The 57,671-nt window shown below is 54.2% G+C and carries 49 protein-coding genes and 1 tRNA gene (2 of these 50 running past the window's edge); 26 read left to right on the top strand and 24 right to left on the bottom strand.

Going from position 1 to position 57,671, the window contains the following annotated elements:
• Nucleotides 1-830 carry the 5' end (the start) of a serine protease gene (locus ACR0IU_RS02740; protein WP_480715164.1) on the bottom strand. Its footprint begins 910 nt before the window's first position, so the window shows 830 of its 1,740 coding nt (coding positions 1-830); the start codon lies at nucleotides 828-830; the stop codon falls past the left edge of the window.
• Between the two features lie 207 nt (nucleotides 831-1,037).
• Between ACR0IU_RS02740 and ACR0IU_RS02735 the strand changes: the two genes are divergently transcribed.
• Entirely contained in the window at nucleotides 1,038-1,979 is a 942-nt protein-coding gene (locus ACR0IU_RS02735; RefSeq protein ID WP_480715163.1) for a glycine--tRNA ligase subunit alpha, read from the top strand.
• On the opposite strand, the gene ACR0IU_RS02730 is transcribed toward ACR0IU_RS02735, so the two are convergent.
• The gene (locus ACR0IU_RS02730; RefSeq protein WP_170583726.1) at nucleotides 1,976-2,608 is read right to left on the bottom strand and encodes a MarC family protein; all 633 of its coding nucleotides are present in this window, start codon (nucleotides 2,606-2,608) and stop codon (nucleotides 1,976-1,978) included. The genes ACR0IU_RS02735 and ACR0IU_RS02730 overlap by 4 nt on opposite strands.
• Nucleotides 2,609-2,686: 78 nt before the next feature.
• Between ACR0IU_RS02730 and ACR0IU_RS02725 the strand changes: the two genes are divergently transcribed.
• The 9 genes from ACR0IU_RS02725 (at nucleotide 2,687) to glmM (ending at nucleotide 14,915) form a co-directional block, all read left to right on the top strand.
• Nucleotides 2,687-3,208, top strand: a complete 522-nt coding sequence (locus ACR0IU_RS02725; RefSeq protein WP_480715162.1) for a DUF6446 family protein — start codon at nucleotides 2,687-2,689, stop codon at nucleotides 3,206-3,208.
• On the top strand, nucleotides 3,184-4,422 hold the full coding sequence (gene gltS, locus ACR0IU_RS02720; RefSeq protein WP_480715161.1) for a sodium/glutamate symporter: 1,239 nt from the start codon (nucleotides 3,184-3,186) through the stop codon (nucleotides 4,420-4,422). Before ACR0IU_RS02725 ends, gltS begins: the two co-directional genes overlap by 25 nt.
• A gap of 9 nt (nucleotides 4,423-4,431) precedes the next feature.
• Nucleotides 4,432-6,651 (top strand): glycine--tRNA ligase subunit beta, encoded by a 2,220-nt coding sequence (gene glyS, locus ACR0IU_RS02715; protein ID WP_480715160.1) that lies wholly within the window; start codon nucleotides 4,432-4,434, stop codon nucleotides 6,649-6,651.
• 12 nt (nucleotides 6,652-6,663) lie between these two features.
• Entirely contained in the window at nucleotides 6,664-9,249 is a 2,586-nt protein-coding gene (locus ACR0IU_RS02710; RefSeq protein WP_480715159.1) for a putative PEP-binding protein, read from the top strand.
• A 186-nt stretch (nucleotides 9,250-9,435) separates the two neighbouring features.
• A complete protein-coding gene (locus ACR0IU_RS02705; RefSeq protein ID WP_029621754.1) occupies nucleotides 9,436-10,074 on the top strand; it encodes a cell wall hydrolase in 639 nt (212 codons plus the stop codon).
• A 73-nt stretch (nucleotides 10,075-10,147) separates the two neighbouring features.
• Entirely contained in the window at nucleotides 10,148-11,521 is a 1,374-nt protein-coding gene (locus ACR0IU_RS02700) for a multicopper oxidase family protein (RefSeq protein ID WP_480715158.1), read from the top strand.
• A gap of 102 nt (nucleotides 11,522-11,623) precedes the next feature.
• Nucleotides 11,624-12,544, top strand: coding sequence for a dihydroneopterin aldolase (locus ACR0IU_RS02695; RefSeq protein WP_170470864.1), 921 nt, complete (start codon nucleotides 11,624-11,626; stop codon nucleotides 12,542-12,544).
• Nucleotides 12,541-13,539 (top strand): dihydropteroate synthase, encoded by a 999-nt coding sequence (folP, locus tag ACR0IU_RS02690; protein ID WP_480715157.1) that lies wholly within the window; start codon nucleotides 12,541-12,543, stop codon nucleotides 13,537-13,539. Before ACR0IU_RS02695 ends, folP begins: the two co-directional genes overlap by 4 nt.
• A 32-nt stretch (nucleotides 13,540-13,571) precedes the next feature.
• On the top strand, nucleotides 13,572-14,915 hold the full coding sequence (gene glmM / locus ACR0IU_RS02685) for a phosphoglucosamine mutase (protein WP_260025500.1): 1,344 nt from the start codon (nucleotides 13,572-13,574) through the stop codon (nucleotides 14,913-14,915).
• On the opposite strand, the gene ACR0IU_RS02680 is transcribed toward glmM, so the two are convergent.
• A complete protein-coding gene (locus ACR0IU_RS02680; protein WP_480715156.1) occupies nucleotides 14,912-15,814 on the bottom strand; it encodes a DMT family transporter in 903 nt (300 codons plus the stop codon). The two genes, glmM and ACR0IU_RS02680, sit on opposite strands and share 4 nt — an antisense overlap.
• A gap of 78 nt (nucleotides 15,815-15,892) precedes the next feature.
• Between ACR0IU_RS02680 and ACR0IU_RS02675 the strand changes: the two genes are divergently transcribed.
• Nucleotides 15,893-16,204, top strand: a complete 312-nt coding sequence (locus ACR0IU_RS02675) for a metalloregulator ArsR/SmtB family transcription factor (protein WP_170469305.1) — start codon at nucleotides 15,893-15,895, stop codon at nucleotides 16,202-16,204.
• On the top strand, nucleotides 16,201-16,656 hold the full coding sequence (locus ACR0IU_RS02670) for an SRPBCC domain-containing protein (RefSeq protein WP_480715155.1): 456 nt from the start codon (nucleotides 16,201-16,203) through the stop codon (nucleotides 16,654-16,656). The genes ACR0IU_RS02675 and ACR0IU_RS02670 overlap by 4 nt, the downstream gene beginning before the upstream one ends.
• A gap of 45 nt (nucleotides 16,657-16,701) precedes the next feature.
• Here ACR0IU_RS02670 and ilvC read toward each other — a convergent pair whose 3' ends face one another.
• On the bottom strand, nucleotides 16,702-17,724 hold the full coding sequence (ilvC, locus tag ACR0IU_RS02665; protein WP_170469311.1) for a ketol-acid reductoisomerase: 1,023 nt from the start codon (nucleotides 17,722-17,724) through the stop codon (nucleotides 16,702-16,704).
• Between the two features lie 132 nt (nucleotides 17,725-17,856).
• Here ilvC and ACR0IU_RS02660 point away from each other — a divergent pair, with 132 nt between their 5' ends.
• Nucleotides 17,857-18,312 (top strand): Lrp/AsnC family transcriptional regulator, encoded by a 456-nt coding sequence (locus ACR0IU_RS02660; RefSeq protein ID WP_170470869.1) that lies wholly within the window; start codon nucleotides 17,857-17,859, stop codon nucleotides 18,310-18,312.
• Entirely contained in the window at nucleotides 18,309-18,767 is a 459-nt protein-coding gene (locus ACR0IU_RS02655) for an Lrp/AsnC family transcriptional regulator (protein ID WP_010439313.1), read from the top strand. Before ACR0IU_RS02660 ends, ACR0IU_RS02655 begins: the two co-directional genes overlap by 4 nt.
• Here the strand turns inward: ACR0IU_RS02655 and ACR0IU_RS02650 are convergent.
• Complete coding sequence (locus ACR0IU_RS02650) at nucleotides 18,764-19,465, bottom strand: GntR family transcriptional regulator (RefSeq protein WP_170779053.1); 702 nt, start codon at nucleotides 19,463-19,465, stop codon at nucleotides 18,764-18,766. The genes ACR0IU_RS02655 and ACR0IU_RS02650 overlap by 4 nt on opposite strands.
• Before the next feature lie 231 nt (nucleotides 19,466-19,696).
• Here ACR0IU_RS02650 and ACR0IU_RS02645 point away from each other — a divergent pair, with 231 nt between their 5' ends.
• Nucleotides 19,697-20,824: an aminotransferase class V-fold PLP-dependent enzyme gene (locus ACR0IU_RS02645; protein ID WP_480715284.1), complete on the top strand. Its 1,128-nt coding sequence runs from the start codon at nucleotides 19,697-19,699 to the stop codon at nucleotides 20,822-20,824.
• A gap of 32 nt (nucleotides 20,825-20,856) precedes the next feature.
• On the opposite strand, the gene ACR0IU_RS02640 is transcribed toward ACR0IU_RS02645, so the two are convergent.
• The 3 genes from ACR0IU_RS02640 to ACR0IU_RS02630 form a co-directional block, all read right to left on the bottom strand.
• Complete coding sequence (locus ACR0IU_RS02640; RefSeq protein ID WP_480715154.1) at nucleotides 20,857-22,053, bottom strand: UbiH/UbiF family hydroxylase; 1,197 nt, start codon at nucleotides 22,051-22,053, stop codon at nucleotides 20,857-20,859.
• Nucleotides 22,054-22,125: 72 nt separating this feature from the next.
• Nucleotides 22,126-22,374 carry a hypothetical protein gene (locus ACR0IU_RS02635; RefSeq protein ID WP_480715153.1) on the bottom strand — a complete coding sequence of 83 codons (249 nt, stop codon included), beginning with the start codon at nucleotides 22,372-22,374 and terminating at the stop codon, nucleotides 22,126-22,128.
• A gap of 87 nt (nucleotides 22,375-22,461) precedes the next feature.
• Nucleotides 22,462-23,106: a pyrimidine 5'-nucleotidase gene (locus tag ACR0IU_RS02630; RefSeq protein WP_480715152.1), complete on the bottom strand. Its 645-nt coding sequence runs from the start codon at nucleotides 23,104-23,106 to the stop codon at nucleotides 22,462-22,464.
• Between the two features lie 100 nt (nucleotides 23,107-23,206).
• On the opposite strand from ACR0IU_RS02630, the gene ACR0IU_RS02625 reads away from it, so the two are divergent.
• Nucleotides 23,207-23,854: a GntR family transcriptional regulator gene (locus ACR0IU_RS02625; RefSeq protein ID WP_170469329.1), complete on the top strand. Its 648-nt coding sequence runs from the start codon at nucleotides 23,207-23,209 to the stop codon at nucleotides 23,852-23,854.
• Here ACR0IU_RS02625 and ACR0IU_RS02620 read toward each other — a convergent pair.
• Together ACR0IU_RS02620 and carA are read right to left on the bottom strand one after the other, a co-directional pair.
• A complete protein-coding gene (locus ACR0IU_RS02620) occupies nucleotides 23,811-25,715 on the bottom strand; it encodes a glycosyltransferase family 2 protein (RefSeq protein WP_480715151.1) in 1,905 nt (634 codons plus the stop codon). The two genes, ACR0IU_RS02625 and ACR0IU_RS02620, sit on opposite strands and share 44 nt — an antisense overlap.
• Before the next feature lie 79 nt (nucleotides 25,716-25,794).
• On the bottom strand, nucleotides 25,795-26,961 hold the full coding sequence (gene carA / locus ACR0IU_RS02615; RefSeq protein ID WP_480715150.1) for a glutamine-hydrolyzing carbamoyl-phosphate synthase small subunit: 1,167 nt from the start codon (nucleotides 26,959-26,961) through the stop codon (nucleotides 25,795-25,797).
• A 183-nt stretch (nucleotides 26,962-27,144) separates the two neighbouring features.
• Between carA and ACR0IU_RS02610 the strand changes: the two genes are divergently transcribed.
• Nucleotides 27,145-27,627: a GatB/YqeY domain-containing protein gene (locus ACR0IU_RS02610; RefSeq protein ID WP_170539063.1), complete on the top strand. Its 483-nt coding sequence runs from the start codon at nucleotides 27,145-27,147 to the stop codon at nucleotides 27,625-27,627.
• On the opposite strand, the gene ACR0IU_RS02605 is transcribed toward ACR0IU_RS02610, so the two are convergent.
• The 3 genes from ACR0IU_RS02605 to ctaD all read right to left on the bottom strand — a co-directional run bounded on the left by ACR0IU_RS02605 (nucleotide 27,628) and on the right by ctaD (nucleotide 30,565).
• Nucleotides 27,628-28,113, bottom strand: a complete 486-nt coding sequence (locus ACR0IU_RS02605; protein WP_480715149.1) for a DUF2244 domain-containing protein — start codon at nucleotides 28,111-28,113, stop codon at nucleotides 27,628-27,630.
• Between the two features lie 45 nt (nucleotides 28,114-28,158).
• Complete coding sequence (locus ACR0IU_RS02600) at nucleotides 28,159-28,758, bottom strand: 2-hydroxychromene-2-carboxylate isomerase (protein ID WP_170539067.1); 600 nt, start codon at nucleotides 28,756-28,758, stop codon at nucleotides 28,159-28,161.
• 148 nt (nucleotides 28,759-28,906) lie between these two features.
• A complete protein-coding gene (gene ctaD / locus ACR0IU_RS02595; protein WP_010439338.1) occupies nucleotides 28,907-30,565 on the bottom strand; it encodes a cytochrome c oxidase subunit I in 1,659 nt (552 codons plus the stop codon).
• A gap of 279 nt (nucleotides 30,566-30,844) precedes the next feature.
• Between ctaD and ACR0IU_RS02590 the strand changes: the two genes are divergently transcribed.
• Complete coding sequence (locus tag ACR0IU_RS02590; protein WP_480715148.1) at nucleotides 30,845-31,264, top strand: HIT family protein; 420 nt, start codon at nucleotides 30,845-30,847, stop codon at nucleotides 31,262-31,264.
• A gap of 396 nt (nucleotides 31,265-31,660) precedes the next feature.
• On the opposite strand, the gene lipB is transcribed toward ACR0IU_RS02590, so the two are convergent.
• A complete protein-coding gene (gene lipB / locus ACR0IU_RS02585; protein WP_480715147.1) occupies nucleotides 31,661-32,317 on the bottom strand; it encodes a lipoyl(octanoyl) transferase LipB in 657 nt (218 codons plus the stop codon).
• Between the two features lie 39 nt (nucleotides 32,318-32,356).
• Nucleotides 32,357-33,016, bottom strand: coding sequence for a DsbA family oxidoreductase (locus ACR0IU_RS02580; protein ID WP_480715146.1), 660 nt, complete (start codon nucleotides 33,014-33,016; stop codon nucleotides 32,357-32,359).
• A gap of 130 nt (nucleotides 33,017-33,146) precedes the next feature.
• Between ACR0IU_RS02580 and ACR0IU_RS02575 the strand changes: the two genes are divergently transcribed.
• A tRNA-Leu gene (locus ACR0IU_RS02575) sits at nucleotides 33,147-33,233 on the top strand.
• A 115-nt stretch (nucleotides 33,234-33,348) separates the two neighbouring features.
• The gene (locus ACR0IU_RS02570; RefSeq protein ID WP_480715145.1) at nucleotides 33,349-34,974 is read left to right on the top strand and encodes a DUF6538 domain-containing protein; all 1,626 of its coding nucleotides are present in this window, start codon (nucleotides 33,349-33,351) and stop codon (nucleotides 34,972-34,974) included.
• 149 nt (nucleotides 34,975-35,123) lie between these two features.
• Here ACR0IU_RS02570 and ACR0IU_RS02565 read toward each other — a convergent pair whose 3' ends face one another.
• The 4 genes from ACR0IU_RS02565 to ACR0IU_RS02550 form a co-directional block, all read right to left on the bottom strand.
• Nucleotides 35,124-35,720, bottom strand: coding sequence for a recombinase family protein (locus ACR0IU_RS02565; RefSeq protein ID WP_480715144.1), 597 nt, complete (start codon nucleotides 35,718-35,720; stop codon nucleotides 35,124-35,126).
• 669 nt (nucleotides 35,721-36,389) lie between these two features.
• Complete coding sequence (locus tag ACR0IU_RS02560; protein ID WP_480715143.1) at nucleotides 36,390-38,309, bottom strand: hypothetical protein; 1,920 nt, start codon at nucleotides 38,307-38,309, stop codon at nucleotides 36,390-36,392.
• A 359-nt stretch (nucleotides 38,310-38,668) separates the two neighbouring features.
• Nucleotides 38,669-39,043 (bottom strand): hypothetical protein, encoded by a 375-nt coding sequence (locus tag ACR0IU_RS02555; protein WP_480715142.1) that lies wholly within the window; start codon nucleotides 39,041-39,043, stop codon nucleotides 38,669-38,671.
• Nucleotides 39,044-39,247: 204 nt separating this feature from the next.
• Nucleotides 39,248-39,691: a hypothetical protein gene (locus ACR0IU_RS02550; RefSeq protein ID WP_480715141.1), complete on the bottom strand. Its 444-nt coding sequence runs from the start codon at nucleotides 39,689-39,691 to the stop codon at nucleotides 39,248-39,250.
• Nucleotides 39,692-40,356: 665 nt separating this feature from the next.
• Here ACR0IU_RS02550 and ACR0IU_RS02545 point away from each other — a divergent pair.
• Genes ACR0IU_RS02545 through ACR0IU_RS02530 form a run of 4 tightly spaced genes read left to right on the top strand, consistent with a single transcriptional unit; the run spans nucleotide 40,357 to nucleotide 47,315 of the window.
• The gene (locus tag ACR0IU_RS02545; RefSeq protein WP_480715140.1) at nucleotides 40,357-43,326 is read left to right on the top strand and encodes a type I restriction endonuclease subunit R; all 2,970 of its coding nucleotides are present in this window, start codon (nucleotides 40,357-40,359) and stop codon (nucleotides 43,324-43,326) included.
• On the top strand, nucleotides 43,319-44,587 hold the full coding sequence (locus tag ACR0IU_RS02540) for a restriction endonuclease subunit S (RefSeq protein ID WP_480715139.1): 1,269 nt from the start codon (nucleotides 43,319-43,321) through the stop codon (nucleotides 44,585-44,587). The genes ACR0IU_RS02545 and ACR0IU_RS02540 overlap by 8 nt, the downstream gene beginning before the upstream one ends.
• Nucleotides 44,584-45,675 (top strand): AAA family ATPase, encoded by a 1,092-nt coding sequence (locus tag ACR0IU_RS02535; RefSeq protein ID WP_480715138.1) that lies wholly within the window; start codon nucleotides 44,584-44,586, stop codon nucleotides 45,673-45,675. Before ACR0IU_RS02540 ends, ACR0IU_RS02535 begins: the two co-directional genes overlap by 4 nt.
• Nucleotides 45,672-47,315: a type I restriction-modification system subunit M gene (locus ACR0IU_RS02530; RefSeq protein ID WP_480715137.1), complete on the top strand. Its 1,644-nt coding sequence runs from the start codon at nucleotides 45,672-45,674 to the stop codon at nucleotides 47,313-47,315. The genes ACR0IU_RS02535 and ACR0IU_RS02530 overlap by 4 nt, the downstream gene beginning before the upstream one ends.
• A 980-nt stretch (nucleotides 47,316-48,295) precedes the next feature.
• Here ACR0IU_RS02530 and ACR0IU_RS02525 read toward each other — a convergent pair.
• Complete coding sequence (locus ACR0IU_RS02525; RefSeq protein ID WP_480715136.1) at nucleotides 48,296-49,729, bottom strand: sensor histidine kinase; 1,434 nt, start codon at nucleotides 49,727-49,729, stop codon at nucleotides 48,296-48,298.
• A 272-nt stretch (nucleotides 49,730-50,001) separates the two neighbouring features.
• Here ACR0IU_RS02525 and ACR0IU_RS02520 point away from each other — a divergent pair, with 272 nt between their 5' ends.
• Complete coding sequence (locus tag ACR0IU_RS02520; protein WP_480715135.1) at nucleotides 50,002-51,366, top strand: cytochrome P450; 1,365 nt, start codon at nucleotides 50,002-50,004, stop codon at nucleotides 51,364-51,366.
• Between the two features lie 63 nt (nucleotides 51,367-51,429).
• Here ACR0IU_RS02520 and ACR0IU_RS02515 read toward each other — a convergent pair whose 3' ends face one another.
• Entirely contained in the window at nucleotides 51,430-52,566 is a 1,137-nt protein-coding gene (locus ACR0IU_RS02515) for a response regulator (protein WP_480715134.1), read from the bottom strand.
• A 405-nt stretch (nucleotides 52,567-52,971) separates the two neighbouring features.
• The gene (locus ACR0IU_RS02510) at nucleotides 52,972-53,574 is read right to left on the bottom strand and encodes an acyl-homoserine-lactone synthase (RefSeq protein ID WP_480715133.1); all 603 of its coding nucleotides are present in this window, start codon (nucleotides 53,572-53,574) and stop codon (nucleotides 52,972-52,974) included.
• Nucleotides 53,575-54,291: 717 nt separating this feature from the next.
• On the opposite strand from ACR0IU_RS02510, the gene ACR0IU_RS02505 reads away from it, so the two are divergent.
• On the top strand, nucleotides 54,292-55,233 hold the full coding sequence (locus tag ACR0IU_RS02505) for a response regulator (protein WP_480715132.1): 942 nt from the start codon (nucleotides 54,292-54,294) through the stop codon (nucleotides 55,231-55,233).
• Nucleotides 55,234-55,994: 761 nt separating this feature from the next.
• On the opposite strand, the gene ACR0IU_RS02500 is transcribed toward ACR0IU_RS02505, so the two are convergent.
• Both ACR0IU_RS02500 and ACR0IU_RS02495 read right to left on the bottom strand, forming a co-directional pair.
• The gene (locus ACR0IU_RS02500; RefSeq protein WP_170539088.1) at nucleotides 55,995-56,990 is read right to left on the bottom strand and encodes an ABC transporter ATP-binding protein; all 996 of its coding nucleotides are present in this window, start codon (nucleotides 56,988-56,990) and stop codon (nucleotides 55,995-55,997) included.
• Nucleotides 56,987-57,671, bottom strand: partial view of a Gfo/Idh/MocA family protein gene (locus tag ACR0IU_RS02495; protein WP_480715131.1) — the 3' portion only. It continues 350 nt past the right edge of the window; the window shows 685 of its 1,035 coding nt (coding positions 351-1,035); the start codon falls outside the window, past its right edge; it ends in the stop codon at nucleotides 56,987-56,989. The genes ACR0IU_RS02500 and ACR0IU_RS02495 overlap by 4 nt, the downstream gene beginning before the upstream one ends.

The following is a 57,671-nucleotide window of genomic DNA, read 5'->3' as shown; positions in this document are numbered from 1 at the left end:
AGGGTGGCGGGTGAACCTTCCTGGCTGATCAACAGCGCTTGGGCGTCCAAATCCGAAGCGGGTTTGAAATGCGCAAAGGGGGCTTCATAGCGGTCAAATGCTAACACGCCCAGAGGCATGTCCAACTCGATCCCGGCTTGAACGTCGGAATATCGCGCCATGCCGACGCTGATCAGCGGTGCGTTGTAGTCGTCCATCAGCGTCTTGCGCTGCAATGTGGTCAGAACGCCAGTTGCCTCAAACCCGTTGAAGCTTTGCCAATCGCTCATCGAGCGACGGGTACCCTGACCAAACGCACCGTCGATGGTCGAGTTGTAGAACCCGGCCGCCTGCAGCGCAGTCTGCAGGTCCTTGCGTTCCTGAGCCGTCAGCAGGCGTTCACCCTGCAAGGCTTCCGAACGCGTTTCGTCTGCGTCCTGCAAGCTTAAACCAATCGCTGGCTGTTCTGGTTGCTGTTCCGGCTGTACGGGTGCGTTGATCACCCCCCGTTCAAGAATGTTGGCTCCAACAGGCCAGAATTGCTGAGCCAGCGCATTGGAGAAAGCGATGAAACTGTCTGACGGTATCTGGCGTTCAGCCCGGTAGACTCGCAATACCTGCTCGGCGTCATCGCGAAGATATGGCCCGATTACAATGGCATACCAGCCCGAGTTTAGGCGAAACCCGTTCACATCTGGCAGGGCGTTTGCGTAAGCCTGAGCACGCTCCTGCGCTTCGCGAAGCGAGGGCTGTGCCTCAATCTGAATCCAAACGCCGGCGTCTTGTTGGGCGAAAGCGGCGCGAAGACCGAAGAAGAGAAAGAATGTAATTACCGTAAATACGCGTGTCATTGTCTGCCCGTTTTATGCAGTGTTTTCACTTTGCCGCAGAGTACGCGGAATCGCGACCCGATGGCCATGCCCGGAATACGGGGAATTCTGGGTGTGGCTGCTCAGCGACAGCCAGTGCCGTTTGGCCCGTTGACGCCCCTTGGTGGCTTGCATAGGAAGGGCCAAACCCACTGAAACACGGCGCAAATGGCGTCCAAGGGAAATGTCATGACCGAACCCAAAAGCACTCCTCGTTCATTTCAGGAGATTATCCTGCGGCTTCAGACCTATTGGGCGTCGAAAGGCTGTGCGATCCTGCAGCCCTATGACATGGAGGTTGGCGCGGGTACGTTCCATCCGGCAACCACCCTGCGCGCGCTGGGATCCAAGGCTTGGGCCGCGGCCTACGTTCAACCCTCACGCCGCCCGACGGACGGGCGCTATGGCGAAAACCCAAACCGGTTGCAGCATTACTATCAGTATCAGGTGTTGATCAAACCCAGCCCGCCGGATCTGCAAGAGCTGTATCTGGGCAGCCTTGAGGCCATCGGTATCGACATGGATCTGCATGATATCAGGTTCGTCGAGGATGACTGGGAAAGCCCTACTCTGGGCGCGTGGGGACTGGGCTGGGAAGTTTGGTGTGATGGCATGGAAGTCAGCCAGTTCACCTATTTCCAGCAGGTCGGGGGCCACGACTGTACGCCGGTTTCGGGCGAGTTGACCTATGGTCTGGAACGTTTGGCGATGTATGTACTGGGCATCGATCATGTGATGGATATGCCGTTCAACGATCCGCAATCACCCAGTCCGCTAACTTATGGCGACATCTTCAAGCAGACCGAAGAGGAATACGCCCGCTGGAACTTTGATGTGGCCAATACCGAGGTCCTGCTGCGCCACTTCGAAGAGGCCGAGGCCGAATGCGCGTCCATTCTGGCGCAGGAACATGATGACCCGAAGACGGGCAAGCGCATCATCATGGCGCATCCTGCATACGATCAGTGCATCAAGGCCAGCCACATTTTCAATCTGCTTGACGCGCGAGGCGTGATCTCGGTGACCGAACGGCAGGCCTATATCGGTCGCGTCCGCGCATTGGCCAAGCAATGCGCCGATGCGTTCGTGCAGACCGAGGCCGCCGGGTTCGAGGTTTTATGCAACGCCTAGGCCAGACCGGGCAACAACGCCTTCAGGCCGTCTGCGATCATGCTGATTGCGATGGCCGCAAGGATCATGCCCATGAAGCGGCTCATGATCACGCGGGCATTGTCCGACAGCCGCTTAGCCAGCGCCGAGGCGTTCCAGAATGTACCCAGCAGCAAAGCGACGACAAACAGAAATACACCTGCATAGACAATGGCTTCGACCGGTGTCTTGATGTGATGCGCGTAGAGGATCAAGGTCGTGATCGTGCCGGGGCCGACCAGTATCGGAAAGGCCAAGGGATAGAAGGCAACCGTCTCGGGGGCCGGGTAGGATTTCTTTTCTCCGTCGGTCCCATGGTGCGAGCTGCTTTCGTTTCCGTTCAGCATGTTCAGCCCGATCATCAGGACGACAAGGCCACCGGCGACACGCAGGTCATCGACACTGATGCCAAACAGCCCAAGCGCTTGACTGCCAATTGCGGCGAAGGCTCCACCAAGGATCAAGCAGTAGAGCGCGGTTTTCACAGCCACTTTGCGTTGATCCGAAACGGGCAGGTCTTGCGTAACACTCAGGAACACAGGCAGGTTGGTGATCGGATTCATGATCGCGAACAGCGCGCCGAAAAATCCGACGGCAAGGGTGGTTTCCATGCGTGTAGCCTCGTTTCTGCTCGTACTAGTTTGAAACCTGTCCTATTTTCTGTGAACTTGAAAGAGGCGGCGTAAACGATGACTGGAAAACTGCTTGCGCTGATCCTTGTGATTTCTGCCGTTCTGGCAGGGGCCGGGATGTATTATCTGCAGGTCTATGGGTTCTATTATGAAATCGAGCCACGCCCGGGCCAGGATGTGGTATTGCTGGCGCGAGGGGCCGAGGCGCCCGAACCCATCGCTTATACTGCGTTCCAGGCCATTGACGCCGACAGCTCTCCGATCCGGTATAGGGCCTGTTTCGAAACTGAGATGATGCCGGATCAGATGGTGGATTTCATCCCTGTCGAGAACCCCGAGCCATTGACTGCGCCGGGATGGTTTGACTGCTACGACGCGGTTGCGCTTGCCGATGCGTTGAAAACAGGGCAGGCGCAGGCCTTCATGGGCGCCAAGAACATCCATTATGGTGTCGATCAGATCGTCGCAATTACACAAGATGGTAAAGGCTACATCTGGCACGCACTGAACAATTGCGGTGAAAAGGCTTATGACGGCACGGTTGTGGGCGAGGAATGCCCACCCAGACCCGAGGGTTGACGCAGATGGGTACGGTTGTTGAAATTCCGGAGTTCCTGACCGCAACGCTGGGCTTTGCGGTTTACCTGTTGGGGGCCGAGATTAACGCCCGCGTTGCGCCCTTGCGCAGCTTCAACATCCCCGAGCCTGTGACCGGGGGCCTTTTGGCCTCGCTGGTGGTGTTGGCTCTGTATCTTGGATTTGGCATTGAGCTGTCATTTGGCTTGACCGCGCGAGATTTCCTATTGGTTCTGTTCTTTGCCGGGATTGGTCTGAACGCCCGTCTGTCCGATTTGATCGCGGGCGGCAAGCCATTGCTATTGCTTCTGATTTTGACGCTTCTAACCATCGTCGCGCAGAATGTGATCGGCGCTGCGGGGGCCGTGATGTTCGGATATCCGGCGCAAGCCGGGGTGCTATTCGGGTCTGCTGCGCTGATCGGAGGGCACGGGACCGCGATCGCCTGGGCACCCGAAGTTGCGGAAGCCACCGGGCTGAGTGGCGCAACCGAGCTGGGTGTGGCCGTGGCCACATTGGGCCTGGTGCTGGCCGCCTTGGTCGGTGGGCCGATTGCGCGACTGCTGATCGAGGGGCGCAAGCTCAGCCCCGAACGGCCGGGGGAAGAGCATACGGTGGGTCTGCCCAATGAGGTCGACCCGAAGTCCGAGATTGATCATCTGACAATCATGCGCGTGCTCCTGCACCTAAACCTTGCGATCATCTCGGGTTACATCCTGAGTGAGGCGATTACCGCCGCCGGGCTGAAGCTGCCCTTGTTCGTGCCCTGCCTGATCATGGGCATTGTCATTGCAAACCTGCGCTCCGCGATTGCTCCGAATGCACCGCCGGTATCGCGTACGCCCTCGCTGGCGCTGATCTCGGAATTTGCGCTGGGGGCGTTTCTGGCGATGTCACTGATGAGCCTGCAGCTGTGGACCATCGCCGAGCTGGGCCTCGCGATTGCGGTGATCATGACAGCGCAAACCCTGTTTGCCGTGGTGTTCGTGATCTGGGTTCTGTTCCCGCTGATGGGATCGAACTACCGCGCCGCCGTTCTGGCCGCCGGGTTCGGAGGCTTCGCTCTGGGCGCAACCCCGACCGCTATCGCAAATATGACCGCCGTAACCAAGCGATATGGCCCGTCGCCTATTGCCTTTATCGTGCTGCCCCTTGTATCCGCATTCTTTGTGGATATCGCCAATGCCATCGTCATCCAGACGATTGTAAATTTCTAAGGACCGACTATGCCCGACCTGCTGATCGAACTGTTCTCCGAAGAGATCCCCGCGCGGATGCAAGCCCGCGCCGGTGAGGATCTGAAAAAGCGGATAACCGATGGTCTGGTCGAGGGCGGTCTGACATATGCCTCTGCCGCTGCGCTAACTACGCCGCGTCGTCTGACACTGGCGGTTGAGGGCCTGCTGGCGGAAAGCCCCACGATCCGGGAAGAGCGCAAGGGGCCCAAGGTCGGCGCGCCGGACAAAGCCATCGAGGGTTTCCTGCGCGGCGCGGGCCTGACCCGAGATCAATTGGAAGAGCGCGACACGCCCAAAGGCGCAGTCTATTTCGCCACCATCGAAAAGGCGGGTCGCCCGGCGGCTGAAATCATCGCCGAGGTTTTGGAAGCTACCATTCGAAACTTCCCCTGGCCCAAATCGATGCGCTGGGGGGCTGGATCGATGCGGTGGGTACGGCCTTTGCACTCGATCCTGTGTATCCTGACAGATGAGGCAGGCGCGCAGATCGTGCCGCTTGAGGTCGAGGGGATCACATCCGGTGACACGACTGAGGGCCACCGTTTCATGGCCCCGAACCTGTTTTCTGTGACCTCGTTCGAGGATTACGCCGCCAAGCTGAAACGCGCCTTTGTGGTGCTGTCGCCCGAAGAGCGTGTCGAGCATATCTGGAACGATGCTCAGAACATGGCTTTTGCCGCCGGTCTGGAAGTCGTCGACGACAAGGGTCTGCTGGCCGAGGTGGCCGGTCTGGTCGAATGGCCCGTGGTGCTGATGGGGCAGATCGACGAGGAGTTTCTCGAACTGCCGCCCGAGGTGCTGCAGACCTCGATGAAGGAACATCAGAAGTTCTTTTCCGTGAAGAACCCCAAAACGGGACGGATTGAACGGTTCATCACCGTCGCCAACCGCGAAACCGCCGATAATGGCGCGACCATTCTGGCAGGGAACCAGAAGGTTCTATCGGCGCGTCTGGCCGATGCGAAATTCTTTTGGGAGAACGATCTGCGCGTTGCCAAGTCGGACATCGCCCAATGGACCCGCGCGCTGGAGAATGTGACCTTCCAAAACAAGCTGGGTACACAGGCCGAGCGGATCGACCGCATCGCCGCACTGGCCCGCGAACTGGCTCCGGTAACCGGAGCGGATGCCGATCAGGCTGAGAAAGCCGCGCGTTTGGCCAAGGCTGATTTGAACTCCGAAATGGTCTATGAATTCCCTGAACTTCAGGGGCTTATGGGGCGGTATTACATCGAAGCGGCAGGCGAGGATGCCGCAGTGGCCGCCGTGGCGCAGGAACATTATTCGCCGCTGGGGCCATCGGACGATGTGCCAACCGCGCCGCTGTCGGTGACCGTGGCACTGGCCGACAAGTTGGACACGCTGACCGGATTCTGGGCGATTGATGAGAAGCCGACTGGCTCGAAAGATCCGTTTGCGTTGCGTCGTTCGGCATTAGGGGTAATTCGACTAATTGTGAATAACGATCTGCGTCTTCGGTCGGACCGTTTCTTCGATAGCCAACTGGTTCGAGCAGAAAGCGCTATCAATGACGCCTTGCCCGAAACGAATGTCCGCGATCTCTTGGAAGAAATCGCAGAACATGGTGTCTTTGGTGCGTCATTCCAGACTGTCAAAGAAAAGCTTGAAGGACTGCCCGCAACAGCATTTCTTGAGCTTGAGAAAAAGGTTCCTGACGCGTCTGACGATCTCCTTTCTTTCTTCCACGACCGCCTCAAAGTCTTCCTCCGAGACGAAGGCATCCGCCATGATGTCATCGACGCCTGTATCGCGATGGAGGGGAATGACGACCTCAACCTGTTGGTCAAACGTGCGCGTGCTCTGAACGCGGTGATTGCGACCGAGGATGGAGAGAACCTCGTGCAGGGGTTCAAGCGGGCCAACAATATCTTGTCTCAGGCGGAAGAGAAGGATGGGGTGGAATACTCCTACGGCGCGGATGTGAAATTTGCCGAAACCGACAGCGAGAAGGCTCTGTTTGCAGCACTCGACGCGGCGGAAGCTAAGATCGATCCTGCGCTGAAGGTGGAGGATTTCCCGGTAGCGATGGCGGCAATGGCCGAACTGCGCGGGCCGGTGGATGCGTTCTTTGAGGATGTGCAGGTCAACACCGACAATGACATCCTGCGTCGCAACCGTCTGAACCTGCTGAGCCAGATCCGCAAGGTCTGTTCCAGCGTCGCTGATCTGACCCGTATCGAGGGATAACGCCCTTGCGCCATGGGCGCAGGGCCTTATGCTGCGGGCAAACCAAAAGGTGCCGCAGTGCAGAATAATCCGCATACTACGCTTATCACTCCGAAAGCGCCCGTTGCCGCCAATACCCATGGCGGCCGGGCGAAGTGCCTGCAACGACTGGTTCGGCTGGACATGCCGGTGCCGCGCACGGTGGCGCTGTCTTTTGACGCGGTGCAGCGCATCGCGGAAGGTCAAGTTCCTGACATTGCCGCCATTCTGGAACAATTCGATGCCGAGGCGCTGCTGTGTGTACGGCCTAGTTCAGAAGACCCCGATTGGGGTGGCCCGGGCGCAGTGCTGAACATCGGTATGAATGATGCACGTTATCTCGACCGATCGGCGGATATGGGCGCAGATGCGGCGGCGGCGCTCTATCTTCGGTTCGTGCAGAGCTACGCGCTGCATGTGGCCCGTCTGGACCCGGATGTATTCGATGATATCGAGACGGATGGTCGCGAAGGGCTGAGCTTGTCTCTGCGCGCGTATGAAGATGAGACCGACGAGGTCTTCCCCCAGGATCGGGGTGAGCAGTTGATCGGTGTCTTGCGGTCGATGGCACGGGCGTGGGATGGAACCTCGGCCCGGTTGCTGCGACAGGCCAAAGGGGCACCCGCAGATGCCGGGCTTGGACTGGTGATTCAGGAAATGATCCCGGGCGTGGGGCAAGGCGAATGTGGCTCGGGTGTACTGCAACTGATTGATCCGGCAACGGGCATGCCTCAGATCACTGGGCGGTATCTGAGCCAGAGCCAGGGGCGAGATGCGCTCGGCGAAGGCGTTGCTGCGCTGTATCTTGAGAAGGACGAGCGCGGACCATCACTGGAAGACGTGGCTCCCGAAGCTTTCGCGGATCTCAAAGCCAATGCTGCCTTAATGCGAGAGAAGCTGCGCGAAGAGATGCAGGTCGAGTTTGTCGTTCAGAACGGGCAGGTACATATTCTGGATGGTGTCCGGGTACCACGCGGATCGCGAGCAGGCATGCGGATTGCGGTGCGTTTGGCGGAGGACGGGATCATCCCGCCGCAAGAGGCTGTGATGCGCATCGACCCGCACTCGCTGAATGAACTGCTGCACCGTCAGGTTCACCCAGACGCTGAACGTGATGTTCTGGCCACGGCCATCGCCGCAAGCCCGGGCGCTGCGACAGGTCGGATCGTATTCACCGCGGCCGAAGCTCAGGCCAGCGCTGCGCGGGGTGAACCTTGTATTCTTGTGCGCCGTGAAACTTCGCCCGAGGATGTGCGGGGAATGCATGCCTCGGTTGCGGTGTTGACCGAAAAGGGCGGGATTACCAGCCATGCGGCAGTGATCGGCCGAGGTTTGGGGCTGCCTTGTATTGTCGGCGCGTCCGAAATGCGGTTTCAAACCAAGAAAAAGCTGCTGAACGCTCCGGATGGGCGGGTGTTCAAAACAGGTGACATTCTGACCATCGACGGCACATCCGGGCAGGTTCTGGCAGGCCAGCCCGAAATGCTTGAGGCAGCCTTGGATGATTGCTTTCAAACCTTGATGGGCTGGGCCGACGCCGAGCGGGACATTGCGATCCGCGCGAATGCCGATACGCCTGCCGATGCACAGACTGCGCGGAATTTTCAAGCAGAAGGGATCGGGCTTTGCCGGACGGAGCACATGTTCTTTGATCCGGGTCGTCTGACCGTGATGCGTGAGATGATTTTTGCGCAAACGCCATCGGGGCGCGCTGCGGTGTTGGAACGCCTACTGCCGATGCAGCGGCAGGATTTTGTACAGCTGTTTCGGATCATGGAGGGGCAGCCGGTTTGCATCCGCCTGTTCGATCCGCCGTTGCATGAATTCCTGCCCACAACCCGTAGCGGACAGAGAGAGCTGGCTGAGGCGCTGGACTTGCCTGTTTCGGATGTCGAGCGTCGGGTCGAGGCGATGAGCGAATACAACCCCATGCTGGGGCTGCGTGGCGTACGTCTGGGCGTGACTGTACCCGAAATCTACGACATGCAGGCGCGCGCGATCTTCGAAGCAACGTTGGAGGCCAGCAAGGAAGGCGCACCCGTGGTGCCCGAGGTGATGATCCCGCTGGTTTCGGCCAAGCGCGAGGTCGAGCTGGTTAAAACCCGGATCGATACGGTCGCGGCCGAGGTTGCCTCGGAGCAAGGGCAGGAATTCGATTATCGGCTGGGCGTGATGGTGGAAACGCCCCGGGCCTGTCTGCGCGCGAATGAGATTGCCCCGCATTCCGCCTTTCTCAGCTTTGGAACCAACGATTTGACTCAGATGACCTATGGATTGTCGCGCGACGATGCGGGGCGGTTCATGTCGGCTTACGTGAATTTGGGGGTCTTCAATGAAGATCCGTTCCACGTTCTTGATGGGGACGGGGTTGGCGAATTGCTGAAGCTTGGGGCCGAACGTGGTCGGGAAGCTCAGCCAGACGTTACGCTTTCAGTATGTGGCGAACATGGTGGTAACCCCGAATCAATCGCAATCTGCCGAGCTTTGGGGTTTGACTACGTGTCCTGCTCTCCCTTCCGAGTTCCGGTCGCTAGGCTGTCTGCCGCTCAACTGGCGATTTCGTCCAAACTTGGGGGTTGACTAACTGTCCACTACCTAGAAATAGTGGCGAAGTAATTGCCTCGCTGTCGATGAAAATCGTTGGCGTAGGCGATTTTTTACTTGCATCTACTTGAAAACTGGACCTCTGCCTCGAAGTGGAGTATGTGCCTCGTCGCGCCCGCCGGGGGAGGGTATGGCGCGTTTGTGCCTGTGCGAGGTTATCTGATGAGACGCTACATAATGGCTGTCGCCGTGGGGGCCGCAGCCGTGCTGCCAAGTTTGTTGTTCGCCGAACGGCAGAACGATGAAAAACCTGTTGAACTGGTTGCCCGGAACGAGCTGCCAGCGCAGAACTTTCGCGACTATCTTACGCTGTTCAAGCCGCGTAAGGCACCAGAAAAGGTTGAAATCTCTTACACCAAAGGTTGGTTGGATCAGCAGCCCAACGCAAACGGAGATGAACATTTCCGTTGTCTTGCAGAGGCGCTGTATTTCGAAGCCCGTGGTGAAAGCGTACGCGGGCAATTTGCCGTAGCCGAAGTGATCATGAACCGCGTCGAAAGCGGACGCTTTCCGAATTCGCTTTGTGGTGTGATCAAGCAGGGAACCGGTAAGAAGTATCAGTGCCAGTTTACTTACACCTGCGATGGCCACAAAGAGGTCATCCACGAAAAGCGTGCTTACGAGCGTGTCGCCAAGGTTGCCCGTGCGGCGATTGATGGCGTTGCTGAAGAGATGACAGCGGGTGCTACACACTATCACACCAAGGCAGTTCGCCCGTCCTGGTCACGGGTTTACAAGGAAACTGCGCGGATTGGTGTGCATATTTTCTACAAGCACAACTATCGCACTGCCAGCAACTGATTGACGCACCAGCGCTGGAAGGGTGCTGGCCCCAGGCGTTTTACCGACTATGTTGCGAGCCAGGAGGCTCGTAATGACCATATCACGCCGACAGTTTCTACAATCGACCTTGGCCTTGTCGATGATGCCACGCGTGGCGATGGCATCAGCCTCCGAGTTGGTGGCACAGACTTCCATGCAGCAGATCGCGCCCCAAGGGTATCCGGAAACTCCGATCTGGAGTTACGGCGGTGGTGTTCCGGGTAGCGAAATCCGTGTTCCACAGGGCGCCCGGGTGCGTCGCAAGCTTGTTAACATGCTGCCCCAACCAACGACTGTTCACTGGCATGGCATCCGGATTGACAATGCGATGGATGGAGTGCCCGGTCTGACGCAGGAGGTTGTGCAGCCGAAGGCTAGTTTTGACTATGATTTCGAGGTGCCGGATGCAGGGACCTATTGGTACCACGCGCATAATCAATCTATGGAGCAGGTCGCGCGAGGGCTTTATGGCCCTTTGATCGTCGAAGAGGCCAGCGGACCCGATGTTGATCAAGACCTGACCCTGATGCTGGACGATTGGCGCCTTGACCCCGAAAGCGCAGAGATTTCAGGCGATTTCGACAATGGTCATGATCTGAGCCATGCGGGTCGGCTGGGCAACCTTGTAACGGTGAACGGAAAGTTTGACCCTTCATATCCGGTACAGACGTATGAACGATTACGCTTACGGTTGATCAATGCGGCGAATGCCCGGGTATTCGACGTCACGCTTGACGGGCTCGCCGGCTGGATCGTGGCGCTTGACGGTATGCCGCTTGAGGTTCCATTGCGGGTTAAAAACAGTTTCCCATTGGCGCCCGCGCAGCGAGCCGACCTGATCGTTGATGTTTTGGCGAACTCGGGCCAGGCGGCTAGCATTGTTAGCGTGGAGCGGGATGGCGCATACGGATTGGCCAAGTTTGAAGTGTTAGGAGTTCCCTCACGTGTTGCGCGCACTAAAATTGATCCGTTACCGGCAAATCGTATGCCCGAAATTACACTGAAGGACTCTCCGGTGCATCGTATGACGATGCAAGGTGGGGCAATGCGCTGGCTGGAGAGCGCCAACTTGGGCGATACGGAGCTTTCAGGTCGTGAGTTGGCACAGCTTGGGCGATTCTGGGCATTGAACGGATATGCAGAGCGGCCGGATGATCCGTTTCTGGATGTGCGATTAGGATCGGTTCATCGGATTGAATTTGCAAATGAAACGGCATTTCCACATGCCATGCATCTGCATGGGCACCATTTCCGCATAATCTTGCAGGATGGTACGCTGGGGCCTTGGCGTGACACTGTTCTGGTCGAGCGTGGGCAGGTGCGGCAGGTGGCGCTTGTCGCCGACAATCCAGGCAACTGGCTGTTGCATTGTCACATGCTAGGCCATGCGGCATCGGGAATGATGAGCTGGTTTCGGGTCACGTAACGCCGCAATCGATAGCTGGAAAGGCGCATGTTACGGTGCTATACGCCCGCGAAACGCCTAAAGTGGGCTGATCAGTCCACCGAGCCCGAAAAGGTCCGACGTATGAGCTCTGAAATCCGCCTTGCCTTCGCGCATCCCTCTGAGCGGTCCGAGGCAACCGCACCTCGCGGCCCTTTGGATCGTATTTCTTTGCGGGATCACATTGTCGAAGTTGAGATCGGTGCCTTTCAGGCTGAACGTGGCACAACCCAACGTATCTGTTTCAACATCGTCGTGGAAGTGCGCCCGCTTAGTGATCCTATTGATGATGATGTGGATCGCATCCTGTCATACGACAGAGTGACCGAAGCGATAGCGTTCGAGCTGGCGGCTGAGCGATTGAATCTTCTGGAAACACTGGCTGACCGTGTGGCTGAGCGAATATTGCTTGAGCCTCAAGCCGTAAGAGCCTTTGTTCGAATTGAAAAATTGGATCGTGGCCCCGGTGCGCTGGGAGTCGAGATCGTCCGCGGAAAGGATGCGGTGCATCACGACGTGACCGAAGAAGAGCGGCCTCATCCACGGCTTGTTTTCCTGTCAAATGCCGCGATTGAATCCGAAAACCTGGCTGGTTGGATCGATCAGCTCGAGAACCGGCAACGCCCGCTGATCTTGTGTGTTGGTGCCTCTGATCTGGCGGTGTCGCAGACTGGCCATGCCATGACGCAACGCAGGATTGATCTGCTGGCGATCGAGCAGAACGCCTGGGTGTTGGCCGCAAGGGATTTCCGTTGCGTAGTCGTCTCGACACGGACCGAGTTGGATTGGGCGATGAAAAACGGTCAGATATGCGTTTGGGCGCCGTCGAAAGTAGTGTTGGATGCGGTAGATGGCCCGTCTGCGGCACCGTCGGATGCAGTGGCGCTTGCTGCGTGGTTCGCGGCAACATTTGAAGCCAGCGAAATGCTGGTGATCGGCGGAGACCTTCCCGAGGCCCCTAAAACGCCGTTGCGTGCAATTCCGGTCGAACAGGCGCAACTGTGACCGTCTACTACCGTCCTTTGGTTCAGCACGGTGACCTTCGTCCTGACGGAGCGATGTCATTGGCAGGTCAGAAGCTGTGGTTTACACAAGCCGAAAAGATCGAACGCGGGAAAATCAAGAAGGTCGTGGATGTCTCTGATATTCCAGAGGAACATCTGGTTCGATTTGTCCGCCCGCGCACCGCGATAGCCGGGCTTGATATGGCGCAGCCTCAGATCATGGGCATTCTAAACGCGACGCCCGATAGCTTCTCGGATGGAGGGGTGCATAACTCGATTGACACAGCGCGCACCGCTGCGGTCGAGATGGTGGCGAATGGTACAAGCATTCTGGATATCGGCGGCGAATCCACACGCCCCGGAGCTGATTTCGTGCCGGAGGACGAAGAAATTGCGCGTACGCGCCCCCTGATCGAGGCGATCCGCTCCGAAACCGATGCGTTAATCTCGATCGATACTCGTAAAGCCAGCGTTGCCAAAGTTGCGCATCAGGCTGGAGCGGGGTTGATCAATGATGTGTCTGGGTTCACTTTCGATCCGCAACTTGCGCCATATTGCGCACAGATCGAGGCTCCGGTCTGCGTAATGCATATGCAGGGTGATCCGGCCACGATGCAGGATGACCCGCAATATGACGACGTTTTATTGGACGTTTACGATTTCCTAGATGGGCAAATCACTGAATTGGTAGGGCTGGGCCTGAACCGTGATCTGATTATCGTCGATCCCGGCATCGGGTTTGGCAAAGACACGGACCACAACCTAACCCTTTTGCGTAATCTCAGCCTGTTCCACGGGTTGGGCTGCCCAATCCTGTTAGGCGTTTCGCGCAAAGGGTTCATTGGCGAGATCGGCAAAGAGTCGCGCAAGGATGCCCGCGCGCCGGGATCAATCGCGGTTGCTCTGGCGGGAATATCACAGGGCGTGCAGATTGTGCGGGTACATGACGTGGCCGAGACGGCTCAGGCCTTGCGTCTATGGGCCGCCGTCCGGTAATCCGGACACAAGGAATTTCAGGAGAACGACTTATGCGCAAGCTGTTTGGAACCGACGGAGTGCGGGGAACCGCCAACACGCACCCGATGACGGCGGAAATGGCATTGCGTATCGGTGCAGCTGTGGGTCGGTATTTTCGCCGGGATGCGTCAGGCGTGCATCGGGTGGTCATTGGTAAGGACACAAGGCTGTCTGGCTATATGCTGGAAAACGCGTTGACGGCGGGCCTGACCTCTACGGGCATGAATGTGCTGTTGCTGGGGCCGGTGCCGACGCCCGCAGTCGGGTTGATGACTCGTTCGATGCGTGCAGATTTGGGCGTGATGATCTCGGCCAGCCACAATCCGGCGATCGACAATGGTATCAAGTTTTTTGGGCCAGATGGCTTCAAATTGTCTGATCAGGCAGAGATTGAGATCGAACGGCTGATCGAAGAAGGCGTAAGCCCCGCGCAGGCACAGAATATCGGCCGTGCGCGTCGGGTCGATGATGCGCGCTTTCGTTACGGAGAGCGGGTGAAATCCTCGTTGCCGCGCGATCTGCGTCTGGACGGGCTGAAGGTCGTGATCGACTGCGCAAATGGGGCGGCGCATCGGACAGCGCCCGAGGTTCTGTGGGAGCTGGGTGCGGATGTGATCCCGGTTGGGACTGCACCTGACGGCAAGAATATCAACCTCGATTGCGGCTCGACACAGCCGCGCGTTGCGGCCGAGACCGTGGTGTCGCATGGCGCCGATGTCGGCATCTGTCTGGATGGTGACGCCGACCGGGTGGTTGTGATCGACGAAACCGGCGCCGTAGCTGATGGGGATCAGCTGATGGCCCTTTTGGCTTCCTCGTGGTCTCGCGCTGATCAGCTCAAAGGTGGCGCGCTGGTGGCAACGGTGATGTCAAACCTCGGGCTGGAACGGTATCTGGCGGGGCAAGGGCTGCGGTTGGAACGCACTGCCGTTGGTGACCGGTATGTAGTCGAACGCATGCGCGAAGGTGGCTTCAATCTGGGCGGTGAACAATCAGGCCATATTGTTATGAGCGATTATGCTACAACCGGCGACGGGCTAATGGCCGGGCTCCATTTTCTGGCCGAGATGGTACAAACCGGAAAGAAGGCCTCGGAACTGTCGCGCCAGTTTGAGACGGTGCCGCAACTGCTGAAAAATGTGCGTTTTAGTTCCGGTCAGGCGCCGCTTGAAGCCGCCAGCGTCCAAAGTGCTATTTCCGATGCCGAAGCACGCCTGAATGGTCAGGGACGCCTGTTGATCCGCAAATCGGGAACCGAACCTTTGATCCGGGTTATGGCTGAATGCGAAGATTCCACCCTGCTGAACCAGGTTGTTGATGGGATTGTGGCCGAGGTCGAGGCCGCCACTGGCTAACGCCCGATCAGCATTTTGCGCAGGCTGAACCATTGGCTGATCGCCAAACCAGTCAGAATCATGAGTAGAGCGATGTAGAAGCGCAGAGGCAATGCCTCGGACAGAATCCACGCTCCGAAGACCATTGACCAGATGGGCACCTGATAATTCACCAAGGTCATAAAAACCGATCCGGCGCTACGGATGATCGACACGCGAAGCAGTGTGGCGAAGGCTGTTGGTATCAGCCCCAGAATTATGATGGCAAGTCCTGAGCGCGCGCCTTGCCATGTGGGTGTTCCTTCAGTCATCAGCATGATCGGTAACAAGATCACTGCGCCAACGACCAGTGTCAGTGCAGACAACGTTATCGGGTCAATTGGCGGACAGCGGCGAGTGATAACGGATGAACTGGCATAGCAGAATGCGGCGCCGATACAGGCAAGCTGTGCCAGTGGCTCGGCCCCTTGGCCCAGCTGTGCCAGGCCGGGGCCGATCAGAACAAGCGCACCGGAAAATCCCAGCGATACCCCGACCAAGCGGCGCAGGTTCATAGGCTCATCCGAAAAGAAATGTGCCAATGGCAGCACCATGAGTGGAACCGCGGCCATCGACAGGCCCGCAAATGCCGATGGCACATATTGCTGGCCCCAACTCAGCAACACAAAGGGCAGGGCAGTAGAAAGCACTCCGATAACAGTGACAAACCACCAAAGTTGAGCACTCATCGTGGGCATTTTGCGCCGTGTGATCCGCATCAACAGTAGCAATGTGACCGCGCCTAGAGTTGTGCGCGCGGTGGCCACAGTAATGGGGGCATAACCTTCAAGAGCTATGGCCACGACCATGAAAGTGGCTCCCCAGATGAGGCCGAGTGCTGCGATGCCGCTCCAGTCGCGGTGGTCGGGTTGTTGAACCATTCCATCCCCTTATCCTGCGATCAGGTCGGTGTCACGATGCGATCTTGACTTTATGTAAGTATATGCTTACCGTTAGTCATGACTTACCAAGATACGTTCTATGCACTAGGTGATCCGACCCGTCGGCAGGTGTTCGAAGCAGTAGCTGACAAGCCCCGTGCAGTAGGTGAACTGGCAGGTGAATTGCCCGTTAGTCGCCCTGCGGTATCCCAGCATCTGAAAGTGCTTTCCGACGCTGGTTTGGTCGAATGCCGCGCTGAAGGCACCCGACGGATTTATGCCGCGCGGCCCGGCGGGCTGAATGAAATGCGGGCGTGGTTAGAGCGCTACTGGTCTGATGTTCTGGAAAGCTTCGCAATTGAGGTAAATGAAGGGGGGCAGGACATATGACGGATCCAATCATCAAAACTGTAGTTGTAAATGCAGCGCCACAACAGGCTTTCGACATATTCGTCAAGCGCACAGCATCATGGTGGCCACTGAACCGGCACGCGGTATCAGCAGGGGCGGGCAAGGCGGCTTTGGGTGTCGTGATTGAAACTGAAGTTGGCGGCGCAGTCTATGAAGTGATGCATGATGGCGCACGGGCCAAATGGGGTGAGGTTCTGGATTATGAGGTCGGTCGCCACTTTGCTATGAGCTGGCATCCGGGCACTGATCCAGACAAACAGACCCGCGTCGAGGTGAAGTTCGAGGAACATGGGCAGGGACAAACCAAAGTTACGTTGACCCATTCTGGTTGGGAGGTCTGGGCCGCTGAGGCGCAAACCAAGCGAGAAGGCTATAACAGTGGCTGGGATTATGTACTTGCGACCTGTTTTGCCGATGCGGTGGGCAAATGAAAAGGGCGGCCACATGGGCCGCCCTTTCACTAACAGACGTCAGGCCTAGTTCTTTTCTTTGTCGACCATTTTACCGGCCGAGATCCAAGGCATCATACCACGCAGTTTGGCACCGGTTTCTTCGATCATGTGCTCGTCATTGGCGCGGCGGGCCGCTTTGATGGTCGGCTGACCAACGGCGTTTTCCAGCATGAAGTCACGAACGAATTTGCCCTGCTGGATGTCGTTCAGAACCTCTTTCATTCGTGCTTTGGTCTCGTCGTATTTCAGGATACGCGGGCCGGTGACGTACTGGCCGTATTCGGCCGTGTTCGAGATCGAGTAATCCATGTTGGCGATGCCGCCTTCATAGATCAGGTCAACGATCAGCTTCACTTCGTGAAGACACTCGAAGTAAGCCATCTCGGGCGCGTAGCCCGCTTCGACCAGAGTTTCAAAGCCACAGCGGATCAGTTCGACCAGACCGCCGCACAGAACGGCCTGTTCGCCGAACAGGTCGGTTTCGCATTCTTCACGGAAGTTGGTCTCGATGATGCCCGAACGACCGCCACCGATGGCCGAGCAATAGGACAGGCCGATTTCCAGCGCTTTGCCGGTCGCATCGTTGTCGACCGCGACGAGGCAAGGAACACCGCCGCCTTTGGTGTATTCACCGCGCACGGTGTGGCCGGGGCCTTTGGGGGCCATCATGATGACGTCGACGCCTTCTTTCGGCTCGATCAAGCCGAAGTGCACGTTCAGGCCGTGGGCAAATGCGATGGCAGCACCCGGCTTGATGTTGTCATGCACGTATTTCTTGTACGTCTCGGCCTGCAGTTCGTCGGGCATGGTGAACATGATGACGTCGCACCAAGCGGCGGCTTCAGCGATGCCCATCACTTCCAAACCTTCCGCTTCGGCTTTCTTCGCTGAAGGCGAACCTTCGCGCAGCGCTACGACAAGGTTCTTGGCGCCCGAGTCACGTAGGTTCAGAGCGTGGGCGTGACCTTGCGAGCCGTAGCCCAGAATGGCCACTTTCTTGTCTTTGATCAGGTTGATGTCGCAATCGCGATCGTAATAGACGCGCATTTTGCCGGTCCTTTCTGTTTTGATTGCGGTGGTTTTTACTTTGTATTTCCAAGGATAGCGATGGCTCAATTCTTGGAAAATCAAGAATAAATGCCTTGTCTATTCTTAAAGAATGCTATTCTTGTGAAATTCATGTTAGATGATCTGGATCGCCGAATATTACGCCATCTGCAGGCTGAGCCGAGCTTGTCCGGTGCGGAACTGGCCGAACGTTGCCGCAGCACGCAAGGTGTTTGCGGGCGGCGAGTCGAAAAGATGCAGGCGGCGGGTATCATCGAAGGGCAGGAGGCGGTAATCGATTGGACCGCACTGGGATATGCGGTAGAAGTGTCGCTGCGCGTGACCTTGGACAAGACGCAGGCACGGGCCTTTGATGAATTTACCGAGGCTGCCCGTGAAGTGGCCGAGGTGATCGAACTTCAGACCTTTCTGGGGCGAGTCGATGTGCGCCTTTCAGTGCTGGCACAGGACATGAGCCATTACCAACAGGTCTATCGGGATCGAATCCTGACACTGCCGCATATCGCAGATATTGAAGCGTTGATGCACATTGCCCGAGTCAAGCAGGATGAGGCATTGCCGATATGATCGAATTGGACGAAATCGATCGAAGGATTTTGCGCGCTTTGAGGCAGGATGCCACCCAAAGCGCCGGTGCATTGGGGCGCAAATTCGGGTTGTCTCAGCCCGCAACCTGGCGCCGAATTAAGCGGCTGGAAGATGCGGGTGTGATCAAAGGTCGACGATTGCGGCTGAACGCCGAAGCGCTCGGGTTCGGGGTGACGGTGTTTTTGGGCGTGAAACTAGCGCGAAAAGGTCAGGTTAGCCTTGAGGATTTTGAGCGCGCCGTCAGTGCCATTCCAGAAGTGCAGACAGTCGAGCATGTGCTAGGGCTTTACGATTATCGCTTGCGGGTTGTGGCGCGGGACCTGGCTGATTTCGAGAGAGTCTTGCGGAGACGCGTTATGACTCTGCCCGGGGCCGGGGAAGTCGAGGCCAACGTATTGCTAAGCGAAGAGCGCCTTCCAGGACCGATTGGTTAGTACTTTGAGCGGATTCGAAATCCGGGATGATGGGTCATGCGGGCAAAAGTCATGGGGCGGCCGTTTTTCCATGTGGTCCGCTCGAGCTGGATCATCGATGTCCCAGTCGTGGTGCCCATGAAATCAGCTAAGCGCCCATCTGCAGAGATGGCGCAAAAGGCGATCTCAGCTTCGGTAAAAGGTGCTGCATTCAGCAACCATTCATGAGGGCCGCTATTGTTCAGATCGGCGTGTTCAACCTCGGGAACGGCTTCAATATTGATCCAGCGCTCTTCAAGCTGGAAGGGACGATTGTCAGCATAGTGCATACAGATCACATGCAAGACACGCGCATCCGGTTCGACATTCAATTGAGAGGTCAGCCAGCCGGGGCTGTAGACCACCTTTCGTTCCACCAGTGCGTAGCGATAGGCTGAGTTCTGATTCTCAACTGCCTGACGTGCCAGTGAAATCTCAAGTTTGGCTTGTTTGCGCGGCTCTTTTTTAACCCGCGTCCCGCTTTTGCGCTTACGCTCGACAAAGCCCTGTTCTGCAAGTTCCCGTAACGCGCGGTTAACTGTAGCGCGGGCGCAATTGAATTCTTCCGCAAGTTGGGTTTCGGTGGGCAGAAGTGAGCCCTGTGGCCAAATACGTGATTCAATCCGCCGTTTAACTTCGTCCCGGACGACCTGAAAATTGATCCGCTTTTGCGCAGTCACGAGCTAAAAATTCCATTCTTGTTCAAAGTGAGTGTATCTGGTCAGAAACACGTCAGGGTGTAAAGAGATGGTGACACTAGTTGGCGTCATTTCTGCTAATTGTTGCATGTTAAATCTCAAAGTAGAACTTAAGGTTGCGGTTTACTTTGGGTCAACCAATCTCGGTGCTTTGAAGCTTTACCCCGAGGCAAGGAAAAGGCAGAAACAAGTGGCGATAGGAAAGGACGCATGATGCCTGCATTACTTGGAACCGTTGATCCCAATGGCCTTGAAGAGTTCTCGGTCGTATTTACTGATCGCTCGCTCAACCATATGTCCGCAAACTTTCAACAGGTTATGCGCGATATCTCTGATATGTTGCGCGAGGTATACAATGCTGAAGGTGTCGCCATTGTTCCTGGAGGCGGGACGTACGGGATGGAGGCGGTTGCGCGACAATTTGCACGCGGGGCAAATGTTCTCGTGGTCCGCAACGGCTGGTTTTCCTATCGCTGGAGCCAGATCATAGAATCAGGTGAGTTGACCGGTTCGACGACGGTTTTGAAAGCCCGAGAGACCGGGAATGCCAGCCCTTCGCCCTTTGCACCTGCTCCGATAGAAGAAGTTGTCGCGACAATCCATGAGAAACGGCCGGATGTCGTTTTTGCCCCGCACGTCGAAACCTCTGCTGGGGTGATTTTGCCTGATGACTATGTAAACGCAATGGCAAACGCCGCGCATGAGGTGGGTGCGCTTATGGTACTGGATTGCATCGCGTCGGGCTGTGCTTGGGTCGATATGAAGGCAACCGGTGTGGATGTGCTGATTTCGGCTCCGCAAAAGGGGTGGAGTGCGACGCCCTGTGCCGGTCTTGTCATGTTGTCCGAGCGGGCCGAAGCACGGTTGACCGAAACCACATCTGACAGTTTTGCGATTGATCTGAAGAAATGGCGACAGATCATGCAGGCCTATGAAAATGGCGGTCATGCCTATCACGCCACTATGCCCACGGATTCCCTGCGTGCCTTTCGCGATACCATGCTTGAAACACGTGAGTATGGATTCGAAAAGTTGCGTGCGGCGCAGTGGGCTTTGGGGGATGGCGTGCGGGCTTATCTGAAGGATAAAGGCGTGATGTCGGTGGCAGCCGAAGGTTTCGGCGCGCCCGGAGTGGTCGTCAGTTACACTGCCGACGCCGAGATTCAAAACGGCAAGAAGTTCGCAGCTTTGGGCATGCAGATCGCGGCAGGTGTGCCGCTTCAATGTGATGAACCGGCTGGGTTCAGCACATTCCGTCTGGGGCTGTTTGGCTTGGACAAGCTCTATGATGTCGACGGCACGATTTCGCGCCTGACACGGGTTTTGGATCAGGTATTGTAACCGGCAAGGCGGGCAGAAGCCCGTCTGACGGATCAGCGGACGCCGAGGCCCATTTGCATCAGCGTCTTCCGTACTGTTGGAAAGGAATAGAGCGCATTTAGCCCCATCGCTCTTGCATCACGCAGCGGTCGCGCCTCGATCATCGAGGCGCGGTTCAGCAGATCGATACCTTTGACGCGCAGTCCGATCTCAGTATGGCGGGCCTTATGATAGGCATCCAGCATTTGCGCGTCACCCAAGCCATCGGGCCGAGCCAGCGCTAGCTCCATCAAACTACGAAGATCGCCGAGCGACATGTTCAGTCCCTGCGCGCCGATAGGGGGGACCACGTGTGCGGCTTCGGCCATCAGGGCAATGCGTTCACCAGCCAGACGTTCCGCCGACTGGCTGATGATAGGCCAGATTGTCCTGCGCGAAGCGAGTTTCAGCGGTCCGAACAGCCCGCAGGAGCGTTCAGTCATCGCAGCCTCGAATGTCTCGGCTTCGAGGTTCAGCAATTCGCCCGCGCGTGGGCCGCGTTCCATCCAGACAATCGCAGACGACGGCTGACCCTGCCAATCGGGCAAGGGGACCAAGGTGAAAGGTCCACCGGACCGATGGATTTCGGTCGAAACATTGTCGTGCGGGATTGGGTGAGTAACGGCGAAGGCCAGAGCTTTCTGGCCGTAGCGGGTGGTATGCACGCTAATTCCGGCGGCTTCACGCATCGGCGAGTTTCGTCCGTCTGCGGCGATGACAAGCTTGCAGCGGACGCGGCTGCCATCGTTCAGACCGACACGTGCTTCATTGGTGCGGGTGAACAGGTTGGCCGTGCCGGTGCCGGGTCGGAAATCGACGTTTGGCAATTCTGACAGCCGTGCCACCATCTCACGCCGCAGCAGCCAGTTGGGCAGGTTCCAGCCGAACGGTTGATCCGAGATATCGGCGGCGTTGAAATCGCGCACCACGCGGGGTTCGGGCACATCGCCGCCCGCGTCCACAATGCGCATGATCTGCAGAGGGGCAGCATGTGCATCCAAACGCGCCCAGAGTCCGCACTGCTCCAGCAACCCATGAGCCGGCTGCAAAAAGGCGGTGGTGCGCAGATCCGAGCCATCCACGTCGCGTTCTGTGATCGGCGGTGAAGGGTCGACGCAAATCACGTCAAACCCGGCAGCACCAAAGGCGGCGGCGGCGGTCAATCCGGCGATTCCGCCGCCAGAAATCAGGATATCACAGCTGTCGGTCATGAATATGTCTCCGTTGCCACAGACACTAGTGCTGTTGCGAGGCGGGTGCCAAGTGACATCCTGTCTCGTGCCTTATCCGCGAGAGATCAAAATCAGGATAAGGAACATCGTCGGCACCATCATCAGTGCAGGGATGTAAAGGCCAGGCAGGCCGAACAGAAGAATGGAGCACCCCCACATACTGACAAGTGCTACGGCCGAGTAGTACAGGTCTTCGGCCTCGGCATTGGCCACATCCCGGGCCATCCAGCCAAAAAGCGGGATTGCAAACAACAGGCGCTGCCACAAAGGCGGGCGCGCCGGCATATCGAGCGCGGTCATTGGGATCTCCGATTCTGTTCGTCGCTGAGCTGCATATGGGGCTAATGCTGCGACTGCGAAACGCACAGATCGTCGCAGTGTGACAGCCTATCGCAGGCGGCCCAGAAATCCGGTCAGATCGTCCGTGTGATGGTGAATGTGATCTGCATCGTGTGGATCAGGGGCGACGTGAACAGTACGCATTCCCATCTCATGCGGCGCAGCCAGGTTGCGTGGATCATCCTCGAACATGGCTGCTTGTGTGGCTTCGATTCCGTCCTGAGCAAAGATGGCTTGGAATGCAGCCTTTTGCGGTTTAGGGCGATAGCCCGCATGCTCAATTCCGTAGATCGCATCGAATAGCCCATCCAACCCACGTGCAGCCAAAACCCGCTGTGCGTAAGGCGCTGACCCATTGGTATAGACGATGCGCCGGCCTGGCAGCGCGCGAATGTGATCGGCCAATGTCGCGTCAGGCTCCATATGGCTCATATCCACCTGATGCACTGCATGCAGATAGGGATCGGGGTCCAGATCGTGTTCGGCCATCAGGCCGGCAAGCGTGGTACCGTATTCACGCCAATAGTGCGAACGGAGCCGGTCAGCCTCAGGCCGGTCGACGCCGATCGCTTGCACCACGTAATCCGTCATCAGCACCTCAATCTGATCGAACAGGCGCATATGCGGTGGGTAAAGTGTGTTGTCGAGGTCGAACACCCATTGGGTGACGTGAGTAAAGGCAGGTTTGACCATGGTTTGGGTTTAGGGCGATGAACGATGGTTTTCAATGCCGCACTTGATTGCCAGGGCGTGAGGCGGCTAGACATGTCCGAACCAGGAGACATAATAGCCGATGCCCCAATCCAAACAGTCCAATACGGATGCCTATAGCCTGATACTCGAAGCAATCGATGTGGGCGTCTACAAGCCGGGCGACCGGTTGGTGGAAAGCGAGCTGGCCGAGCGTTTTGGCGTTTCGCGTACACCGATCCGCGAAGCGTTGCAGCGGTTAGAGACGCAATCGCTGCTGGAACGGGACGGGCGGTCTCTGATCGTGGCGTCGCTGGACCACAACCAGATGGCAGAACTATATGTCGTGCGACGTGAATTGGAGGGGCTCGCCGCAAGGCTGGCGGCCAAGCATGCGACCGAAGAAGAAATCCGGGTCCTTCAAGATATGGTAGATGCCGATGATGCGCTGGTGAATGACCCGTCTGCGCTATCGCGTGCCAACCGCAGGTTTCACGAGCAGATCCATCTGGCCTCGCACAATCGCTATCTGGTGCAACAGCTTGATCTGGTGCACAGGACCATGGCGTTGATGGCAACCACATCCCTTGCGGCCGAGGGGCGCGGTGAAATCGCGCAGAATGAGCACAAAAACATCGTCGATGCGATTGCTGCCCGTGATGAGGCAGGGGCCCAACAAGCCCTGCAGGACCATATCTCGGTCGCGTTCATGACCCGGCTGAAACAGGATGCGATCCGGCGCGAGAAATAGCAGCCTCGCTTTCCTCGACCGCATGACCGTGCTGGGTTTTGTCCCAGAAGAATGGCCGTACCGCTAGTTCCCACAAGCCCTTATAGGCCGCCACAACACCCAGTGGAAAATAGAGGACCATCATCGGAACCCAGGGCAGCAGAAAGCGCCTGTTGCCCGCGATGACGCCCAGCATGCCAACCAAAAGATTTGCCGCCTCTGCAGCGAGCAATAAGTAAATGCAGTTTCGCAGAAAATCAGGTGTTGTGATGTGCTGATAGGGGTGCGCCAGATCGAGAAAGGTCAGCCAGAATACCCATAACACCGGGGCAAGTAGAAACTGCCCGAGCGTTCCAAGAAAAAAGGCCTGAAAGCCCAGAAAACGGAGCGGTCCCAGATCGCGCAGCAACCTTAAAGGCGCGCGCATATGGACCAGATATGTAACCATGAATCCCTTCAGCCAACGCGAGCGCTGTTTGACCCAGGGCCAGGCCCGAAAATTGGCCTCTTCATAGGTGGCGGTGCTGACGATTTCAGTCTTGTAGCCAGCCCGGCAGAGACGAACGCCCAAATCTGCGTCTTCAGTAACGTTATGGGCATCCCATCCGCCCAGTTCGACCAGTTTGTCTCGACGAAAAAAGAATGTGGTGCCACCCAGCGGAACCACAAGGCCCAATCGGGCGATGCCGCTGAGAATCACCCGAAACCAACCGCTGTATTCGATGGTAAAGCAGCGCGACCGCCAGTTGGTGCGCGGGTTATAATAATCCAGAACGCCTTGCAGGCAGACAACATCTTCGGGCGCGGCCGCAAAATGCCGGACAACGGATTCGATCTGATCTGGCATCGGGGCGTCTTCGGCATCCCAGACACCCAATATATCCCCGCGGCAGAAATCTAACGCATAGTTCATCGCACGAGGCTTGGTCGTTAGTTTACCCCGGTTCGGCACCTCAAGTACCCGTACCCAGCTGGGAAGCTCGATGTTATTCAGTGCGGCTTTGGTGACGCTATCCTGCTCTTCAAGCACCAATATGATATCGAGCAGCGCCTTTGGGTAAGTCAACCGTCGCAGACGGGCGATCAAGATTTCTGCGATTTCTCTTTCTTTAAAAAGCGGCACCAGTATCGACACACAGGGCAGGCGGATCGGATCTGCTGTGACAAGACGAGGGTTTCGAAGTGTCAAATGGGCAATCAGCCCCGAGACACGAAGGAGGAGGAACAACGCCAAAGTCGCAAGCGTTGTCCAAAGTAGAGCGGTGAGACCCAGCATTGGGAATAAGCTGCATAAAATGATTAGCAGAACGACCAACGTGATAGGTCTGGCCCGAGCCGTTGCCGACCAATTGCGACAGCTTTGTTGCAAATCGACGCGCGTTTCAGCCGCCTCCGTCAGATCGGCGCCAAAACGGCGCGCAATTGCGGTATCAATCTGTTCGGCCCCGGCTAGAACCGGGACGATCGTATAGCCTGTATCACTTAACGCAGTTGAAACCGTATCGAACCGGTCAGGCCGCGCCGTTGCAATCAGCAGAATTGGTCCAACTCGCATCCAAGGCAGAACGTTGTGGGTTAGCCAAAACTCCAATGGTTTCAGCGCGCAAAGCTCTTCGGGAGGCGGAGATTGTTCCAGATCGGCAATTTGCAAGCCTGTTTGTTCGGACAAGGCAGAGAGAACTTCGGCCCGACTGGCCCAATCTTCACCAACAAGGATTTCCCCCAACGGGGCATTCTGGCGGGTTTGTAAATGCAACGCCTGTTGGAGCTGAGCCTCTGATATAACCCCTTGATCCCGCAGGCAGGCCCCAAGAGGTTTGCGTGAATGGGGGCCGGGAACCGGTTCCGCCGGTATCTGGCGTTTCAGATTCAGTTCAACCATAAGAATACCCTGCCGCGGTTCACGGACGGCAGGGTTGCTCAAACAGGGTTAACGCGGAGTTAACTCGACTAAATCGCTCTTAGGCCTGTGTTTTTTGATCGGCCATTGCAGCAGCGAAGCGTTCGAACAGGTAGAAACTGTCTTGTGGTCCGGGTGAGGCTTCGGGGTGATGTTGCACCGAATAGACTGGACGACCCGTCATGCGGATGCCGCAGTTTGAGCCGTCAAACAATGAACGATGCGTCTCGATCACGCCATCGGGCAGGGATTGAGCGTCTACGGCAAAGCCGTGGTTCATCGAGGTGATTTCGACCTTGCCGGTTTCCATATCCTTGACGGGATGGTTCGCGCCGTGGTGGCCGTGGTTCATCTTGACGGTCTGCCCGCCCAAAGCCAGCGCGAGCATCTGATGGCCAAGGCAGATGCCAAAGACCGGCAGGTTAGTGGTTTCCAACACTTCTTTGATCATCGGCACGGCGTATTCACCAGTGGCCGCCGGGTCGCCCGGGCCGTTGGACAGAAAGACACCGTCGGGCTTATGGGCAAGAACATCCGCTGCTGTCGCGGTCGCAGGCAATACGGTCACGTCACAGCCTGCCGATGCCAGGCAGCGTAGGATGTTTCGCTTGGCACCATAGTCGATAGCGACCACCTTATGTGACGGAGCCTCCTGTCGCTGGTAGCCGTCAGGCCAGGCCCAACGCATCTCATCCCAATGATAGCTTTGTGCGCAGGTAACGTCCTTAGCCAGATCCATGCCCTCAAGTCCGGCAAACCCCCGCGCTGCCGCGATCAAAGCTTCGATGTCGAAGTTACCCTCGGGGTCATGCGCCAGCGCTACATGCGGTGCACCTTGCTGACGGATAGCGCGGGTCAGGCGGCGGGTGTCGACGCCCCCAATCGCAATGCGGCCGCGACGGGCCAGCCATGCTTTTAGCTCTTCGGCAGAGCGCCAGTTTGAAGGCTCGGTCGGGTCCCATTTGACCACCATACCCGCGGCGACTGGATCGCCAGTTTCGTCATCCTCCGGGTTCACGCCAACATTACCGATATGCGGGAAGGTAAATGTCACGATCTGGCCCGCGTAGGAGGGGTCTGTCATGATTTCCTGATAGCCGGTCATGGCGGTGTTGAAGCACAGCTCGGCCACCGTCTGGCCGGTGGCGCCAAAGCCAATACCGTAGAACAGCGTTCCATCGGCCAATGCCAGACATGCGGTGGGCTTGGACGGGGCGTTCTGGGCCATGGCGCGACTCTCCTGCAAGGTAAACGGACGCATACCTAAGGGGGTTAGCGCGTCGGGTCAAGCCTGTTCAAATTTTAGGCTATTGTTTAAAATCAATAACTTAGTAAAGTATCGCCCCTGTTGTGCCCGCCTTTTTGTTTCGATATGGTCGAGGTTCCTTTGCCATGGGGATGGACAGACCATATGGATATGCGATCACGGGTGAATGCCGCCCTGAAGCAAGCAATGAAAGACAAAGAAGCCGAGCGCCTATCGACGCTGCGCCTGATCAATGCCGCGATCAAGGATCGTGACATTGCTTCGCGCGCATCCGTAAATGAAGAGGCCAAAGGCTGTGGCGATGCCGAGGTGCTTGAGATCCTTGGAAAAATGACCAAGCAACGCAAGGAAAGCGCGCGCGCCTATGAAGAGGGCGGGCGCCTGGATTTGGCCGAGCGTGAGTTGCGCGAAGTCGAAGTGATCGAGGAATTCCTGCCCAAGCAGCTGGATGATGACGAGGTCAGCAAAGCTATTCAGACGGCCATCACGGCCACCGGCGCGGGGTCAATCCGCGATATGGGCAAGGTGATGGGCGAATTGAAAACGCGCTATACCGGTCAGATGGATTTCGGCAAGGTCGGGCCAATGGTCAAAGATCACCTTTGCGCCGCATCAAACGGCGGTTAATCAAGCAGAATCGCGCAGTTTCCGGGTTAAGTCATCGAACAGCGCGATCCGTTCCTCTTCAGTGAGGAATGCACCAATTTCGACCTCCCGGCCGTCTCCGACCAGTGTCACGTAATGGGGCACCGGACCACCGCTCGCGTGCATTTCGGGGCGCGCCCAATATCGATTGCAGGACCACTCCAGATCTTCTTTGCGTGGATTGCGGTGCACGAGGCGCGCCTGCGTTTTATCCAACGTGAGAACCTCGAACACGCTGCGTGCGCGATAGTTCATCTCAAATGCCAGCCAGAGACCTAGTACGGTCAGCAACAAGAAGGGCAGCAAGCCCCACAGCAGAACAGATCCCAGCACCGCAAACAGCGGAATCAGGCCGAACAGAAAGACCGCGAGAACAACCCCCATTGCGCCACGCGGCGATAAGGAGTTATGCGGCCAGAGGCGCAACTCCTGCTCAGTATCTGAATTCTTGGTCCATCGATAAGGCATGGTTGAAACCTAGCGCAGCAACTGCCTGAGTCGAAGTGCAAACTGTCACACAACGTGTCCAACACGCACCCATGACAACGCGTCGTCCAGCCGGTCATCACCCCAAAACACCTCGCCGCGCACGACAAAGCTGGGTGCGCCAAACACACCCAGTTGGATGGCAGTGTTGGTCTCGTTTTCGAGAGATTGAACAATGTCCGGACTGCGCGCACGTGCGAGGGCTAGGCGGGGGTCCTGCTGACAACGATGCAGGGCTTCGGTGATGGCTGTCTCGGACCCGGCTTCTATGCCGTCTTCAAACCAGAGAGCATAGAGCGATTGTGTATACGTCTTTCCCCAGCCTTCTGTCATTCCCAGTAGGGCGACCTGATTAGCCAATGCGAGGTCCGAGATTGGGTAGGGCGCTGGCAAGTTGGCGTGAATATGATACTTGGCCGCCCGGCGTTCGATATCCCGCCACATGTAAGCGGATTTAATCGGTTTGCCAGCGAAGGGGATGTTCTGCTGCTCTGACATCACGGTCCGCACATTGAACGGCCGCCAGTTCACGGTGGCATCGTGTTCGGCACTCCAATCGTCCAGGCGTTTGATCGTCAGGAAGCTGTAGGTGCTACCTATTGAGAACCAAAAGTCGATCTCGGGCATCGTAAACCCCTTTCGGTTGGCCGGGTATTTTGCCCGGACCAGAATACTCTATTTTTGCTGTTCTGGCGACTGCCCCGCTTACACAGGTCAGGCAGGAACAAAAAACCCCGCCTAAATGGGCGGGGTTTTCTTGTCATTCAGGTCGGGATCAGTGCGCGTGGCCTTTATCCCAATCCTCCTGCTTCGGCAGCTGCTCGAACGTGTGTTCAGGCGGCGGCGTTGGCAAGGTCCATTCCAGCGTATCCGCGTATTCGTTCCACGGGTTCGGCCGCGTCTCTTTCGCGCCGCGCAGCAGGGCGTAGATCACGATGCCAAAGAACAGCAGGAACGAAGCGAACGAGATGAATGCACCAATCGACGAAACAAAGTTCCACTGCGCGAACGCTTCGGGATAGTCGATGTAGCGACGTGGCATGCCCTGACGACCCAGGAAGTGCTGCGGGAAGAAGGTCAGGTTGGCGCCGATGAAGAACAGCCAGAAATGAACTTTGCCCCAGAACTCGGAATACTGACGGCCTGTCATCTTCGAGAAGTAGAAGTATACGCCAGCGAAGATCGCGAAGACTGCACCCAAGCTCATCACGTAGTGGAAGTGCGCAACGACGTAGTAGGTGTCGTGATAAGCACGGTCTACACCTGCTTGCGACAGCACCACGCCGGTTACACCACCAACTGTGAACAGGAACAGGAAGCCGAAGGCGAACAGCATTGGGGTTTTGAACTCGATCGAGCCGCCCCACATGGTCGCAATCCACGAGAAGACCTTAACGCCGGTCGGAACCGCGATGACCATCGTGGCCAGCATGAAGTAGGCTTGCTGACGCAGCGACATGCCAACGGTGTACATGTGGTGCGCCCACACGACGAAGCCCAGAACACCGATTGCGATGATCGCCCAGACCATCGGCAGATAGCCGAAGATCGGCTTGCGCGCGAAGGTCGCGATCACGTGGCTGATAAGGCCAAAGCCCGGCAGGATCACGATATACACTTCGGGGTGGCCAAAGAACCACAGGATGTGCTGATACAGGATCGGATCGCCGCCACCGGCCGGATCAAAGAAGGTGAAGCCGAAGTTGCGGTCCATCAGCAGCATGGTGATCGCGCCCGCCAGAACCGGCAGCGACAGCAGAATCAGCCACGCGGTGACAAAGATCGACCAGCTGAACAGCGGCACCTTGAACAGGGTCATGCCCGGGGCACGCATGTTCAGGAAGGTGGTGATCATGTTGATCGCGCCGAGGATCGAGGAGGCGCCCGATACGTGCACAGCAAAGATCGCAAGGTCCATGGACATGCCGCCCTCGGTCGTGGACAGCGGTGGATACAGAACCCAGCCGACGCCCGAACCGAGCTGATCGTTACCACCGGGGCTCAGCAGCGAGGCGACGCCCAGCGAGGTCCCGGCGACGTACAGCCAGAAGGACAGGTTGTTCATCCGCGGGAACGCCATATCCGGCGCACCGATCTGCAGCGGCATGAAATAGTTGCCAAATCCGCCGAAGAGGGCCGGGATAACCACGAAGAACATCATCAGGACACCGTGATAGGTGATCATGACGTTCCACAGGTGTCCGTTGGGGGTACATGGATCGGCCATGAAACCTTCGAGGCACATGTACTGAACACCGGGGTGCATCAGTTCGAGCCGCATGTAGACAGTCATCAGAACCGAAATCAAACCGGCCAGCGCCGATACGATCAGGTACAGAATCCCGATATCCTTGTGGTTGGTCGACATGAACCAACGGGTAAAGAACCCACGCTGGTCTTCATGCTCGTGACCATGAATGGCTGCGTCTGCCATTAGGTGCCTCCTGTTGCAACTACACCGCGCAGTCGGACCTCTCCAACGCGCGGGATTCCTGCTGGTTTTAGATTGCAAGGGGGCGACCTTCAATGGCCGAGTTTGATCTGGATCAAGATTAATTGTCGCGGGCAGCCCATGCAGCCCAGCATTTCAACCTCTGATACTAGCGATTTGGGGGGCCAGTCCGCGAATTCAAGTGGTGATGGGGGAATCCCGCTTGACCCGCATCGGGGGGCGGCACAGAACAGCAAAGAAGCGCAATACCGGAGGCCCGTGATGACTGAATATGATCCCGAAAACGTCTTTGCCAAGATCTTACGTGGGGAAATCCCGTCGAACCGAGTTTATGAAGATGATGAAACAGTCGCCTTGATGGACATCATGCCGCGCACTGATGGGCATGTGTTGGTCATCCCAAAATCACCGTGCCGCAACATGCTGGACGCGTCGTCCGTAGAACTTGCGGCAGTGATAGCGACGGTTCAGAAAATAGCACAGGCCGTGAAGGAAGCGTTTGAAGCTGATGGTGTAACTGTTCAGCAGTTCAACGAAGCTGCGGGCGGGCAGGAGGTGTTTCATCTACATTTCCATGTCCTGCCCCGTTACGAAGGCGTATCGATGCGTCCACCGGGCAAGATGGGTGATTTTGATCTGATTGCCAAACACGCTGACAAAATCCGCGCAGCATTGGGTTGAATTCCAAGAAAGTTCCGCTGGCACGTGGGGTCGATAAGCTGCACGAAAGGCCGCAAAGGCAAGGGATTCATACAATACCGAGGCCCTAAAACGAGAATTGCCGTTCCGATTATGGGGTCGGAACGGCAGACTCGTAACCAAACACTTTCACGGATTTCGCTGGGCAGCCCTGCGATCACCGGTTAACACACCACTCACTCATGAACGGTCATTACATACTACGTGGTCAAATGGCGTTTGTAAGGAGTGGATGTGAAGAATCCCTGAATTTGAGGCGAATTGGGGCGATTTGAAGGACAAGCCACTATGATTTTCGAAACAGAACGCATCGAAATTCAGCATTGTTGTTTGGGTAATGTTTCCGGATCGTTCCGAGTACGTGGAATCACCTAGTTTTCAAACGCCTTCGGAGGCGAACACATCATCAAAGGTCTCTTTTAGTGCCACGTCGACGTCATCCATCGTTACGGGAAGCCCGAGGTCGACCAAAGATGTCACACCGTGTTCCTGTATGCCGCAAGGTACAATCCCACCGAAATGAGACAGATCTGGTTCAACATTGATTGATATTCCGTGGAAACTAACCCACTTCCTCAGGCGAATTCCGATGGCTGCAATTTTATCCTCGGCGGTCTGTCCCGCTATCGAAAGCGGCTTGTCCTGCCGCTGAACCCAGACGCCCACGCGGCCTTCCCGTATCTCACCGGTTACGTTGAATTCGGCCAGGGCTGCAATCACCCAGGCCTCAAGCTGCTGAACAAAGCGGCGAACATCACGGCCGCGTTTACCCACGTCCAGCATGACGTAAACGACGCGCTGACCGGGGCCGTGATAGGTGTACTGACCGCCGCGCTTGCTCTCATAGACCGGAAAGCGATCCGGATCGGTCAGATCTTCACGCTTGGCGGAAGTCCCAGCGGTATAGAGCGGTGGATGTTCCAACAGCCAGATGCATTCATCGGCTTCACCTGCCACAATCGCGGCAACGCGCGCCTGCATAAAGGCAGTGGCTTCGTCGTAGTCGATAAGCCCATCGGTGGTTTTCCATTCCATGCTCGTTCCTTAGACCGTCTGCGGGGCAGGGGGAAGGGGTCAGGCGGCCTCGGCCAGACAACGCTGCAACACCTGCGCATAGGTGTCGGCGCCTTGCGCGCCGGTTAGCAGGTATTTCCCTTCGAAAACAATCGAAGGCACGCCCGAAATGCCTCGGCTGGTCCAGAATTGTTGTTTCTCACGCACCGGCTGGGCGTGTGCACCCGACTCAAGCGCCGCGCGTGCCGCATTCGGGTCGAGCCCCGCCGTCTCAACCGCGCCCAATAACACGTCGGCGTCAGAGACATCCTGTTGCATGGTGAAATAGGCGTCGAACAAGGCCAGTTTAAGCGGATGCTGACGTCCCTGCGTTTCCGCCCAATCAAGCAGTTGATGCGCGGCAAAGGTGTTCACGATTCTACTGTCATCGGTGAAATTGAAGGTAAATCCCAGTTCAGCCCCTAACGCAGTCAACCGCTCGCACGCCTGCTGGCTTTGTTCGGGTGTCGAGCCATATTTTTCGGCGATATGCTCTCGCAGGTTCTGCCCCTCGGGCCCCATGCCGGGGTTCAATTCGAACGGATGCCAGCGTAATCTGGCCAGCACATTCTCTTGCTTCAGCGCGGCATCGAGTTGACGAAAGCCGACGATACACCACGGACAGACCACATCCGAGACGACATCAATCTGCACGGTAGGGCGGGGATCGGGCGCGGGCATGGGCTGCTCCAGATTGCATTGTGTCGCGTTTAGATATTGCTAAAGCGCGCGAATTCAATCGGCTTTGTTTTTGCCTCTTCACATCGCGTGGCACAGCGTCTATACGCCCCTCTACCAAGTCATTGGCAGTGCGGTCGTGGCGGAATTGGTAGACGCGCAGCGTTGAGGTCGCTGTGGGGTAACACCCGTGGAAGTTCGAGTCTTCTCGACCGCACCATATCTAACTCCCTGAATTCCATAAAAATAACGTTTTTCGGCCCCTCGGGGTTCAAAAACGTCACACAAAACGTCACACAGGACTGTGTGACGTTTTCGGAAATGAATGGATTAAGATGGTTGGAAAGCTCCCAAAAATCGAAGGAACGATTCAACTTCGAGGGCGGTATCATGCCAAGCTTCGGGTCCCTCAGGAAATCCGGGAGTTTTGGGATGGCAAGGAAATCTATCAGAAGAGCCTAAGAACCTCCGATCCAAAGACCGCCGAAAAAGAGATCAGGGCGCTCAAAGCGATCATGGATGCTCAGGTTGAGGCCACAAAGGCTGATCAGGGCGTTAAGGCACTGGCAAGAAACCTCCCAGCCGATCAACGGGCGCTGCTGGATCGGGCTGGCGGCTTGGAGGGACTGACCAAACAGTTTGACGCTGGCAAAGTGCGTCTGGCGTTCATGCATGGCAGTGGTGTTGAAGTGATGCCGGAGTTTGACTGGGAAGAAGGCCCAAACGGGGCACCTCAAAAGGTCTACTTGGGTCCCAGTGATGACGATGAGGAAGAAATTGCAATTGAGCGGGCGTCTCATGCAGCGGCGACAGATGCGGTGCGAGCGCAGGCGAATGCCCGAGGCCGGGTCCTGAGGAAGCTAGGGCAGGACGTGCAACTGATTGAGGATGTTTACAGTCTCAGGGACGTTTGGGAGAAATGGTCCCCGTCGGTAGATCAACAGACCGCTGACGCGGTCGCTTACTATGTCAGAAGATTTACGGAGCTTCACGGTGAAGTCGCTTTGACGGAACTGACCCGTGCCCATCTCCGAGAATTTGTCGACGCTATAGCAGGCCTTCCCACCGTGGTGTCTGCAAAAGTCGACGAAGACCGTCGTGTCGGCGATCTCACGCTGCAAGAAGCAGTGGAATGGGCGCGACGAAATCACAAGCCTACCATTTCGAACCAGACCCGTGAGAAGTACCTGTCCTTTCTAAAACAGCTTATGAGCTTTGCGGTTGAAGGAGGCTACAGGTCTGATGATCCATGGAATTCCTATAGGCTCAGGAAAGCGAAGCAAAAGCACAGCGCTCGAAAGCGCGATGATCGCCGTCCGTTCACAGGTGAAGAAGTTAAGAAAATCCTCGACTATGTATCCGGCTCAAATGCGCCAAAGTTCGGTCGGACTACCATAGATTTCTGGGCACCGTGGATCGGCGCCTACCACGGCACTCGGATTCAGGAAGTCTGCCAACTTCGTCTTTGCGATTTTGATGAGAAGGATGGTATTTGGGCGATGCAAATCACCGACGAAGGCGCGGACATGAGAGCCAAAACCGCGTCCTCCGTGCGGTGGGTCCCAGTTCACCCCAAGCTTTTGAAGGTTGGCCTCAGATCGCACATTGACGCTCGACGAAGGGACAATTCGCCAGACGCTTTGGCCTTCGAGCAGTGGGGGCGCTATTCGAAGAAGTTGGAGCCGTTGAGCAAAGACAAGCGTGGCCGCGTTAGCGGCCCATACGGAAAGAGATTTGGGCGAGTTCTCAGAAAGGACTTGGCGATCAAAGATAGCAAGGCTGTCTTTCACAGCTTCCGGCACCGCTTGCAAGACGCGGCTGACAACGTAGGTATTCCTGATTCACATCGAAGATATCTGACAGGTCGAGCAAACAATGACTCCACAGAGGGTGGCTATGGTGAAGGGGCAGGAATGGGCTTCTTGTACCCTAGCTTGGCGCGGATTGATCCTCTCGCGTGATCGTAGCTACGCAGGGCACAGTCGGCGTAGGCTGCGGCAACCATTGTTAACTTTCAAAGTTAGCAAGTGAGTTGCCTGAGCCTGCTGGGACCCCTTGAAAATTCACGGTCTACCCGTTCCTTGGGACCCCGGAACTTTTCATATGCCTATCATTCTGCACTCGCCGCAAGAATCCGATAAACGCTCGCACGACCGATCTCCAACTGCTTGGCGATCTCATTGGGTTTGAAGCCGCGTTCTTTGAGTTTCCAAACATCGGCGGACTTAGCGCGTGCCGTGGGGGCGCGTCCTCGATATTTTCCTTCTTTCTTTGCTCTTGCGATCCCGTAAGCCCTACGCTCAGCTAGCCGATCTCTTTCGAACTGTGACACCGCCCCTATCAGTCGGACGATGAGCATTTGCGTTGGGTCGTCCGGGTCCAATGGGTGCTTGGACAAATCAGGTAGCAACCAAATGACATTTGGGTTGATTGGCCTAGTAATGGCGGCGTCAGCCGCAGCCAGATCACGGAAGGCTCTGTCCATTTTTGAAGAGCAGAGGCAAATTTTTTGATCCGGTGTTGCCTCCCTATTGGCTTTCGAGAGCATTGCTTCGAAAACAGGGCGCTCGTCGCGCGTACTTGCCTCCTCTTCAAAGATATTGCTAGGGGCCACTCCGAGATTGCGCAACGAGGCGTGCTGATCTTCCCATCCCGCTGCTTGCTCGATGCGATCCACGCTGACGCGTACATATCCCCAAAGTTCCATTAGCAAACCCTCAAGTCTCACAAGCCCCTAGAAGCATTGATACCGTCTCACTAGGATGATTCGCAAGCATTTTTGAGACAGCTTTCGAGCACTAAACTATCTATCTTTGGGGACGTCCCATGTGAGACAACATTCAACAAAACTACTTGAGGGAAATAGGCGAGGCAGTGCGATCTTCCGCTCGCCACGTCGCGGTTCTGATTAGATCAGAATCCCTGAAACTGGAGAACGCTAGGTTATTTTCAAAATACCTAGCAGGCGTAGGATATTGCTCCGACCGACAATCACTTCCCATCAACTGAAACGCGGTTAGCATCGTCGACGCAAGGGGCTACCGGAGCGGCTGCACCAATCCTGCACTACGGCTTATGTTATTGTTTGCGCGACTTTTTTCGGGTCGCCGGTGCAAGGGTGGTGAACGAAACCCCAGACCGCCTTAACGCCGACCCAATCCCTTTTTCCCGAATGAAAATCTAAGTGAATTATCTACCTCAAGAATCCTATCACCCCTGCACAAGCGTCGAAAAAGATAGAAAAATCAGATAAATGAACAGAGTGCAGGCATGGGTGCAGCTTGCGTGCAGAGTGGATGTCCGCTCTACAGAAAAAGGGGCCTGAAGGCCCCTTCTTTCAGTCCGCTCCCGCTACGCGGGGGCCGAGATAGACATATCAGAACTTCACACCGCTACGTCGCCGTTTGCGTGTTTGGCTCAGGCTCGAGACTGGCTCCGCTACTACCTGCCTTGGTGGCGATGGTACCTTGTCTTCTTGAAGCCTATACTGAGCCGCTTGATTTCTTGGGGTTCCATCCACCCTCACGAATGTGTACCGAACGCCTCCATCTTCGCGAACCGTGCCGACATACTGCCGTACGCGCTGGGCGATAGTCCGATCAGCCGCAGTCGGATAGGTGATCTCGCCTTCGGCAGTGGTCTTGTAACCGAAACTTGGCATCGCGATTTGCGCATCTTCGAGAACCTGACGGAACAGTGCGACGTCCTGTTGCCCACCTTCTGAGATCCCACTGGCTTTGAATACAGTGTTGGGGTTCCCTTTGTGCACATCGATAAGCGCGTCCATGAACCCGGAGGCTGGATCATCGGTTGCCACGAGCTCGGCAAGTTGCTGTCGATTGCCCATAAAGCCCATGATGCCCGCTGCTTCGAGGATACCTCCCACAACCGCCGCGTGACGTTGGAAGCCTCCTAGGGAAGTCCCTTGCCACTCGGGGCAGCCTTTGGCGATCCAGTTCTGTATTATGACTAGGAGGCACCACAGGTAGTGCGTACCTTGTTCACGAAGCCTCTTCGCTAGATCGTATTTGAACGCAGATGGAGGGCGCTCGCCCGGTTTCTCTAGCCTTGGGTCTACAGAAATCATTAGGGTCCTCTCGGCCATTTGCGGCGATAGAGACGAGCGGTTGCCGGTTCCGCCCCACACGATCTTCGCCGGAACGACCGCCATCTTGTTGAGACCCAGCAGCCGGTCTCGATAGACTGGGTATGCTGTTATTACTGAAGCCAGCACGTCACTGTCGAATTCTTTGCCGCCTCGGATGTTGTCCAGAAGCCCATACGGTGCGCCGCTCAGAAATAGGCTGAGCGCCATCTTTCTGATTTCTTCGTCATTGCTCGAAAGCGTCTGAGGTTCGCTAGGTTGACAGGTTACCACGGACTCTGCCGTGGTCATCAGCAGCGTCCCGCCACTGCGCGGTACACTCTTCCTTGCCATATGCAGCGGGCTTGGCCCATCGATCATATCTCGGGTAAGACCAGTGATCATATATGAGAAGAGATGCGCGAGGTCCGGCACCGGCCTTCCTATTTTGATCGCCTCAGACAGATCTTCGCGGCTCATTCCCCCCAGCGAGAAATCCCCGAAAAGGTCTATGAGCTCCAGAACGCACTCTAGGGTTGCCGCTGCATCAGGTTTCTCAGGAACATCAGCTATAGTGAACCCGGGAGGAGGGTCGAAGAATACTCCATCCTTATAACCCGGCGGCGTTAGCCGCCTCTTTGCCGTAAACGTTGGGTAGGTCGCGAGACGGTCGAGCGGTGGCAGATAGTCTTTGGCCCCGTAGTACAGAAACTCGGCTGTATCATCGGGAATGCTCATCTGAGTCTCGATCCCATCTTCAGTCGTTTTTTGCCACAGCGAGATCAGATTCAGGCGTTGCTTGTATGGCTTGAAGGCCAGTTCTTCGATGAATGCTCTGCCTTTTTCGTCGCGACCCACAGATACATGCGTGCCGCCACGCTGAAACAGAAACGGCTCTTTCTCGTTACTGGCGGTGATGCGTCTTTGTGCGTAAGCGTTCCTCTTGTGGAAGTCGTCTTTGATGTCGACATAGCACAGTCCTATGTCAGACGACTTCGACAGGGTCCGTTCTGTGCCCTTCCAGAGTTTTTCGAGAGCTCGTCGCCCTAGTACCTTGGTAGCCGCGAGAGCGGCGATGATTTTTTCTTTATCGACGAGGTCGACACCGGCCTTGATCTTCTTCGAGAAGAATTTGCCGATTTGGACTTCTGTCGGATCATTGGGGAGGCCAGCCAGAGGCCCACTCATGATCGCATTTGCTGCAGTTGTCATATTTTGTATTTCCTTATTCTTGGTCCGCCTACGAACTCCTCAAAAGCAGGCACATTTGACCGGTTACTATTGGAACAGCATCAGATATGCGGTAATATAATACCGTATTTCCAGTACTGAACGGGGCCGCGTTGATGGACGCTGGTCCCGATTTTTCTTTAGGACTGAGGATGTCCCAGACTCGAAGCAACAACCGGCTCACATCGTGCGAGCGCGTCACTTCGAACAGGGAATTGTATGGCCATGAATGCGTCGCCCAAGAGTGCGACAAGCTCAAGCCAGTTGGGGTTCTACACCATCACTACAAAGTTGTAAAGCATTGATTTCGTTGTGCGAAATTAGCGCCAATTCCTCACAACTTAAACACTATCCGCCAACTCAACCATCAAGTCTTTCAGAAAGCTCTGGCCAACCTTCAAGACCACACAATCACCAGCCAATGACGTGTACCAGCGGCCATCTTTCGCTTGCTGAAAGCCTGCCATTTGCACGCAGACTACTGCGGCTTTGGAACCGCACCCCAGAGCGATCTCAACTTGGGCCATTAGAACTTCTGCGCTTTGTGCGTTCTCGGCATTCATTGTATCCCACGCTAGTTGCTGAAGCCCCTCTGCCATGGCTAGGAGCTCTATCAGTTCATACCGATGGTCTCGCAATGCAACTTGGAATGCCGGAGTATCTGCGGGATCAATTGGCTCATAACTTCGCACTGTAACTTCCTTCAAAAAAGACATTGTGTCCGAAGGGGGCGAGCACGTCACGACGGAAGCAAACCCTCGTGCTCGCCCATCCAGCTTGGTCTTGGCTGGATGCCGTTCGGCCCTTCGCGCAATAGTCTCAGCCAAGATCACTAAAGGACTGAGACTGAATTTTGGGCTGACGGCTATCGCTTCGCCAGCCGCAGGCGTTCCCCCGTGTCAAGGAAACGCACTTAATGATCAGGAGAAGCGTGCCGCGCTACGCGCGTCCAATTTCTCTGCAACGCGCTGGTCGAGATGCGCCTCCCAGTTTCCTTCATGACCAAGGCGCATACGGTGATGGCTCGGCGTTTCCTCGAAGACTTCTTGTTCGAGACGCTTCTTCAATTCAGCGTCACGGGCGTCAATGGATGCCTGCAAGAACGGCTCGCTTCTGCCTATGTTTTCCGCGATCTGACGGTTGTTATGCATCGGCATCGTCCCCACGGTAATCGCTGATACGTCAGTATCCAGCGCAGCACGTTTGCAGAGCGCATCGACGATGATTGGTTGCAGATCGCCGTAGGCGATTGCCCATTCGACTTTGAGGTCGTTGATCACCGCGTCGAACTTCTCGCGCTGTGTGCGGCTCATAGTGTCGATGATTTTTTGACCGCGCGCGAGCGGTTCTGCTTGTTCAGTCATAGCGAAATTCCTTGGTTTGAATGATTTGGAGAAGGTTGGCCTCAAAGGCTTCGGTCCATTGCGGCTTTGCGCGAAGTCGAGGGAGGAGATCGGTTGGACGAAAGTGCTTGAAGCTTCGTCCGTTGGCCTTTGGGCCGTCAATCGACGGCAATCCGCGAACTATAGCACGGATACGATAGAGGCCCCATTTGTCCGCCGTCGCGGTTCGAATATCGTTTGTTGACACGCAATAAGTCTCAATGCCTTGCGGCAAGTTGTAGTTCCTTTCTCGATTGGAAGAATGTCCACGACCCCGCCGCGAACCGAGAGCGAAGACGCTCTGTTCTAAGATGGCTCAAGTATACACAATTTGCCGTAAAAATCCAGCTAACTGCAAAAAAGGGTCACCTTGTTGAAGAGCGACTACCCTAGCTTCGCGAGCCGCTTTCGGAAATCGTCCTATGACAAACCTTGCTCCTGTATGTGTCGGGGTGGCTATGGCAAGCGCCTAACCGATGCTCGTCGAAAAACTACACCGTTGCCCACGGCATCCGGTGACAACCTTCGCTCGCTGTGGCATTAAGGCGGACAAGAGCAGAGTGAGCCAACCCACCTCCTAAATGAGGATTTCGCCGTAAAGGCAGAATGTTTTCTACAGTCTGCCAAGAAGAGCGACCGAGGGAACAATGCAGGAAAAAGACATTGAAAACGAGTTCATCCAAAAGCTTGTTGACCTAAAATACACATATCGGACCGATATTACCGACTTGGACGCGCTAGAAGCCAATTTCCGGCAAAAGTTTGAAGCGCTAAATCAAGTCAAGCTGACCGAAAGCGAATTTGAGCGTCTCTTGGAGCGAATTGTCTCGTCGGACGTGTTTGCGTGTGCAGATATCCTTCGTAACAGAACGTCATTTGAACGAGATGACGGGACGCCGCTGAATTTTGCTTTGGTTAACATAAAGGACTGGTGCAAGAATTCATTTGAAGTCGTCTCACAACTTAGGATCAACACGTCATCAAGCCATCACGTCTATGACGTCGTTTTGCTGTTGAATGGTGTGCCCGTCGTGCAGGTCGAGCTTAAGAACCTGCAAGTATCGCCGTACAAAGCGATGCAGCAAATCGTAGGTTACAAAAACGACCGAGGGAACGGCTATGGAAACACATTGATGTGTTTTCTGCAGATGTTCATTGTCAGCAACAAGTCAGAGACTTGGTACTTCTCAAACAATAACTCGCAACACTTCAATTTTGATGCTGACCAACGTTTTCTCCCGATCTACCAGCATGCGACCCGAGACAACGAAAAAGTAAATGAGCTTCACGAGTTTTCAGAGTCATTCTTGGCCAAATGCACTCTTGCTGAGACCATAAGCCGATACATGGTTCTGGTCGCGAGCGAGAAGAAAATGCTCATGATGCGGCCCTATCAAGTCTACGCGGTCAAATCCATTGTGGACTGCATCCGGCAAAGGTGTGGCAATGGATACATCTGGCATACGACCGGCAGTGGGAAGACGCTAACCTCCTTTAAGGCGTCTATTTTATTGAAAGACAATCCCGACGTGGACAAGTGCCTGTTTGTCGTCGACCGAAAGGACTTAGACCGACAAACCCGGGAAGAATTTAATAGGTTCCAAGAAGGTTGCGTAGAAAGCAATACCGACACGGGCACTTTGGTTCGCCGTCTGATTTCGGACAACTACGCAGACAAGGTTATAGTTACGACCATCCAGAAGCTTGGTTTGGCGTTGGATGGAACCAACAAGAAAGACTACAAGTCTCGCTTGGAGCCACTCAAAGACAAACGTTTCGTCTTCATTTTTGATGAGTGCCACCGCTCCCAGTTCGGCGACAACCACAAAGCGATCAAAGAGTTCTTTCCAAACGCGCAGTTGTTTGGCTTCACTGGGACACCAATCTTCGACAAGAATTCGAACTACCATCAGATCGAGGGAACGGAAGCCAGTTACAAAACGACAGAAAGCTTGTTCGATCAGTCACTACATGAGTACACAATCACGCACGCGATTGAGGACAAAAACGTCCTGCGCTTCCACGTCGATTACTTTAAGCCAGACAGCAAAAACAAGGTGAAGCCCGGTGAAGCGTTGGCCAAACGCGCTGTCGTCGAGGCAATTCTCGAAAAGCATGATGCTGCGACGGCTGGTAGAAAGTTCAATGCAATTCTCGCCACTGCCAAAATCACTGACGCCATAGAGTATTTTGATCTCTTCAGCGAAATTCAGACTGAAAGATCACAAGACCCAGAGTTTCGGCCTTTGAACGTTGCCTGCGTCTTCTCCCCTCCTGCAGAGGGCAACAAGGACGTTAAGCAAATCCAAGAAGACCTCCCTCAAGAGCAACTCGACAACAAGCAAGAGCCTGAGAAGAAAAAGAAGGCCCTGATCAAGATACTCGACAGCTACAACAATCAGTACGGGACCAATCACAAGATCAGCGAATTCGACTTGTACTACCAAGATGTGCAGAAGCGGATCAAAGATCAGCAATATCCCAACCATGACCTACCGCATGCCGAAAAGATCGACGTAACTATCGTTGTCGACATGCTGCTGACTGGCTTCGACAGCAAATTTCTGAACACCTTGTACGTAGACAAAAACCTTAAGTTTCACGGTTTGATCCAAGCCTTCTCGCGAACAAACCGGGTTCTGAACGATAGTAAACCCTACGGGAACATCATCGACTTCCGTGGTCAGCAAGATCAGGTGCAGGAAGCCATCAAGCTATTCTCTGGCGAGGGCGAAGAGGAAAGAGCAAGCGAGATTTGGTTGGTCGACGAAGCTCCGAAGGTGATCGGCAAACTGGACGAAGCAAAGCGCCAGCTTGACGCCTTTATGAAGTCTCAAGGTTTGGAAGCAGCGCCGAGCGAAGTACCCAAACTCAAAGGGGACGCGGCGCGCAGCCAGTTCATCAATCTGTTCAAGAACGTTCAGAAGCTCAAGACGCAACTGGACCAATACACCGACCTCGACGAGGAGCAGAAGGCGACAATCGCTGACGTGATCCCCAAGGATGATCTGCAGGGCTACAAGGGCGTCTACATTGAGACAGCGAAACGCTTGCGAGACATCCAGAACAAAGGTGGTGACGATGTGCCGCCAGAAGTCGAACAACTCGACTTCGAGTTTGTTCTCTTCGCTTCGGAGATCATCGACTATGACTACATCATGGGTTTGGTATCAGACTACACCCGAACCTCTCCAGAGAAGCGAGAAATGTCACGTCAGCGGCTGATCGGACTGATTGCATCAGACGCTAAATTCATTGGCGACCGCGAAGATATTGAGGCCTACATCAACAGCTTGGAAGCAGGTGTAGCACTTGACGAGAAAGAAATCCGAGAAGGGTTTGTTGCCTTCAAATCAAACAAGAACGCGACCGAGCTTAATGCCATTGCACAAGCAGCCGGGCTTGAAGCAGAAGCCCTGCAGGCTTTCGCAGATAGCATCATTCGTCGATACATATTCGACGATGGTGAATTGACAGAATTGTTGAGGCCGCTGGGCCTTGGCTGGAAAGATCGTACCAAAAAGAAACTCGAGGTTATGGAAGCCTTGAGCCCTCTTCTTCGGAAGATGGCCAATGGTCGGGATATTTCTGGGCTGGAGGTGTATGACGATGTCTAAGAGCGAGGAACCAGAAGCTCTTCCAGAAGTACGGTTTCCTGAGTTTTCTGACCACCCCGCGTGGGCAAAGCCCAAACTGGCCGAGAAAAGCCAACGAATAACAGACAAGGTCGGAAACTCAAAACTCCCGACGGTGAGCATTACAGCAGGAGTAGGTTTTGTATCCCAAGAGGAAAAATTCGGCCGAGATATCTCTGGGCAGCAATACAAAAATTATGTGAAATTGCAGCGAGGCGATTTTTCCTACAACAAAGGAAACTCCAAAACTTTCCCGCAGGGTGCGATTTATCAGCTCAAGGAATTTGACGCGGTTGCAGCTCCTAACGCGTTTCTGAGCTTTGCATTAAACGATGATGTAGTTCCAGAATTTTATGAAGGATATTTCGAGCAGAATTATCACGGACGCCAACTGCTTCGATATATCACGAGTGGGGCTCGTAGCGACGGGTTACTCAATATCAATCCCGACGATTTCTTTAGCATCATCCTTCCAACTCCCCTTCTAGCTGAACAGATCAAACTCGGTAGCTGTTTCAGTTCTTTGAACGACCTAATCAGATATGAGGAGCATTCCCTGAGTGCTCTCGTGGATCACAAAAAAGGAATGCTGCAGGTTCTTTTCCCTACTGATGGCAAGTCTAGACCAGAGCGACGAATGCCCGGATTTGATAACGCAGAAGCTTGGCAAGAGATCGAGCTTGCAGACCTTGGCGATACAGTAACGGGATTAACATATGCTCCAGATGACATCCGAGAAGAAGGTTTGTTGGTTCTCAGGTCGTCTAACGTTCAAGATCAAAGGATAACGTTAGACGACAATGTTTTCGTGAGAGACGATATCGAAGGAGCAAACCTGTCCCAAAAAAATGACATTTTGATTTGCGTTCGTAACGGTTCGCGAAGGCTAATTGGGAAGACTGCCTTAATACCTGCTGGCTTGCCAAGAAGTACGCATGGAGCATTCATGAGCGTGTTCAGAGCGGCTCGACCAAAGTTCGTATTTCAACTCTTCCAAACTCAGGCCTTTCATAGACAAGTTCTTGGAGACCTAGGGGCTACGATCAACTCGATAAACACGAAAAACCTGAAGAAATACCGCTTCTATGTGCCGGATAGCAAGGAGCAAGAAGTCATTGCTGAGTTTCTGGAAGAAATCGATGTCTTAATTGATCAGCAGTCGCAAAGGTTGGAGGACCTGCGAAAACATAAGTCGGGGCTGCTTCAAGGATTACTGCCTTCCATTGAGGCGGTTGAAATATGACAAACGGATCAAAAATCCATGAGTACAAAGCTATCAAAGATGTGGTCACGCGAATTCGAGATGATCTGAACGATATGCAGTGCGTTCTGCTATTTGCTCACAACGGAACTGGCAAGACTAGGCTTTCAATGGAGTTTAAGGAGGAAGCTAAACAAAAGGACGGCCGCAGCACTCTCTATTTTAATGCATTCACTGAAGACTTGTTTTGGTGGGACAATGATCTTGATGGAGATTCCAATCGGAAGCTTCAAATCAACTCTCAGTCTGCCTTTTTCGAAGGGTTCAAGGAATTGGCCCTTGAAGAGAAGATTTTTGCGTTTCTTGAGAAGTACGCAAGCTTCGACTTCCGTATAGACTACGATGATTGGAATATCGTCTTCAGCAGGGGCAAAGAAGACAACATCAAGGTTTCACGGGGTGAAGAGAACATCTTTGTCTGGTGCATGTTCCTCGCGATCTATGAGTTGGCCATTGACGGGCATACTTCCTACGACTGGGTGAAAAACGTCTACATCGACGACCCCGTCTCTTCCCTAGACGACAACAACGCGATTGCTGTTGCGGTCGACCTTGCGCAGTTGGTGGAGCGCGGGAAAGAAAAGATCGGTGCAGTTGTCTCAACTCACCATACGCTGTTTCACAACGTCTTTTGGAATGAGATCAAGAACCGAAAGCTGAAACGGAAGACATACTTCTACCACCGGTCCCAAGACGCTACGACGTATACGCTGCGATGGACTGACGACACCCCGTTTTTCAACCATGTCGCCCAGCTTGCAGAACTCAAACAAGCCGTCGCAACCGGCGACATCTACACCTATCACTTCAACGTCCTCCGAAGCATCATGGAGAAGACCGCAGTGTTCTTTGGGCAGGACAAATTCCAAACCTGCATTCAGGGAATTGAGAATGAGGCGCTTTATGAGCGGGCCGTTCAACTCATGAGCCACGGCAAATACTCAATTTACGACCCTAGGCAAATGGGCGAAGACAACAAAGATCTCTTCCGGGACCTGTTGGCAAAGTTCCTTGAGCGATACGAGTTCGCCCTGCCTGACATACTAAAGGCCGAGGAGGCCGAAGCATGACTGAAGAACAACAAAAAGAACTCGGCAAAGTCCTGTGGGCCATTGCAGACCAGTTGCGCGGGCAAATGAACGCGGACGATTTCCGTGACTACATGCTCTCGTTCCTGTTCCTTAAGTACCTTTCCGACAACTACGTCAAAGCAGTTCAGGACGAGTTGGGCGCAGACTATCCGACGCCGCCTGAAGAGAACGACGAAGGCAAGCGTAAGACGATACCGCTCCAGATTTGGTACGATCAGAACCAAGAGGATGCCGACGAGTTTGAAAGCGTCATGCGTCGTCGCATGCACTACGTCATCAAGCCTGCTTACCTCTGGGACAGCATTGCTGAACTTGCGCGGACACAGGACGGCGACCTCCTTGATACGCTGCAGCAGAGCTTCAAGCATATCGAGGAAGAGAGTTTCGAGAGTGTCTTTCAAGGCCTCTTCTCAGAGATTAACCTGAGCTCCGAGAAGCTGGGTAAAGACTACAACGCTCGCAACGACAAGCTGTGCGCGATTGTGGGGAAAATCGCTGAGGCTATGCCGGATTTCTCGCGGGATCAGGACACGATTGGCGACGCGTACGAATATCTGATCGGTGAGTTCGCTGCTGGGTCAGGCAAGAAAGCTGGCGAGTTCTATACGCCTCAATCAGTGTCTGACATCCTCTCCGGCATCGTCTCCTTAGACAGCCAGAATCCAGCTTCTGGAAAGAAAAGCTACCTTGCCAGCGTCTTGGACATGGCCTGTGGGTCAGGCTCGTTGCTGCTCAATGTTCGCAGTAAGATGGGCGACCGGGGTATTGGCAAAGTTTACGGTCAAGAAAGCAACATTACGACCTACAACCTCGCCCGGATGAACATGTTGCTACATGGTATGAGCGACAGCGAGTTCGAGATTTTCCACGGAGATACACTCAAGAACGATTGGGACATGCTGAGCGAAGCAAACCCAGCGAAAAAAATGTCATTCGACGCCGTAGTAGCGAACCCGCCCTTTAGCCTTCGCTGGGATCACACGGATGCTTTGAAGGAAGACTTTCGCTTCAAGAGCTATGGTGGCCTTGCCCCGAAATCGGCGGCGGACTTTGCATTCCTTCTACATGGATTTCATTTTTTGAAAGACGAAGGAACTATGGCGATCATCCTTCCGCACGGGGTGCTATTCCGAAGCGGCGCTGAAGAAGGCATTCGTCGCAAACTCCTACAAGACGGGCATATCGACACTGTCATAGGACTACCTTCAAACTTGTTCTACTCAACGGGTATCCCTGTATGCATTTTGGTTCTTAAGAAATGTAAGCAGCCAGATGACGTGCTGTTTATCAACGCCAGCGAGCGCTATGGTAAAGGCAAGAAGCAAAACTTCCTAAGGCAAGATGAAAACACTGACGACATAGAAGAGATTTTGACGACTTATCGAGATCGGCCCGAAAAGATCGAGCGGTACGCGCGCCGGGTGTCGATGGATGAAATCGAAAAGAATGGCTACAATCTGAATATCTCGAGATATGTGAGCACTGCTAAACCAGAGAAAAAAATCGACCTAGCCGAAGTGCATGATCGACTGGTTTCTTCCTCTACTAAGGCAAAGGAAGCCAGAGACCGCCACAATAAGTTCCTTGACGAACTTGGGCTACCGAGATTGCCCGACTGAATTTGATACCAACAAATCTTCATGTGTGACAGGCAAAAACGTCACACAAAGAAGCACACAAGGCTGTGTGACGTTCCGAAAAAATCACCTATTTTTATAGGGTTGAGGAAGAAATCTGAGAATCGAGTCTTCTCGACCGCACCACATAATTCATCTCGTTGTGTAATTTCAATTTATTATGTTGGCGTGAACGATCTTGGTCCACCTAAAGGCTTGTGATTTGGTCATCAGCACAACATAGTCGCTTTCGCTACCTCTGCACGCGTGCGCTGATGCCTCCGATCGTCGAGTAGAGTGCCCGACAACCGATCAAGTGCATAAATGGCTTCCACCAATTGCTGTTTATCGAGGATGGATCTCCACTGCTGGTTAAAAGGCTGTATGAGTGCGTCAACGAAATTAGCTGCCGCACTTGTGAAGGCTGATTAGCCGCGAATATTGAGATAAACGTGCAATACGGGCTTAAGAACTGTGACGACCATACAATCAGAGTTGGGCGTCTATACTTGAGTGAATTAATTCAAATAGAGTGCGCCCAATCGATGAAAAAGCTGAATATGTTGACAGTCCGGCGGTCATTGGCTTTTTTGTTTCCGGTTTACACCAATTAGAACAACTAAAACGAACAAAACACGAGAATTTCTCGGTGCTTGGACAGCTCATCCCTTATGATGTTCATAGTAATATCGCGGCCTGCAAGTAGTAGGCCTATTTGCCGAAAGTTGTAAATCTACTGCATCTTCGGAAGTGTATTTGGTAACGAGTGTGCTGTTTCGATCGTATGATCGGGACAGCATTTTCTTTTTGGAGTTGCTTTGGCAATACACAGACTCCTTCATTTTACCACTGACGATCTCGAGTGTGCCACGAGGTCTTGTGATCATAGGGATAACTTCACCACCGAAAATCCGCTACTGAATCACGGGATTGCTTCAATAATCCAAAGTGATGTGCCATCGAAATTGCTTGGCAGTAATTCGTTATCGTTGCTCCGGTTGCGTGGCGCAGGGTAGTGTGGTGTGCTCTTCTCCGGTGGAACCTACTTCATGTCCGCTTATCGCAGGCAATTTAATGAAAAACTCTGTGCCTTCACCAAGTTTGCTTCTGTAGTCTATTGTTCCGCCAAAATGCTCAACAATTTCCTTTGAAATGTGCATCCCGAGCCCTGTACCGCCTGCGTGACGTTCATCGGAGGAGTCTATCTGGGAAAATCGATCGAATACTTTGTCATGGCACCCCTCAGGTATCCCGATGCCATGGTCTTTGACGAAGAGGCGAATATTCCCGCCCACTTTCTCGCATCCGACGGTTATCTCGCCTCCATCAAGGGAGAATTTAGCTGCGTTGGAGATAATGTTGGCCAACACCTGAAGCAGGCGGGAGGGATCACCTTTAACGTACAGATCATTGTTTCCCCCTAAGTCTTCTACAATTTCTACGTTGTGAGCACTGGTGTATCCCATGTTACAGGCAATCGCTTCCTTAATCAGCGCATGTACATCAACAGTTCCTTCACGGTAATTCATCTCGCCCGCTTCCATTTTTTGAATGTCCAGCACATCATTGATTAGGGATGCGAGCCGTTCGCAATTTTTACCTGCTAAATGAATGAGGCTTTGCATTGATTCTGGAGCTTCACCCAATGCGCCTGTGTTGATTAGGTCAAGTGATCCCTTGATCGAAGTGAGAGGCGTACGCAGTTCATGGCTAACTGTCGATATGAACTGAGTTTTCGCAATGTAGGCCGCTTTTGTTCTTTCGTGCTCTGCTTTGAGCTTTTCGAGTTGTTCCAAATTCCTGCGGTAGAGCTTCAGAAACACCATCGAACAGTCAATCAGAAAATACATTACAAAGATAACGGTGAAGAAGTGCAGCCAGAGTTCAGATGAAAGCTCGGGGCGTTCGATCCAGATATCCTTGACGACAATCAACATGAACGATACGCCGTACATGGTCAGACGGATAATCATTGCCCACAGAAACTGATGGTTGTTCATTGCTGCAAACAACGCCGCAGCAAACAAGAAGAACATTGGAGTAAAGTGACCACCGGCGGGCTGTGCGAAAGCAACTGAAACAGCATACAGGCAGATTGCAGCCGCGCTGAGGATCGTGTTCAACAGAATCCAAACAACCATCATACTAATTGCTTTGTGCTGATCTGGCTTTAAGCGCGGTACGCGTTTGGCCAGCAATAAATCTTGCGCTTCGCAAATGAGAATTGTCCCATAGAACAGCATGGCGTTAATGGGATCGAAGAAGAACGCAGTTAAAATGGTCGTGGCCAGATAAATAGCCTGCCGCTGCCACAGAAGCGCAAAGCTCATGGCAGTATAATCTATGATGTTTTGCAGAAGCCGGTTTTCCGTTTCACCGGCGTCCCGGTCCGGCAGATTGGCGTCGATGGCTGTCATCCAGATGTCTTCGTTTTTAGCGCTTGGACAGTACCATTAGCGGCACAATGAGGACTTAGTTGGTCTGAATTGGGTTCACAGTTTGGCGCTAATCCTTTGAAGGCCACCGTGATTGTTGGCGTTTCAATCAAGATTCTGGTGTGAGAGGTTGAAAAATTTTTGTTGCGCAAATGCAGTGTGGGGCGCCCAAATTTGACGATCTCGTTGCTAAGTGCATTTTTTTTTTATCTTAATGTGCCAGAAAGAAGGAGAAAATCTAAAAGGGTTGGGGTTTGACTGCAGTTGAATTTACGAAGTTGGGGCAGGGCGCTGTCGCTCCTGTTTCGGCTAGGCTTGCAAAAAAGCCGGTGACACTGCTTCAGTTTGCAAGGTCCGCTGGTCGAAACATGTTTGAAGTCATCCCGGCCGAAACTCTGCGTGAAACTTATGTTCGCGGGCCTTTGAACATACACTATATCTGCGATCCTGAAATGATAACCGAATTACTCGTCGGGCAGGGTCGTTCGTTTCCCAAAGCCAAGTTCACTAAAGACATTATTGGATCGGCTGTTGGCAACGGGTTGATACTTTCTGAAGGGGAAAAATGGCGTCAGCAGCGGCGTAGGTATTCTCCACTATTCGCCGCCAGGAACCTCCCGGTTCTGGCTCGGCATTTTGCAGAGACTGGTGTCGAGATTGCAGATTCATTGGCGGAACACGAAGGCCCCGTAGATGTTGCACAAATTGCGCCTGCATCAACGTTGACGAATATTTCTAGGGTGATTTTTTCGGGTAACAAGAAAGTCAGTTCAGAGCAAATACGCGTGGGGCTGATCAAGTATTTTGAGTACATTTCTGATTTGTCTCTTTTCGACTTAATGGGTTTGCCAAAGTGGGTGCCGCGCAAGAATTGGCTACGCAGCCTGGCCCCGGTCACTAATATGCGGAACCTCGCCAAACAGGTCATTGATCAGCGTCGCGCCGAATGCCGCAGCGAGCCACAGGATTTCCTCGATTTCATGATTGAGGCGTTGAAAACAGATTTCGAAGATGAAGCGACAACCGTCGACAACCTTTTAACTTTTGTTGTCGCTGGTCATGAAACTTCCGCCAACGCTCTGGCCTGGGGGTATTATCTGCTGGCGCTGCACCAAGATATGCAAGCTAGGGTTAGACAAGAAATTCGGTCGGTTCGCCCAAAAGGCCCAATCGAGTTTTCTGACCTGGAGGCAATGCCACTCCTGCGCGCCCATGTAAAAGAGACGCTGCGGCTTTACCCTTCAGCCGCGTTCTTTGCTAGAGACGCATCTGCCGACCTTGAAATCAAAGGGGTAAAGATTGCAAATGGTGACGCGCTGTTCTTCCCAGTTTACTCTTTGCACAGAAACGAAAAACTATGGGATGCTCCTGACCACTATCGACCGGAACGGTTCTTGGGATCTACACTGCCTCGAGGTCAGTACATTCCATTTGGAGATGGTCCCAGAATCTGCATTGGTGCTCAGTACGCTGAAACTGAAATCATGGTACTTATGGCTTCGGTGCTCCGCCAAATAAATTTTTCGATTACAGAGTCTGAATTACCGGAACCAGTTTTGACATTCACCATGCGTACGAGTGGCCCACTCATCCTCAATGCCGAACGGGTTCGCGAATAAAGTCGATATTTACACTCCAATGCCTGACCTTTGATCGACGTCAGGCCTGGCGACAGAATTAGCTTACTGCCGGCGAGTGAGGTAAGTGTTATCGCCGTACAGCTCACGCAAGACTACATCAAACAATCTATCGTTGACCATTTCTTTGCGATCCGGTGTGGGCTCTGAAAATGTGGAGGAAGTTGTAACCAGGCCCTTTCTGAGATTGGCCTCGCGATGATTCACTTTTTTGATAGCCATGTCCAAAGAGGCGAATGCTCCAACCTTCGTAAAAGAACGAAGCGATACCGGTGTACCTTTCACCACTTTGAGATGGACAGATGCGCAGCGGTTGCTGAGAACAGTCCCAAGTTCTTGGTTTAGGAAAGCTTCGGTCGGAATATTCTGGGTGCGTTCCCGCCCATGTGTAACAACGAGAAATGTGCCACTCCCGCGATAGGAATAGATTCCTCCAGCAGCCTGTGTTGTTCTTTCAATGCAGAATCCGATGTCGGAAACAGATCGCCGAAAATCACCAAAATTCCCCAGATCAAAGTGATACTCGGCGTCACGATATTTGATTGCGGTAACCCAGGTGTCAAATCGACGCCTCCGCGAAAGCTGCTCGACATAGTTGTCGAATTCGACATACCCCAAGCATTGTTCCTGCTCGTCGATAGACAAAGGATCCTTGAAATTGAATTTCTGGTTGAAATCCAATTCACTGCGAAGATTTTCTATCGACGCCGATGAGGATTGGGTTTTCTTTCTCTCCATCATCAGAAGGTGAGCAGCGTTCATACGGCTGCGCAGTTCAAAGAAGTCGAAGGGTTTAGTTACATAATCAAACGCGCCTTCTAAAAATGCCTTCTCGATGTTCTGCCTGTCATCCAGTGCAGTCAGCATTATGACAGGTGTTTCCAGATTTTCTGGCAGGTTCCGGATTTGTGAAAGCAACTCTATCCCTGAGGTTCCAGGCATCTGAATGTCAACAAGCAGACAGTCGAACGGGGATTCTGCTGCTTCTATCATCCCAAGCGCTTCATCAGCTGAACTGGCAGCAGCCACATTGCAGTTTTCGAGTTCAGGAAGCGCTGATTGGAGCAATTTCAAGATGTCAGGATCATCATCAACCGCCAGTACAGTAAGTGCGGTCTTTCTTTGTGCTCGATGCTCTAAATTTCTCTGGAACCGATCACTGCCAAATGTGGAATGTCTCATAACTGGTGAACCGCCGATATCCTCATAACGGGTTGAACCTATGAGGTGAGTGGGTCGAAACCGCGGCAAAAATTGAGAAATTCTTCGTAGAAAAGGGGTTTTTTCTTGACCTTTGTTTGGCGCAAACGGCCTCAGCGACGAGTTGCCTGTTTTTTGTTTTGAGCGGCCGTGGCGCTTTTTTGATGATATTTATTCGGTAATATGTTCGCGTCTAAGAACAATTCACGATCTCAAAACAACGGAATTGAAATGCGATTGGGAATTTAGGCATCAATTCTGGTAACGCTGCTAACATGCACAATAGCCACGGTTTCCCAACAGCCTGAAAATAAAGCCTAGTCGCAATGAAGTCAGCGTCGGGCGTTAAAAAGTACAATAGACGATCCAGCGGCGGGGTTGTTCAATTTACTTGTAGATGTTGAACAAAACTGACTGACTGACGGTGCCATCGATAGAGAACTTTGCGCCGACAGGTGAGGCATTGATACCCAGTCGCCGTGACCACCGTGCCCAGACTGAAGGAACGATGCCGAGTATGCTGGATGCACCACCTTCCATCGCGACAGTAGTCATCTGGTGAAACAACTCTTGTTGAACCTGCTGCCTGCGTGATGAAGCTACATCTTTTGTCACGAAGAAACGGGATGCTTCCCAGACAGCTTGCTTTACCGGGGCTTCAACAAACAGAACGTCAGATGGGATATCTTTAAGGATACCTCTTTGTGCGTCGCGCAGCATATAACTGTATACCCCGCATTGTGCAGTCGTGGGCAGAAGTCGCACACCTGCCAAAATTTCACCAAACTCGTGCAAAACAACCCATCGACAGGCTGGCGTGTCGTATTGGTCGAATTCCATCCCGTCAGATTCGCCGACTTGCCACTTTAGCTGATCTATGAAAATTGACTTTCTGGTTTCGAGGTATTTTGCCAGCAGTGGGCCATACTCGTGAATATTGCGAAAGCTAAGCGTAGTCGCACGAATATTGCCAACGTCACTACGTGGCATTGGCGGGCTACTTCTAACCGCGAAAACTTCTATTCGCGCCGATTTACTCGGAGCGCTTGAAGTGGCGTTAGCGGGTGTCAGTTCCGGAAATCCCTCCGGGACCGAGTATGTCTGCTTAAACCTGAGTGGACGGTCCATATTTTGCTCATATTATTGACGCACTTATGACAAGATTCAGCTCGGCAAGTCCACCAACCTATGCGGTAGTTAACCGAATTGATGAATGGGTGTGTCCAAATCTCCTCTCTCCCAATGGTTGAGTTCGCTGACAGATCAATTACGCAAGATTTTTTTTAACTTTTCTTTTCACCCGTAGGCTTCATTCATTTCCGCGTGTGCAGCAACATTTTGAAAAAATAGTTTTTTTGCTCTTTCTATTAGAACTTACCTATTAGGACTTACGCCGGAGCAAGTGCGTGTTGCTGTCTGATGAAAATTCAAGGCAGTCCTGACTGCTGATAGAAGCAGCCATCAAGATGACATCCAAATTTGGAGGGAGTTACTTTTCTAATTGCGTCCTCGGGCTGAGAAATTTGTACAGATTGAAAAAAATGTGCAGACATAAGGAAGTCTGCCTAATGTCACCGTTTTGCCACCTTCGTAAAAGAAAATAAGAGAGGATGAGTAATCCCTGAGTGTTTTATGCGCCAGCCAGCCGTTGCCTTAAAGTCTGCAATGCCCAACGGTTGGAGTGGTGTAAGAGGTTGGTGAAAAGTTATGCGTATACTTGCTGTAGACGACGATCCTAGCATCCTGGAGTTGCTAGATAAAGTTCTTGAATCGTTCGGGTACAAAGATGTCGTTACCGCCAGAAGTGGTCGGGAGGCTCTTGAAATACTGTCGAGACCAAATGAAGCGTTCGACTGCTTATTGCTTGATGTGCAGATGCCGCAAATGAACGGCATAACTCTTTGCGAAGAAGTGCGAAAATTACCAGAATACACGTACACGCCCATTATCATGGTGACCGCCATGGTGCAAAAAGAGTACATCGACGAAGCATTCGGAGTTGGGGCAACGGACTACGTTACAAAGCCTTTTGAGTTCTCGGATCTGAAGCAGAGGTTGTCTGACGCCTATAGAATGGCAGCGGAACGCAGAGCCGCAATCGAAGTGCTGGAAGCTGAAGCGGATTCTGAGTTGTGTTTTGGCAATAGTCCGGACGTTCGCTTAAGTGATCCGCAATGTTTCGGAGATTTGCCCGGTTGCATTGGGTTAGCTGAATTTGAGAACTACGTAATTCAGCTTTCAACGATGCACTCCATGGCTGCAAAGCTTGTGGCGGTGAAATGCATAGGCGCCGAACAAATCTATGAGACGAGCACGGTCAGTGAATTCCGTAGTGCCATGACTTTAGCTGGTACCGCGCTTCTGACAGCCAATCAGCAAGGGTGCAAAGTAGCGACCTATTGGGGAAATGGCGTATTCTTGATGATCTATGACAATCAAATTGATTTGAGTGTGGACCAGTTGGGTGCTCCGCTTCCGGAGGCATTGAAAGAAATTTCCGGTGACACCACTTCAGGTAGGCCAATTGGCTTCCAAGTTAGCGAAGAAGTTATGCTTAAAGCCAAAACCAAGATGGAGGCGTTGTTCTTGATAGACAAGGCCGTCGAAATGGCAGAAATGTCGGAGGGTCGAGCGGCGAATATCGGTTGAAAAACTGCATATATGGATGATGATTAAGATCAGGCTGTTGGTGTAAAAAATACATTAGAACGCCCTGAGTTTTTCATTTTGCTGGTTGAAATAGATCCGCGCGCTCGTTTATCAGACGTTCAACCTTTGTGCTTTTGGTCTACTTTGTCCGATCTCAGTGCCTACCCGGCAGCAACAACTCGGAGAAAGATCCCGTAAGCTTCTTCTCGAGATCTGATCTGATGCGAGATCTGGCGTATTCGCCTCTCTCTAATTTCCTGAAGATTTCTTTCGCGACCACGGTCAAAGCGTGATCGGTCTAAGCAGCTTCCCGGCGTATCCGTTCTTGTTCTTTGATCGGGTCTTTGCCTTGACGGGTTATGGGTCGCCGTTTCTCTGCTTCTTGGCGTGAATCTTCAGAGTTATGGCTGACAGAGCGCCCAATCCCATCTCTCTGCGACGCCTGTAGACATGGACCCGAAGCAACTACTTGCCAGCATCACCGTCCTTTTTGGCAGCCAGAGGTTCTCGCCATCCAGGTACTAGCCGGTTTGAGTGTTCTTCACTTGCAAAGATAACAGCTTGTTGACTGCTATAATTGGTCCACCCCAAGGTCCAACTTTTACTGTGAGACACAGTGATCCATCTAGAGACTACTGGAAGCCTCATTATGTTGTTTTAAAATTATTCTTCTGGTTTTTCGAGGAGTCCGGAAACAGGCGTGTTTAAGTTTTCAATACATCTCGACCGCACCAAAATCCTAAAATCGTTACCCGATATTGTCAGGTGAGACGGGCGCCCTGTGGGTTGAAGCGATAGGTTCGATCCTGAGCATAGCCGAAATGTACGGATTCACCTGCATTAACCTGATGTTGGCCGAATAAGCGCGCGGTGATCTGATGGTCTTGCATCATCGCGATCACGTTGGTGTCTCCGCCCAGATGCTCGACATGAGTCACGTTCGCGGTCAGGGGGCCCTCGTCGGTCAGGTATAGGTCTTCGGGGCGTATACCCAGTGTCGTGTCCGCGCTGTCGCCGATCACGCTGGCAGGGAAAAAATTCATCGAAGGCGCACCGAGGAAACCTGCGACGAACTGGTTGGCGGGATTGTTGTACAACTCCATTGGGCTGCCGACTTGCTCAACGCGCCCGTCGCGTAGGACGACGATCTTATCCGCTAGGGTCATCGCCTCTGTCTGGTCGTGGGTGACGTAGATCATCGAGGCATCAAGCTGCTGATGCAGGTTTGCGATTTCCAGCCGCGTGTTCATGCGCAAGGCTGCGTCCAAATTGGAAAGCGGCTCGTCGAATAAAAACAGTTTGGGTTCACGCACAATGGCGCGGCCGATAGCGACGCGTTGGCGTTGTCCGCCGGACAGTTCCGAGGGGTAACGGTCGATATAGGGCTCAAGGTTCAGCATCTTGCTGGCCTTGGTGACCCGTTCTTCGATGACCTGCTTGCTCTGACCTTCCTGTTTCAGCGCCAGCGACATGTTCTTGCGCACATTCAGGTGGGGATAGAGCGCATAGCTTTGGAACACCATCGCGATGCCGCGTTTGGAGGGCGGGGTTAGGTTCATAAGTTCTCCGCCGATGCGAACCTCGCCCGAGGTCACATCTTCGAGCCCCGCAATCACGCGCAGAAGAGTGGATTTGCCACAGCCCGAAGGTCCAACGAAGACGACGAATTCTCCGTCTTCGACTTCGATGTTGATATCCTTAAGGACTTCGACGGAGCCGAAGGACTTGTTCACGTTCGTTAGCGTCAGGGCGGTCATATGTTTGCCTCTTTCAGCGAAATTGGTTGGCCGGTGCGGATACTTGTATCGGCAGCCAGACAGATGGCCAGCGATTGCACGGCGTCGTTCATGTGGCGGGTCAGGTCGATGTCTTCAGCAATCGCGCGCAGCATATAGGCTTGTTCGGCATCGCAGAGCTCCTGATGGCCGGGTTCATCCGGCATGTCGATTGTCTGATCGCCGTCAGGGCGGTGTACCAGAATACCGCCGACCTTGGTGTGCCCGTCGATATCGGCGGATGCGCCCTTGTTTCCGTCGGTTATCGAGACTGATCCGTTGGGCGAGACGATGTCTTTCACGAAGAACGCGGTTTCGGACATCATCGGGCCCCAGCCAGCCTCGTACCAGCCTACCGAGCCGTCCTCGAAGATCACCTGAAATTGGCCGTAATTGTACATGTCTTCGGCGATCTCATCGCTTAGGCGCAGACCCATGCCATGGACTCGCACGGGGTCGGAGTCTGTGATCTGACACATCACGTCGACATAATGCACACCGCAATCGACGATGGGCGAGGTGGTCTGCATCAGGGCCTTATGCGTCTCCCACTCGGCCCCGCTGCTTTGTTGGTTGAGGTTCAGGCGGAACACGTACGGCCCACCCAGGTCGCGCGCCTCGGAAATCAGGCGCATCCATGAGGGGTGATGGCGCAGGATGTAG

The sequence above is a fragment of the Ruegeria sp. CL5 genome (genome assembly GCF_056536485.1).
The sequence above is the reverse complement of the archived record's forward strand: the minus strand, read 5'-3'. Positions and strand labels throughout refer to the sequence as shown.

Coding starts and splice junctions, on each gene's coding strand:
- ACR0IU_RS02735 (WP_480715163.1), top strand. CDS start 1,038: ATGACCGAACCCAAAAGCACTCCTCGTTCATTTCAGGAGATTATCCTG.
- ACR0IU_RS02730 (WP_170583726.1), bottom strand. CDS start 2,608: ATGGAAACCACCCTTGCCGTCGGATTTTTCGGCGCGCTGTTCGCGATC.
- ACR0IU_RS02725 (WP_480715162.1), top strand. CDS start 2,687: ATGACTGGAAAACTGCTTGCGCTGATCCTTGTGATTTCTGCCGTTCTG.
- gltS (WP_480715161.1), top strand. CDS start 3,184: ATGCCCACCCAGACCCGAGGGTTGACGCAGATGGGTACGGTTGTTGAA.
- glyS (WP_480715160.1), top strand. CDS start 4,432: ATGCCCGACCTGCTGATCGAACTGTTCTCCGAAGAGATCCCCGCGCGG.
- ACR0IU_RS02710 (WP_480715159.1), top strand. CDS start 6,664: ATGGGCGCAGGGCCTTATGCTGCGGGCAAACCAAAAGGTGCCGCAGTG.
- ACR0IU_RS02705 (WP_029621754.1), top strand. CDS start 9,436: ATGAGACGCTACATAATGGCTGTCGCCGTGGGGGCCGCAGCCGTGCTG.
- ACR0IU_RS02700 (WP_480715158.1), top strand. CDS start 10,148: ATGACCATATCACGCCGACAGTTTCTACAATCGACCTTGGCCTTGTCG.
- ACR0IU_RS02695 (WP_170470864.1), top strand. CDS start 11,624: ATGAGCTCTGAAATCCGCCTTGCCTTCGCGCATCCCTCTGAGCGGTCC.
- glmM (WP_260025500.1), top strand. CDS start 13,572: ATGCGCAAGCTGTTTGGAACCGACGGAGTGCGGGGAACCGCCAACACG.
- ACR0IU_RS02680 (WP_480715156.1), bottom strand. CDS start 15,814: ATGGTTCAACAACCCGACCACCGCGACTGGAGCGGCATCGCAGCACTC.
- ACR0IU_RS02675 (WP_170469305.1), top strand. CDS start 15,893: ATGACTTACCAAGATACGTTCTATGCACTAGGTGATCCGACCCGTCGG.
- ACR0IU_RS02670 (WP_480715155.1), top strand. CDS start 16,201: ATGACGGATCCAATCATCAAAACTGTAGTTGTAAATGCAGCGCCACAA.
- ilvC (WP_170469311.1), bottom strand. CDS start 17,724: ATGCGCGTCTATTACGATCGCGATTGCGACATCAACCTGATCAAAGAC.
- ACR0IU_RS02660 (WP_170470869.1), top strand. CDS start 17,857: ATGTTAGATGATCTGGATCGCCGAATATTACGCCATCTGCAGGCTGAG.
- ACR0IU_RS02655 (WP_010439313.1), top strand. CDS start 18,309: ATGATCGAATTGGACGAAATCGATCGAAGGATTTTGCGCGCTTTGAGG.
- ACR0IU_RS02645 (WP_480715284.1), top strand. CDS start 19,697: ATGCCTGCATTACTTGGAACCGTTGATCCCAATGGCCTTGAAGAGTTC.
- ACR0IU_RS02640 (WP_480715154.1), bottom strand. CDS start 22,053: ATGACCGACAGCTGTGATATCCTGATTTCTGGCGGCGGAATCGCCGGA.
- ACR0IU_RS02635 (WP_480715153.1), bottom strand. CDS start 22,374: ATGACCGCGCTCGATATGCCGGCGCGCCCGCCTTTGTGGCAGCGCCTG.
- ACR0IU_RS02630 (WP_480715152.1), bottom strand. CDS start 23,106: ATGGTCAAACCTGCCTTTACTCACGTCACCCAATGGGTGTTCGACCTC.
- ACR0IU_RS02625 (WP_170469329.1), top strand. CDS start 23,207: ATGCCCCAATCCAAACAGTCCAATACGGATGCCTATAGCCTGATACTC.
- ACR0IU_RS02620 (WP_480715151.1), bottom strand. CDS start 25,715: ATGGTTGAACTGAATCTGAAACGCCAGATACCGGCGGAACCGGTTCCC.
- carA (WP_480715150.1), bottom strand. CDS start 26,961: ATGGCCCAGAACGCCCCGTCCAAGCCCACCGCATGTCTGGCATTGGCC.
- ACR0IU_RS02610 (WP_170539063.1), top strand. CDS start 27,145: ATGGATATGCGATCACGGGTGAATGCCGCCCTGAAGCAAGCAATGAAA.
- ACR0IU_RS02605 (WP_480715149.1), bottom strand. CDS start 28,113: ATGCCTTATCGATGGACCAAGAATTCAGATACTGAGCAGGAGTTGCGC.
- ACR0IU_RS02600 (WP_170539067.1), bottom strand. CDS start 28,758: ATGCCCGAGATCGACTTTTGGTTCTCAATAGGTAGCACCTACAGCTTC.
- ctaD (WP_010439338.1), bottom strand. CDS start 30,565: ATGGCAGACGCAGCCATTCATGGTCACGAGCATGAAGACCAGCGTGGG.
- ACR0IU_RS02590 (WP_480715148.1), top strand. CDS start 30,845: ATGACTGAATATGATCCCGAAAACGTCTTTGCCAAGATCTTACGTGGG.
- lipB (WP_480715147.1), bottom strand. CDS start 32,317: ATGGAATGGAAAACCACCGATGGGCTTATCGACTACGACGAAGCCACT.
- ACR0IU_RS02580 (WP_480715146.1), bottom strand. CDS start 33,016: ATGCCCGCGCCCGATCCCCGCCCTACCGTGCAGATTGATGTCGTCTCG.
- ACR0IU_RS02570 (WP_480715145.1), top strand. CDS start 33,349: ATGGTTGGAAAGCTCCCAAAAATCGAAGGAACGATTCAACTTCGAGGG.
- ACR0IU_RS02565 (WP_480715144.1), bottom strand. CDS start 35,720: ATGGAACTTTGGGGATATGTACGCGTCAGCGTGGATCGCATCGAGCAA.
- ACR0IU_RS02560 (WP_480715143.1), bottom strand. CDS start 38,309: ATGACAACTGCAGCAAATGCGATCATGAGTGGGCCTCTGGCTGGCCTC.
- ACR0IU_RS02555 (WP_480715142.1), bottom strand. CDS start 39,043: ATGTCTTTTTTGAAGGAAGTTACAGTGCGAAGTTATGAGCCAATTGAT.
- ACR0IU_RS02550 (WP_480715141.1), bottom strand. CDS start 39,691: ATGACTGAACAAGCAGAACCGCTCGCGCGCGGTCAAAAAATCATCGAC.
- ACR0IU_RS02545 (WP_480715140.1), top strand. CDS start 40,357: ATGCAGGAAAAAGACATTGAAAACGAGTTCATCCAAAAGCTTGTTGAC.
- ACR0IU_RS02540 (WP_480715139.1), top strand. CDS start 43,319: ATGTCTAAGAGCGAGGAACCAGAAGCTCTTCCAGAAGTACGGTTTCCT.
- ACR0IU_RS02535 (WP_480715138.1), top strand. CDS start 44,584: ATGACAAACGGATCAAAAATCCATGAGTACAAAGCTATCAAAGATGTG.
- ACR0IU_RS02530 (WP_480715137.1), top strand. CDS start 45,672: ATGACTGAAGAACAACAAAAAGAACTCGGCAAAGTCCTGTGGGCCATT.
- ACR0IU_RS02525 (WP_480715136.1), bottom strand. CDS start 49,729: ATGACAGCCATCGACGCCAATCTGCCGGACCGGGACGCCGGTGAAACG.
- ACR0IU_RS02515 (WP_480715134.1), bottom strand. CDS start 52,566: ATGAGACATTCCACATTTGGCAGTGATCGGTTCCAGAGAAATTTAGAG.
- ACR0IU_RS02510 (WP_480715133.1), bottom strand. CDS start 53,574: ATGCCACGTAGTGACGTTGGCAATATTCGTGCGACTACGCTTAGCTTT.
- ACR0IU_RS02505 (WP_480715132.1), top strand. CDS start 54,292: ATGCGTATACTTGCTGTAGACGACGATCCTAGCATCCTGGAGTTGCTA.
- ACR0IU_RS02500 (WP_170539088.1), bottom strand. CDS start 56,990: ATGACCGCCCTGACGCTAACGAACGTGAACAAGTCCTTCGGCTCCGTC.